The sequence below is a fragment of the Methylophaga sulfidovorans genome (assembly GCF_900114205.1).
GTDB classification, from domain to species: domain Bacteria; phylum Pseudomonadota; class Gammaproteobacteria; order Nitrosococcales; family Methylophagaceae; genus Methylophaga; species Methylophaga sulfidovorans.
This window is the reverse complement of record NZ_FOSH01000001.1, coordinates 115344-173014: the sequence shown is the minus strand read 5'-3', so window position 1 is coordinate 173014 and position 57671 is coordinate 115344. Positions and strand designations below refer to the sequence as shown.

Sequence of the window (57671 nt, the reverse complement as noted above, 5' to 3'; positions counted from 1 at the left end):
AGGGGCGATTCCAAACCCTATATCAGCAGCGCCACTTGCCACCATGGCAGCAACGGCCATATGTGTGAACTCTTCATGTGAGTAGCCTTTAATATCATCACTGGAGATATTGTGCGCTGCGATAAGTTGATCAAATAAAGTTCGGGTGGCGGAGCCCATTTGTCGGTTGATAAAGGTGACACCCTCCTCGGTAAGTGAGCTGAGATCGCTAATCTGTTTGGGATTATCCTTGGGGACCATCAACCCTTGATTTCGTCGAACCACATAAATCAATTGATGTTGTTTCTCATCAAGCAGTTTTAGATAGTCGGTCATTAAATGACGTCGTAACTCACCGATGGGCAGATGGAAACCCGCAATATGACAGTCACCAGCCTTTAGTGCTTTCAGGCTTTCCTGGCTGCCATGAAAATGTAAATCCAATAAAAAGTCAGACTGCTGATCAATTAATTCCTTGAGTGCGCCCACTGCCAGACCATGACTGGTAAAAATTTTAAATGTATCGCGTGGGCTATGATCCAAAATGGCTTCAAATTCACGCTTTAACTCAGTGGAAAAGTTATCCAGTTCTGGAGAAAATGAGGCACTTAGATGCCGGTTGGCATGCATTAACTTTTCTCCGACTACAGCCAGTCTTGCACCACGGCCACGCTCTAGAATAACCAAGGGCTGCCCAAGTAGAGCTTCCCACTTATTCAACAAACCCCAGGCGAAACGATAGGAAACCCCCAGCTTGTCAGTGGCTTGTTTTAAAGAACCTTCCTGCTGAATGGCTTCGAGCATTTGAAACAGAATGTCATCAATATGATGCGGTTTTCCGTGTTGAGTCAGTTGCCAGTGGAAATCAATTTTAATTTCCATTAATCACATCGGCTAATTGTTGTAATAAAACTGTCATGATAAACGCCTTTTAACCGTTAACTAGGATTACAAGCTGTTTTTGCAGCTATGTAATGCTTCTTAGCAATTCAGACAAGGAGAACAACATGATAATAAAAAGAAGCCTGTTGGCCGCGAGTATTCTGGCTGCATTATCGGGTCCTGCTTATGCGGGGTCTGAAATTGAAACTCTCATTAATATGCTGCATGAAAACGGTATGGTCAATGATGACCAGTATGGTCGACTTATGGCGGAATTAAAACAAAATCAGGCTCAGGCACAAGAAGAAAAACAACAAGTCGATGCCAAACTCGCCGAAGCTACCAAACCCTCCGATGTTGAAGTGACCGTCAAAGGCGGAATTGGTGTTAAAACCCGTGACGGCAAGTTTGAGAGTAAGTTAGGTGGTCGCTTACAGGCTGATGCGGCTACATACAGTGGTCAACCGGAAATGGGTGATGGTTCAGAATTCCGCCGCGCAAGGATTTCTTATTCCGGCACAATGTATAACGTCTGGGATTTTAAGCTCGAATATGACTTTGCCAGTACAGGTTCAAATGGCAAAGGTATTACCGATGCTTACCTCGCTTATACAGGGTTTGAGCCAATGGATATCACCGTCGGTAATTTTAAAACACCGTTCAGTTTGGATTATTTGACCAGTGCAAATAACACGTTGTTTATGGAACGTGCGCTGCCTAATGCTTTTTCTTCAGGAAGAAAAATGGGGATTATGGCGAGTAATGCAACAACACACTGGTCCTGGGCGACAGGAATATTCGGTGATTCCATCAATAATAAAGGTGGCCAAGATGATGAAGGCTGGGGGGCAACCGCTCGAGGCACTTGGGCACCGATTAACGACGGTGTACATTTTGTTCATTTAGGGTTGGGTCTTAACTACCGTGACACTGGAGATAGTGGGAAAGTGGGCTTCGACAGTGAAGCCGAATCACATGTATCAGGTGTAAGCATCATTGATACTGGAGATATTACTTCGGTAGCAGACTATTACAATATTGGTGCCGAAATCGCAGCTGGTCATGGTCCCTATTCTGTTCAAGGGGAGTACATCACGACAAAGGTTAACCGTAATAACGGTAAAGATGCGGACTTTGATGGCTGGTATCTGCAAGCTGGTTATATCCTGACCGGAGAGACACGCCAATACAAAAATGGTGTTATGGGCGGTGTGAAACCAAGCTCAATCGTCGGTGATGGTGGTTATGGTGCATGGGAGTTGGCGTTACGCTATAGCTCACTTGATTTGAGTGATGCCGGTATTGATGGTGAGGAAGCCGATGCCATGACGTATGGTGTTAACTGGTACCCAACACCCACATTACGTTTCTCTGCTAACTATGTAGATGTGCTGGAAGTCGATGGCGGGCCAAATGATAATGATGAACCCTCTGTATTTCAGGTTCGGAGCCAATGGGCTTTCTAAAATAGGATAAATATTGAGGGCTGTTTACAGCCCTCAATATATTTCTGATTTTACTTGGCTTTTTTAGGTTTTACTTCGCCAATCGCGCCATCTGCCCGGGCTTTGAGATAGTTATAAATATCTTCTCTGCCTTTCATGACTTTTGGATTTGATGACCAGGCCGGCATACTACCGATGGTGCCTGTTTTTCCGTGCTCTACGGTATTGAAAAACTCTTCTTTCGAAATAACATGCAGGCTTTCAGCCAAATTGGGTCCTACCATGCCTTGACCGTAGGTGCCATGACAGCGTGCGCAGAAATTTCTGAAAAGTTTGAAGCCAGCATAACTCGCCGCATCAAGCTCATTGCCATTAGTGACAGTATAAGGTTTGTCATCAGCAAAAACGGATGTGGCTGACATAAGTACCAGCGCTACTGACATCACAGCTGGTTTAATTGATTTGCGTTGAAACATTATTTACATCTCCATTCAATCTGAACTCCCAGCCCCTTATACGGGGACTGGATAATTCAATAATAGGATGTTGTATCGATGTATGGTTGGGTGATTTGCCTTATTCTGCAGGTTAAATGCCTTACTTTTTTTGGGAGTTTATCCTCTGTTTAATAAATCTCTTAAATCAATCAAGGCGGCATTGGCTCGAGAAACATAAGAGGCCATTACTAATGAGTGATTAGCAAATAAGCCAAAGCCATTACCGTTCAAAATGACCGGACTTAATACTGGCTCTTGTGTGGCTTCGAGTTCGCGAATGATTTGACGCAAACTGACCAAGGCATTTTTCTTCCTTAAAACATCACTAAAGTCATACTCGACAGCTTTGAGTAGGTGAATCAGCGCATAGGTTGTCCCACGGGCTTCAAAAAAAACATCATCGATTTTATTCCATGGTGTTTTTGTGACCACTTCATCAGCTAGTGGTGTTGATTGTAATGCTTCGGCATCACCGGCTAAATCGGTATTAATTCGGACCTGACCGACACTGGCAGTTAAGCGTTGTGACAAGCTGCCAAGACGTTTTTCTGCTACGGACAACCACGCCACTAAGTTGTCGGCTCTGGCATAAAACTGGGCATCATCCTGATTACTGCTTAATCTGGCTAAGTAGGATTTAAGGGATTTAATGCCTGCGCGGTATTCACGTTCAGTGGGTGGGAATAACCAGGAGTTGGAATTAAAGTTAAACTGAGGTTCGGCGAGCGCCAAATCCTCATCTTCTCTTGATTGTGACTGTGAGCGACTGATGTCATTACGTAAGACACGAGAAAAATCACGAATCTGTACCAGAACACCGAACTCCCAACGCGGCATGTTGTCCATCCACACGGATGGTGGCATGACATCATTGCTTAAATAGCCACCGGGTTTATCCAGTAGTGTTTCAGCCAGTGTGATGAGCGTCGCTGTGGATGTATAGCCAGTAACCAGTTGTTGTTGCTGTTGCGATGCCATGATTCTGGCATTTTCAGTGGGGTCAAACTCGCTGGGAGCGATGCTCCACCACACCATCAGGATCACCATAATGGACGCGATCACACCTATGATGACGCCGGTGGTCTTAATGATACGTTGACGAGAGGTGGTATCGGCAAAATTGTCGCTGACTGACCAGCCGAAATCACGGATTTTATGTGTTAAGCGTTTCATTGACATCTCATATCTGAGTAAGTTGGAGTGTTATGTGACAGCTTATGCGCTATGAATGACTAAGACAATGGGGATGATGAAAGACAATTCAAGCTTGACTTAAATTGTTTCACCTCAGAATATGACGGGTTTGCAAAAATGATTAGGAAGCGGGGGACGCTTTTGTTATGACATTGAGAATTGAGATCGATGATCTGGCCAAGTACTTTGGTGCGATCAAAGCCGTTGATGGTGTGTCATTTTCTGTCAGTAAAGGCGAAGTGCTGGGGTTCTTAGGCCCGAATGGCGCGGGCAAATCAACGACGATGAAAATGATTACCGGGTTTCTAACGCCGACCAGAGGCACGGTAAGAGTCTGTGGTTATGACGTGCTGACAGATCCTATTTCGGTGAAAGCGCATCTGGGATATCTTCCTGAGGGGGCTCCGGCTTATGCGGATATGACGCCGGATGGTTTCCTGAAGTTTATTGCTGAAATTCGCGGTATCAAAGGTGCTGACAGACGTCGAGCTGTTGACAGTGCAGCCGAACGGGCCCGCATTACCAATGTCATGTATCAACCAATTGAAACCCTGTCAAAAGGGTATAAACGTCGTGTTGGTTTGGCACAGTCTATTTTGCACAATCCGCCAGTGTTGATTCTTGATGAACCTACCGATGGTCTTGATCCGAACCAAAAACACGAAGTCAGAACATTAATCAATGAAATGGCTGAAGATAAAGCCATCATTATCTCTACACACATTCTCGAAGAAGTACATGCTTTGTGCACACGCAATGTGGTGATTGCTAACGGTAAAGTGAAGTTTGATGGCACCCCGCAAGAACTTGAATCAAAATCACGTTATTACAATGCTGTTGTGGTGAATGTCGCTAATATCGAACAAAACGCATTTGAGACCTTCTTGAAATCATTACCGTTTGTTGCTCAAGTTGAGCCAGTGGAAGGTGCTGGTTTCAGGGTCTATCCAAAAGATGGCCAGCAAATTACCGCAGAGTTATCGGAAAAAATTCGTGAGAATGGCTGGAGCATTGATGCCCTTCATGCAGAAGCTGGTCGACTGGACGAAGTTTTCCGTAGTATTACCATGCCTAATACGGGAGCCAAAAACTGATGAATATTCGTAATATCTGGTTCATTATGAAACGTGAGTTTAATGGCTATTTTGCTACACCAGTGGCTTATGTTTTTATCATTATTTTCTTATTGTTAACCGGTTTCTCAACATTCTATGTTGGTAATTTTTTCGAACGTGGTGAAGCTGATCTTTATCCTTTCTTCTCCATGCATCCGTGGTTATATATCTTGCTGATTCCGGCTATCTCAATGCGACTTTGGGCTGAAGAACGTAAGAGCGGCTCAATTGAGTTGTTGATGACCTTACCTGTTTCAGTTTTTGAAGCTGTTATTGGTAAGTTCTTGGCTGCCTGGGCATTTACTGGCTTAGCGTTGTTTTTGAATTTTCCATTGTGGATTACTGTGAATTATCTGGGTAATCCCGATAATGGTGTCATTGTGGCGAGTTTCTTAGGTAGCTTGTTAATGGCTGGCGGGTTTCTGGCAATTGGCTCATGTATCTCAGCGATTACAAAAAATCAGGTGATTGCTTTTGTAATTAGCTTAATTATTAGTCTGGTCTTTGTCTTAAGCGGCTATGGCATTGTCATTGACTTTTTCAGTGGCTGGGCACCCAAAACATTGGTAGAAACAGTGAGCTCATTTAGTTTCTTGACCCATTTTGACGCTATCAGCAAAGGCGTAATTGATATGCGAGATATGATGTATTTCATTTCATTAATCGTTATCTGGCTATTTGCTAACGCCCTTATCGTCAATGCTCGTAAGGCTGACTAGGAGAGAATTGCGACGATGAATAAACAACTACTATCTGTAACAGGTCTGATTCTGGCCATCATTCTGTTTGTATCATTCAATATTGTGGTCAATGGCAACTTCAAATCAGCTCGGGTTGATTTGACTGAGGATAATATCTACACCTTATCCGACGGCACGATTAACATTCTTAAATCGATGAAAGAACCCATTAGTCTGCGTTTTTATTACACAGAAAAAGCCGCTCAAGCATTACCTAGTTTGAAATCCTATGCGCAACGTGTTCAGGAATTATTGCTTGAATATCAACGTGCATCGAATGGCAAGATTCGTTTATTTATAATGAATCCTGAACCTTTTTCAGCAGATGAACAGCGTGCGGATCAATATGGTTTGCAGTCGATACCGATTGATGGTGAATCTGACCCATTATATTTTGGTTTGGCTGGCACCAATGAAATCGATGGTGTTGAGACGATTCCTTTCTTTCAGCCAGAAAAAGAAGACACGCTGGAATATGATCTAACAAAATTGATTTACAAACTGTCCAATAACAACAGAAAAACTGTCGGTGTTATTAGTTCACTGCAAGTCGATGGTGAGCAATATGATCCATTAAAAGGTGAAGTCGCTTCTGCTGATGGTGCGAAACCATGGGCAATGATGGCTCAGCTACGCCAGATGTTTAATGTGTCAGTGTTACCTACGGATATTCGCCGCATCCCTTCCAGTATGGATGCAGTCGTGGTGATTCATCCTAAAGAACTGCCTGAAAGCACGCTTTATGCTATTGATCAGTATGTTTTGGCTGGCGGTAAGTTGATTGCCTTTGTTGATCCGTATGCTGAAATCGATAAACCGAAAAAGGATCCGGATAACCCGATGAGTGCCATGTTGGCACCGCGAAGCTCAAATATGGAAGAGTTGTTTACGACATGGGGCTTTAAACGTTCAAATACAGATGTCGTCGCTGATCGTAAAACCGCAACGAAAGTGGACTTTGGTGCTAAGACTGATTATCAACCGATTGACTATGTGCTTTGGCAGAAGTTAACCAAAGATAACTTTAATAAAGATGAACGTATTACCTCAGCATTACGTCAATTGAATGTCGCTACACCAGGTCGTTTTGAAATTCTGGATGATCACACTACAAAAATTACACCTCTATTCTCATCGAGTAACGAGGCAATGTTAGTGGATAAGCGGGTTGTTCAGTTCCGTAATGATCCTGTTGCTTTATTAACTAAATACCAACCGGGAACAATTAGTTATCCAATGGCTGTTCGTGCCCAAGGTGAGGTAAAAACGGCATTTCCTAATGGGGCGAAAACAGCTTCTGGTGAAATGAAAAAAATGCCAGGTCATTTAGACAAAGCTAAGAAAGATATTGATGTTATCGCGATTGCTGATGTCGACATGCTGGATGACCGTTTCTGGGTAGAAACGCAGGACTTTTATGGCAAACAATTAGCCTTCAATACATCAAATAATATTGATTTCTTGATTAATGCTATTGAGGATATGACAGGCAGTGATGGCCTGATAAGTATTCGTTCACGCGCTGGTTTCTCGAAACCATTCTATAAGGTCATTGCTCTACAACGCGATGCTGAAAAACGCTTCCGTACAAAAGAACGTGAATTGCAGAACAAGCTGAAAGAAACACAGCAACGTATCGCTCGTATGCAAGTTCAGCGCAGTGGTTCAGGAAAACAAATTCTGTCTGCAGAGCAACAAAAAGAAATTGCTGAATTCCGCCTGACAGCGAATAAAACACAGCAGCAGTTGCGCGATGTACAAGCTAATCTGCGTAAAGATATCGATAAATTGGATGCACAGCTGAAGTTTTTCAATATTGGATTGGTACCGATATTAGTCGGATTATTAGCAGTGTTCACTGGCTGGATGCGAATTCGTAAACGTAATAAAGCACGTAGCCAGCAATAACGATACTGTTTTAGTCGACTCGATAATAGGTTTATAACATGACAAAAAAATTCAACAGTTTGACTATTCTTTTCATTGTCACTGTAGTGATGGTGCTGCTAATGCTGGTGACCATTTATCGAACGCATGATAATGATGATAATTATGGTTTGTTGTTCCCTGATTTATTCAGTGAATTGAGTCAGGTAGACACCATTCAGTTCAGCAGTGGGGAAGGCCAGTTTTCATTGCAGAAAAAAGGGGAAGATTGGTTCATTCCTGAGCACTATAATTATCCAGCTAACTTTGATGAAGTGAAACGGATGTTGATCGATCTGTCAGAAGCGAAGCTGATGGAGCAAAAAACAAGCAACCCCGAGCAATACGCTATTTTAGGCGTTGATGGTACAAAACCAGAAACACCTGATGGTGGCTCAATCAAAGTGATGCTTAAACAGGGGGATGAACAGATTGCGGGTCTGTTATTAGGCAAACAACGAGATGTTACCGTCGCCAGTGCAGGTCCAAAACAATTTTATGTCAGACGTGTAGGGGATGCACAAAGCTGGTTAGCGGAAGGATATTTGCTGATTAGTCCGGTGATGCTGAATTGGATTGATAGTCAGGTTATCGATTTAGCTCGTGAACGTATTGCCCGGGTGGAAATTATTCAGCCGAAGGGTGATATTGCTACGCTGGTGAATTTAGGTAAGAAAGACAAATTTGGTACACCTGAATCCGGTGAAAAAACCGTATTTAAATATCCTCAGTTGGGTTATGACATCGCCGGCTCATTACACCAATTGCGAATGGAAGATGTGTTACCGAAACAAGACTTCAATCGAGGCGATGCGGATGTTGTGATTGCGCGCTTTATTACCTTTGATGGTTTGGTGGTGACAACCAAGACTTCATTTATTGACGGGTTTTATTACACGACCTTGTCTGCTGACTATCAGCCTGATCTGGTGACTGAGGCACCTGACGATATCAAAGCCCTTAATGTTCTGAAATCAGAGGAACAGGTTAAAGCTGAAGTGGACGCCTTGAATAAAAAACTTTCTGAATGGGTATATCGTGTCAGTGGTTTCACTGGGACTAACTTGATGAGAGCGAAAGCGGATATCGTCACAGAAAAAAATAATGTGATTCCAATGCCAGCTGATTTAAATGGTTTTGGCCCGCTCCAGTAAATACTAAAAAAGGCTCTGAAAAGAGCCTTTTTTTATTTCAGCATGGATTGTACAGCCGCGGCTAATTCATCGGCAGAAAATTTAGGAATAAATTTATCAGCGCCAACCTTTGATACCAGAGCCTGATTAAATGTGCCACTCATTGAGGTATGTAACAGAATGGGTAGGCTTTTCATTGCCGGGTCATTTCTGACTTCTGATGTCAGGGTATAACCGTCCATTTCTGGCATTTCGATATCCGATATCATTAAAGCTATTTTTTCATAGATGTCTTCACCATTCGCTTTCCATGTCTTGAGCATATCCAGAGCTTCTTTACCATTTTTAGCTAAGGTGATTTCTAAACCAATTTGTTCCAGTGTGCGTTTAATCTGATTTCTGGCGACACTGGAGTCATCGACTACCAGAATATGTTGTCGTATCCCTTGATTATGTTCAGAGTAATTATTGACTAACTCAGAAGATACATCAGCCTGAATCCCCATTACCTCAGCTAACACTTGCTCAACATCAATGATCTGAACTAACTTGTCTTCAAACTTGGTAATCGCAGTCAGATAGCTGCTGGCACCTGATGCTGCTGGTGGCGGTAATACATCGGACCAACTGATATTAATAATACGTTCTACAGAAGTGACCAAAAATCCTTGAACAGAACGGTTATATTCAGTGAGGATTACAAAGCTTTCTGCCAGATCTTGTAAGGGGCGGCGACCAATGCTCTGAGATAAATCAACAATACTGACTGTTTGTCCACGAATGGAAGCCATACCTTTAATATTAGGATGAGACTGTGGAAGTTTTGTTAAGGCTGGACAAGCAATCGCTTCACGTACTTTAAAAACGTTAATGCCATATAGCTGAGCTGTGCCTAGACGAAATAACAATAATTCCAGACGATTCGTACCGGCAAGATTGGTACGTTGATCTACGCCATCAATAATGCTGCTCATGTTGACTCCTCTATGCTTAATGATGCTATCGGCAATGCTTACTAAGTCTTGAGTTTTTGCAATTGGGTCTAGGCATGTAACTTGCAGTATTAAAACCAAGAAGCTTTTTAACCTTATATATTAGGTGAACCCTCATGATTCGTAGATTTTTTTTATGCTGTTTAAGTGTCGTTTTATTGACACCTTCTGTAAATGCCGAATCTATACAACCGTTAGCCGGAATTGAGCAAACAGCCTACGTTTTTGCTATGAACGATGCACAAGCCTATTACGACAATCCTCAAGTGATTGTTGATGCTATGGATAAACGCTTACGACTGCAAGCATGTTCTGGTAATTTAGCTGCTTTTTCCACATCTAATGCTAATACGGTTGGCAACAGAACTATCGGGATCCGTTGCCGTGCACCGACAGAGTGGACTGTGTACGTCTCTGTTAAGGTTAAAGTTATGCGCCCAGTTGTCGTGGCAGCGAAGGCCCTGGCAGCCAATCAGACCTTGAAATCTTCCGATGTTAAAATTGTTATGCAGGATATTAGCGACTTACGGCAAGGTTTTTTACTTTCAGCAGATAAAGTATTGGGCCAACAATTAAAGTATCCTGTCGCTTTGGGAACAGCATTGACTCCTCGTAGTCTTAAGCAACAGAAAGTAGTTCAGCGTGGTGAACAAGTCATACTCGTTGCACAAGCAGGCTTTATGGAAGTGAGAATGAATGGCATGGCCATGGAAGATGCCATTCTGGGTGATAAAATTAAAGTAAAAAATAATTCTTCAAACCGGGTGGTAGAAGGTATCGTTCAGGCCCCGGGCATTGTTAAGGTGACAATGTAAAAAATTCTCAACTTTCATTCTTTGCTGCCGATACAACAAACATAAGATAAATGGAGACAGCTTATATGTCTGATATTAATAGTATTAAGCCACCATCTCAGACGGAATATAGTCCGTCACGAAATGTGGGTGAACGCAAAGAGGCGGCTGAAAAATCGCCGTCAGTTACAACAACGAGCCCAAACACGGAAAGTGATAAAGTGAGTTTAAGCGATACACTGTCGCAAGTAGAAAAAAGCTTAGCTGATGTCCCTACAGTGAATCAGACTAAAGTTGATAGTATTAAAGCGGCAATAGATAACGGAACTTATCAGGTTGACAGTCAACAGTTGGCACGAAAAATGATTGATTTTGAGGGTAATCTGTAAAAAGGACATCCTCATGTCAATGAATGCCATGCAGCAGCTGAGTACGATTTTACAATCAGAAATCAGCAATAGTACTGCACTTGCAACCCTGTTAAAGCAAGAACGCGATGCGTTAAAGATTTCAGATGTTGATAAAGTGTCTGAAATAACCAAACTAAAGCAGCCGTATTTATTAAAGCTGGAGCAACTGGCTCGGCAGCGTGAGCAATTACTGACTGCTGTGGGGTTCCCAGCAGGAAAATCGGGTCTCGAAGCCTTTATAGCAAATCAAGAAGAAGCCGAAGCAACCCACATGTCCATGCAGGTGACACGGCTTCGTGAAGTGGCAAAAACTTGCCGCGAGTTTAATCAAATAAACGGTGGCATTATCAATGTAAACCGGCAATATTTGGTCAGAGCTTTATCTATTTTACGTGGACGTGATCCTGAAACTGGCGCTTATGGGCCAGGTGGTGAATATACCAGCCAAGTCGTCAGACAGCCTTTAATTGGCCGGGTTTAATTTTGACACCAATCAGCTAACACATTAACCCAGGCAGGGTCGTCATTCATACACGGTATTAGCGTCAATTTCTCGCCACCTGCTTCTTTAAAGACTTCTTCGCCACGAATGGCAATCTCTTCTAATGTTTCGAGACAGTCCGTGACAAACGCTGGGCATAAAACCATCACATGCTTGGCGCCTTGTTGGGCTAAATCACGTAACTTGTCTTCAGTATTGGGTCCCAACCATTTTGCACGGCCCAGTCTGGATTGGAACGCAACGGAATAACGCTCTTTTGCTAAACCAGCTTGTGCGGCAAAGCACTCAGTCGTTCTCATAACCTGGTGACGGTAGCAGGTTTTATGTGCGGGATGACTACCCTGACAACAATTATCCTGCTTTAGACAGTGTGTACCTGAACTATCTAACTTAGTGATATGTGACTCAGGCAAACCATGATAACTAAATATAATGTGATCATAGCTTTGTTCCAGATAAGGTTGGGTACTGGTGACTAAGGCTCTAATATAATCTGGATCATCAAAAAAAGGTGGTATGACGCTCAGCTTGATATTTAGCTTGTGTTTGTTGATAACCCGTTTTGCTTCTTCTATAGATGTGGTTACCGTACTTTCTGCGTAATGTGGATAGAGTGGGATATAAAGTACTTCTTCTATCGATTTATCCTCGGTAATTTTTAATAATTGTTGTTCGATGCTGGGGTTGCCATAACGCATTGCCATTTCTACTGGGAGCGGTAATTTAGCCTGAAGCGCATTTTTTAACTTCTCTGATAAAACAATTAATGGCGAACCTTCAGGTGTCCATACGCTTTGATAAGCATGAGCTGATGCTTTTGGACGTGTCGGTAATACAAAGAGACTGACAATCATGCGCCTCAGCAACCAGGGTAATTGAATCACATACGGATCCATCAGAAACTGATTAAGATATCGACGTACAGAGGGTGTGTCTGGCGCGTCTGGAGAACCGAGATTGGCTAATAAAATGGCACGTTTTGTCATAGATAAATTTACGATTTATTTAAAAGATTGTTAAAGGCATTATCCAGCTCAGTATATTGGAATTGATAACCAATTTCCTTTGCTTTTTCCGGGTACGCTCGTTGCCCTCCTAATAAAAGCTGAGACATTTCACCTAAAGCGAATTTTAATATTGATTCAGGGGCTTTCAGAAATGCAGGGCGCTGAAGATGTTTAGCCAGGCTTTTTGTGAAGGTTTTATTGGTGACAGGATGAGGTGCTGTAGCATTAAATATTCCTTTTGCAGAGGGATTCTGACTGATGTAAATAATAAGCTGAACAATGTCAGAAATATGTATCCATGGCATAAATTGATGGCCATTTCCCAAAGTGCAACCTAATCCCAACTTAAAGGGTAAAAGCATACGCTGAAGAACTCCGCCTTCAGTACTCAGAACTAAGCCGGTACGAATGATGCAGGTGCGGATATCATTCGGGGCAGCTAGGGCTGCTTGCTCCCATTTTTCACAAAGCTCGTGAGTATAGTCGTTTTGATAACTGCTGTCTTCAGTAAGCGGCTGTGAGCCTTGATCACCATACCAGCCAACGGCAGAACCACTGATTAATGTGTGTGGCTTATGCTGACGACGTTTTATCCAATTCACTAAATGTTCGGTCAAATCAATCCGGCTTTTTTCCAAAACCGCTTTTTGTTTGTCACTCCATCTTTTATTCGCTATGGGTTCACCTGCAAGATTAATCACAATATCTATAGCGTGTTGCTGATCGATTTCATCAAGAGACTCTACGGCTGCAACTTTGTCACTAAAAAGGTTGATGACTTTTTGTCTATTTCTGCTTAGCACAGTGACATCATGGCCTGCTGTTAAAAGATGCTGACAAAGTGATGAACCAATGAGTCCGGTGCCACCAGTAATTAAATAATGCATATTGATGTCCTTAATAATCTTCGTCTGACCTTCACATTTTTTAGCAAACCTAGTGCTAAGATAATTTACAGAGTATGAGATGGACGTGAAGATATGAAAATTAAAGTCGGCATTAGCAGTTGTTTATTAGGACATGAAGTTCGCTATGACGGTACCCATAAACATTTACGTTTAGCTACGGAGAGCTTATCGCGCTATTTTGATTTTGTAGCTGAATGTCCTGAGGTGGGTATTGGGATGAGTATTCCTCGCAAACCTATACGATTGGTAGGTAATCCTGATAGCCCGGATGCGGTTGCTGTTCATGATGAGGCTTTAAATTACAGTCATGCGCTGACAACGTATGGAGAGAAAAAAGCAGCAGAACATCAGGATTTATGTGGTTATATCTTTATGAAAAACTCGCCGAGCTGTGGTTTGTTCAGAGTAAAGGTGTATCAGGAAAATGGTTATCCTTCATCGACACCTGGACGGGGGCTGTATGCCAAAGCGTTTACCGATGCACACCCGTTGTTGCCGGTGGAAGAGTCGGGACGATTGTGTGAACCTTTATTAAGAGAGAACTTCGTTACACGCGTTTTTGCTTACGCGAATTGGCTTCAACTCAAAAATCAGGGCTTAACTGTAAAAGCTATATTAGATTTTCATGTTCGCTATAAATATACCTTAATGGCACATTCACCAGCGAAATATGCAGAGTTGGGACGTATGTTAGCTGATGCAGGTAATCATGATATTGATGCCTTAGGTCAGCGCTATTTTGAAGAGTTAATGACAACATTGAAAACATTAGCTTCAAGAAAAACCCACACAAATGTATTGATGCATTTACAGGGATATCTGAAGAAGAAAATTTCTAGTTCTGAAAAACAAGAGTTAGCGGCTATTATTGAACAATATAGAACTGCGCAAATACCTCTGATAGTGCCTGTGACCTTATTACGCCATCATTTTAACAACCATCCCGATCCTTATATAAACAAGCAGGCCTACTTGCAGCCTTATCCGGATGATCTGAGCTTAAGGAATGCCATTTGATCTTATCAATAATGAACAGTTGTGAACTTCAATTCAGCTTAGGAATACTGAATTTATCAAATAAACATATACGGTATTGGTTTGATTGAGCATCATGCCGTTAGTCATGTGATTCTAATCAATGATATTCTCAGCTATTCGTAACATTACAGATAGATAATCAAGACATGGATGAGCAAGTCATATCAAGAAAACAAGCTGATCGCTTATATGATGAGGTGTTGTTTTCTAATCTCACAGTAATGGGTGTCTCCATACTGGTTTTTATCGTGTTATATGATCATGTCCAACCTTACTCACTACTATTATTTAGCTGGAGCTTTACTATTTGCGTATTGTCGTCAATACGGCTAATAGTCCTGTTTTTATATAAAAAACATAATGATATTTTGGGCTTCACGCCAAAAAAATGGATTATTGTTTATACTGTTCTAAGCGGGTGTGTCGGTATTGTGTGGGGGCTGGCGAGCACGTTCTATGTCCTTATCGATAATGTGCAGATTAATACCTTATTCTATATTTTAATTAGCACCGTAATAGCCGCTGCAGTACCGGTGTTAAGTGCCAGTTTCGCCACCTTTTTGGCTTACACTCTTCCCCAGTTAGTGTTGCTCACATCCATGTCAATCTATCAAATCGAGACGACGTTAGCTGATAAATTGGTTTATATCTTGATGTTTGGTTTTATCGCTTATTACTTATTAATGTTTTCCATGGCAAGGCGGGCTAATCAGAATCTAATTAAGAGTTTTAAATTACAGGAGAGTAATCAGGATTTATTAGATCAATTGAATGATGAAATGCTGAAACGTGAAGAGCTCATTAAAGAGCGTACCAAAGCGTTACAACTAAGTAATGAAAAGCTAAAAGCCAGCCAGGCGCATATGCTCAAGTTATCCCGGGCGGTAGAGTCGAGTCCAAATTCTATTTTGATTATGGATGAAAAAGGCACGATCGAATACGTTAATAAAAAGTGCGAACAGTTATCAGGTTATAGTGCTACCGAGATGATTGGTCAGAGACTTGAGAGCTATAAATCTAACAAAATGGTCTCGGCATTTTTTGATGAAATCTGGCTTCAGGTTTCTTCTGATGGGCAATGGTCAGGAGAAATTGAAAACCGACGAAAAGATGGCAGTTTTTACTGGGTCAAGCTCTATCTGGCGGCTGTTTATGATGACAAACAGCAGATTAGTCACTATGTCGCTATTTATGAGGATATTACCGAGTCAAGAAAACTGGCGAAGAAATTATCTTTTCAGGCAACCCATGATGATTTGACCGGCTTGATTAATCGTACTGAGTTTGAAAGACGGTTATCTATGTTAGTCAATGATGCTCAGCGAGTAGGGAGCTAACATGCTTTATGTTTCCTGGATTTGGACCAGTTTAAAGTCATTAATGATACCTGTGGCCATATTGCAGGAGATGAACTGCTCCGGCAGTTAGGGGCGTTACTTGGTAATTCCACACGAAAAAGCGATACGCTGGCACGGCTTGGTGGTGATGAGTTTGCGATTCTTGTGGAAGACTGTGAGTTGGAGAAAGCTGAGTCTATTGCAAATGAAATTAAAGAATTGGTGTCACAATTCCAATTTATCTGGGAGTCACAAATTTTTACTGTGGGTGTAAGCATTGGCGTCACGATGGTTACTTCTCATACCCGAGATAGAACTGAAGCCTTAAAACAGGCAGACAGTGCATGTTATGCGGCCAAAAACTCTGGCAGAAACCGTGTTTATATTTATCAGGAACAAGATCAACAGTTAACGACTCAGAAGGGAGAGTTCAAATGGGTCAACGAGATAAAGGATGCATTGGCTGAAAATAGATTTGAGCTGTATGCACAACCTATTGTGAGTACGACAACTGGCTTCCTGGAAATGTATGAAGTATTAGTCCGCCTGAGAAATAAGGCTGGCCAATTATTTCCACCGGGTGCATTTCTTTCTTCTGCTGAGCGTTACAATTTGTCTGAGCGAATTGATAAATGGGTTGTGAGCCATGTATTTGAATGGCTAGAGCAACACTACACATTATTACCGCATTTAAAATATCTAGCGATCAATCTTTCAGGTGCTAGTCTTGGTAAAGAGGATATGTTGTCCTTTATTAATACAAAATTGTCCTCAGCTTCTTTTCGCCGGGAAATGATTAAGTTTGAAATTACTGAAACTGCAGCTATTGGTAATTTGAAACAGGCTCACTACTTCATTGATAGCTTGTCAAAGTTAGGCTGTCAGTTTTCCCTGGATGACTTTGGTAGTGGATTGTCATCATTTGCTTATCTGAAAAATCTGCCTGTTCAGAGTATTAAAATTGACGGTATGTTTGTGAAAGATATGCATGTCGATCCACTTGATTATGAAATGGTTAAATCGATTAACGATATCGGCCATGTAATGGGATTAGAGACCATTGCGGAATTTGTTGAAAATGAAGAAATCTGGCAAAAATTAAAAGCCATCGGTGTTGATTATGGACAGGGATATCATTTAGGTAAACCTGAGCCTATTGCAGGCATTCTTCATCATGCTAAAACCATCGCCCCTGTAGCATAAACTGATAAGGCCTTAACAAGAGAATTGCGCATAATATTTCTAGTCAGATAATTGACAGTAGCGGAAATAAAAAAATCGTCGTTAAATTTTATGTAATATATTGATAATTAAATAGAAAATATATTTTTTTGCTATATTGCTGTTTGGGCATGGTTCCTGCAAAAGCTTAATTACCCAGCATGTTTTTACTTTTTGGTAATTAAGTCTGTATAGGAGATGATTTATGAATGCCCTGGCAAAAATGGATGACGCCGCTCGATTACAACAGGAGCAAAATCAGTTTTCACAACTATCTACATATTATGATAAGAAATACCGTACAGGCTGGTTTCGTATGCATGGAGAGCCCAGACCCTGCTTTACACCCACCTTATTAAGTGAAATTTCTACCTATTTCTCTGGTGTTAAACAAGATATGCGATTAACTCAGGGACAAAAATACGACTACCTGGTATTAGCCTCTGATGTTGATGGCATCTTTAACCTGGGTGGTGACCTGGGCTTGTTTGCAAATCTTATTGAGCAGCAAGATGCGGATGGTTTATTGGCCTATGCAGTGAGTTGTATTGAAGTTTTGCATGCCAACATGTCTCATCTCGATACTGATCTGACTACCATTGCTTTAGTGAAAGGTGATGCCTTGGGAGGCGGTTTTGAGTCTGCTTTATCAAGCAATGTGCTGATTGCCGAAAAGGGCGCAAAAATGGGGCTTCCTGAAGTCTTATTTAACTTATTCCCAGGCATGGGGGCATTTTCTCTTTTATCAAGAAAGATTGGCGCATCAAAAGCAGAAAAAATGATTCTGGCAGGTAAGTTATATGCTGCTGAAGAGCTTTATGAGATGGGCGTTGTTGATATTCTCGCTGAGCAGGGAGAAGGCGAGTGGGAAGTTTACCGATATATCGAAAAATCAAATAAAAATGCGAATAGTCATCGAGCAATGAGACAGGTTAAAGATGCTTGTAATGCTGTTAGCTATGACGAATTATTGACGATCACTAAAATCTGGGCCGAGTCAGCATTGAAATTGCAACCTCGTGATTTACGCATGATGCAACGTTTAGTCCAGCGTCAATCCAGTAAAACCGAACTCTTAGCATCGGCTAGTGTTTAGTCTCGTAATTATGGTCGGTAACGGTTTTTTTGAGGGCTGCTAAGGAATCATTAAATATCTGATTGATGTCTCGGGCGATTTGTTTTATTTCTTGGCTATTAATTTGATCAGGTTTGATTTGTTCTGCCTGACGGGTTAGCCACGCAAGTTTGATGGCACCTATTTCGGTGGAAGAACCTTTAAGAGCATGTAAGCTTTCACGATATTGATAATAGTCATCGAACACAGCATTGTTAATAATATCAATGTGCTTTCGACCATCGTACTCAAAGCCACTGACGAGACTATTGATAAATTGTTCACCTCCACCGAGTTCTTCTAACTCGGAGATGAGGCGGTAATCTAATAGTTGTTCACTATCTGGTGTTGAAATCACAGCGTCGATTTCAAACGATGATTGATTTTGTTTTGATTTTTTTGCGAAGCCCGCTATTTCTGACAATAAAGCTTTTGAATTAATGGGTTTTGTCAGAAAAATATCAGCACCAGCGTCAATACAGTTTTGTCTGGTTTCTGGTGTCGCATCAGCGGTAAGAATCATGGACGGTATTTTTCTTGATGTGTCCATAAATTGAGTTGCTTTAATGATATCAATCCCAGAATAGCCGGGCATATTCATATCCAACACCATTAAATCAATCTCATCGTAGTGATCACTGATAAGACTCATCGCTTCTTCACCTGTATTGGCTAGTATGAGCTTGTGTCCTATTTGACTCAGGATGCCGGATAATACCCGCTGGTTAACAATATTATCTTCTGCAATCAGAATGGTTAATTGAGTTTGAGAGTTTGCTTCAGATTGATAGTACTCATTGAGCTTAACCACTTTATCAGCGTTATAAAATGTAGACTCAGCTGAATGAAGCGCATTAAATAGAGCCCTTTTGTCTGCTACATCTTTTACAGACGAACGATAAAACTGATTAAGTTCTTCGTCTTGAAGTACATCACCAGCATGGTTCACTAAGACTAATGATAAATGTTGAAGACTGTCTTCCTGAGTTAGAAGCTGTGCATATTGAACGGGGTTGATTCCAGCCATGCAATCACTATCAATGACTAAGGTAGAAAAAGGCTGTTCATTTTCTGCAGCTGTCATTAATGCTGACATTGCCTGAGCCGAGGATTGCGCACATTGGTAATCCAGATTCCAGGTGTCAAAGCTTTGACATAAAGATGAAGTGATTTTTTCTGTCGCGAGAACGAGTACTTTATGTTCGTTTAATTCCAAATCATATTCAGAGTGGGTGTCAAAAGGCAATTCAAACCAGAATGTTGTGCCTGTGCCTAGCTCACTTTTTACACCTATCTCTCCTCCCATGAGTTCTACGAGCTGTTTAGAGATCGTTGTTCCGAGCCCTGTACCCTGGTATTTCGACGTGTTCGATACATTGGCTTGTGTGAAGTTATCAAATATCTTGTCTAGATATTCTTCAGCTATGCCGATGCCTGTATCACGTACTTCGAACCGTATAGTTATTTTTTGGCTTATTGTATCAGTCGCCACTTTTTCTAACAGTAATTTTACCGAACCAGTATCAGTAAATTTAATGGCATTTCCCAACAGATTAATCAGAATCTGGCGTAAGTGTTGTGGATCGCCTATCAGTCGATAATCAATATTTGAGTCAATATGGTAACTGACTCTGAGGTCTTTAGACTCACCCATTACAGCCTGTAATTCGATGATGTTATTAATCAAAGAATGTAAATCAAAGCTCTCTTTAGCAATATGTATCTTGCCTGCTTCTATTTTTGAAATATCCAGTACATTTTCAATTAATCCGGATAAGGTCTGCGCAGAGTTACGCATGATATTAACGAACTCATACTGTTGTGGACTTAATTTGGTTTCACCAAGCAGGTCAGCTATACCAATCACACCGTTGAGAGGTGTTCTCAGTTCATGTGACATATTGGCCAGAAAGCGACTTTTAGCCTCATTGGCAAGCTTTGCTGTTTTTATCGCGACATGGAGTTTATTAATCAAAAATGCCGAGTAGACAGGGATGACTAATAATAATAACAACAAGCTAAAACCAATGTGTTTGTGCTGGAGATCCTGCCAATAAGGACCGTAAACAACCGCAATGCTAAAACCAATCAATCCTACGCTGAGTGATAGATATAGGTATTGAGTACCGTAGCGGAAGCCATTACCCAAAATTACCCAGACATACAGGATGAACAGAAACACACTTTCATCACCTGAATAAAACATCAGAATCGACAAAGATCCTAAGTCTAAGAGGATGCCGGCAAAGCGTCTGATGGGGGAGGGATGAGGATTACGCAATATTGCTATGGCAATTGCCATGGCGCCAGCATAATAAATTAAAGTTACTAAGGTGGGATGAGAAAGCAATGTATCTTGTAATTGCTCTCCATCACTCCATGGCAAGGCGAAATAAAAAAGAATACCAAGCCCAATAGTTAAGCGTACTTTTATGGCCTGTTCAGGTTCGCTATCACCTGTTCTGCTCAGAATGGAACGGAAATGTTCTATCCTAGCTAAAAAACCGTTTTTTCTATCTGGCTTGGCGTTATCTGAATCGTTCATTAGGTTCATCCGCATACTCAGCCTGAATGGCTTTTATCTTATCTAGACTCTCGATAAATGCGTCAACACATACAGGATCAAAGTGGCTGCCAGATTGTTTTTTTATGTACTCAATGGCGTCTTGAAATGGCCATGCCACTTTATAGGGTCTTTCAGATACAAGTGCATCAAATACATCCGCTACAGCGACAACACGTGCAATAAGGGGAATCTCATCACCCTTTAAACCATTCGGGTAGCCTTTGCCATCAAAGCGTTCGTGATGATTCAGTGCAATAACGGCGCCTGTTTGCATATAGCGGGATTGGCTGTCCGATAAAATGGCATGTCCAATAGTGGTGTGGGTTTGCATGATGCCCCACTCATGATCACTTAGTGGGCCTGCTTTAAGCAATATACCGTCTGGAATGCCAATCTTTCCAATATCATGCATAGGCGCGGTATATTCTAATTCCTCACATTCTTTCTGGCTGAACGCATTAAGCGATTCGGCAATCACTCGCGCGTATTTTGCCATACGAATAACATGGTTGCCTGTACCTTCATCCCGGTACTCACCCGCACGAGCTAATCGTAATAAGGTTTCTTTTTCACGATCGACGACCTTCTTGGTGGCGATTTCAACCTGCCTTGCCAGCCAGTCTGCACGATCCTGAATAATCAGATGTTGTTCCTGCATTTGTAGCAGGTTTCGACAAGTGGTGCGGCATTCAATTTGATCGATTGGTCGAGTCAGGAAAGCCGTGGTACCTGCCTCCAATGCATTGTAGCGAACAGATTTTTCACTAACCACGGTAATCATGACGATAGGTACCGAATGACACTGAGGCATGACGCGAATTTTTTGAATAAACTCCACACCATTCATGTTCGGCATACGATAGTCAGTGATGATGAGATCCGGCTCGTTATTATTGAGCCAGATAAGACCTTCTTCCGGGCTACTCAACGACGTAACAATAATATTGTCAGCAATCTGTTGAATAATGCGTTCTAGAATTGTACGTCCTGTAGATTGATCATCAATGATCAATACCTGTTTGGATTTCTTCAGAATGCTTTGCCTCCTGGCTTTTGCATAGGGACTTTGAGTGATTAGTTTGTGTTCGCGAATCAAGATGATATACCTGACTATGTGGCACTTCTGACCGCGCATCCTGCAATAAAGCCACTAAAAACAGCTTACGAAACCTGTAGGCTGATAGTTAAAAGTATCAAAACGCCTCAATTAAATTTGGCTTTCATACTCGAAATTAATCCATTATGCGGATAACGTTTTTTTTAGTCTAGTCGATAATGGTCCCTGTATCGCGAAATGTCAGGTTATATCTTAATTGGCCTGTTAAGTTGTGATGAGCCAGTTTGATCGGCTGTATGCCATGAAAACGCAAACGATCCAGGCCTCCCCAGATGACGATATCACCATGGTTGAGCAAATGGTAGCTGGGTTTTTCATTACGTTTATTGCCACCAAACTGAAATATGGCTGATACACCGAGTGAGACAGAAACGATAGGCTGGGTGTAGTCGTTTTCATCCTTATCCTGGTGTAAGCCCATACCGATTCCTGGAGCATACTGATTGATAAGACAGGCATTGGGGTGGAAGTGATGGAATCCTACCAATGAAGCATACTTTTCTGCGAGCGTTTCAAATAACCCTGGCATGGATGGCCAAGGCATATTTGTCAGAGGATCGATAGCCGTATAACGGTAACCTTTATGATCACTTACCCAGCCTAAGTCACCACAATTCGTCATTTTTGCCCCGACATAATATCCGCTCTTTGTCGACATTTGTCTAAATGGGGAGAGGCTGGTGATATGCGTTATTTCGGTGAGTAAGTTTTCGGCGATCGGTTGGGCTACACCTTTAAGAAGGTAGCTTTGCTCTGCAAGTTTGATAACAGTGTCAGACATTGTGCTTTAGAAAACGTATGTGGCAGTTCAGCAAGTTGATGAGTGTGGTGTGTGCAAATGATTTCTCCCAAAGATTGTACAAAAGGCGCCAATAAAAGAATACAGATCCACAGTAGGCAAATCATGGCAGAACAGCTAGAATATCATCATCGTCTTGGGGGAGTAGTCTACTCACCTACCGGTGTTTGAAGCTGTCAACATAATTGAACCCTCAAGGTTCATGGCAGTTTCGTACCAGCTTAGCTGGTATTGACAAGACCTAAGACAAATAATGATCCCTTTTGGCGGGAGGTCATTATTTGTCTTGGTATTGTTATCCCGCCGGAGCCTTTAAATGGATGCTTTTTTTACTTCAGTTCTCACAGTTTCGCTAGCGGAAATTGGTGATAAAACTCAGCTTTTATCGTTAATGTTAGCTGCACGTTTTAGTCATAAATCAGCCATCGTGGCTGGAATCCTCGTTGCTACACTACTTAATCATGCTGCATCTGCCTGGCTTGGCACATGGCTGGGACAATTTATTCTTGGTCCAACAGGTCAGTGGCTGCTGGGCTTGAGTTTTATTGCGATGGCCGGTTGGTTATTGATACCGGATAAGCAAGATGATGATGCCATTAAATATGCTAAATATGGGGCATTTATCGTAACCACGGTGTTATTTTTTATTGCTGAGATAGGTGATAAAACACAAGTTGCTACGATTGCGCTTGCCGCGACTTACCAGAATATCTTTATGGTGACACTAGGGACTACCATTGGAATGTTATTAGCAAATGTCCCGGTGGTTTATGCTGGAGAAGCTATGTTGAAAGTCATTCCTTTGAATGTGGCCAGATGGGCTGCTGCCATAGCATTTGCCATTATTGGTTTAACGATTATTCCATGGTAAGCACTGAGCGATTTGCACTAATGAACATCATCGAGCCGGATATTTTATGCGGCTCGATGATTTATTACTAATAGCATTAGTGAAGATTAGATAAATTTTCAACCACTTCCACGACTTTTTGGGCGCCACTTCTGATTTGACTGATGGTATTACCCGCCGTATTAGCAAGCTCAACACCCGACTCGACACCTGACATGCTTCCTGACATGCTTTTTATAACGGAGTCACTTTTTGACTGGATTTTATTAATCATCGTCGCTATTTCGGCTATGGACTGTGATGTACGTGTTGCCAACGAACGTACTTCATCAGCAACAACAGCAAAGCCTCGCCCACTGTCACCTGCTCTGGCAGCTTCTATCGCAGCATTCAGGGCAAGTAGATTTGTTTGTTCAGTAATATCACTGATCGTTTTAACGATAAATGATATTTGTGCTGTTTCGGTACCAAGTTGTTCCAGTTCGATTGAAGAGTGACTGAACTGTTCTTTTAAATGCTGAAGTTTATCAATGGTTTTGAAGATAATATCCTCACCTTCCGATGATAACTTTTCTGTTTCCAGAGAGACTGTATAGGCGGTATTTGCAGCGGTTTTTTCTTCTTTCGAACGACGTACTTTTTCGGTGATGTCGGTCGCAAACTTAATGACCTTATAAGGTTTGCCATCAGCATCAAATACAGGGTTATAAGTGGCTTCCAGCCAAACAGGCGATTGATATTTATTTATACGTTTAAAGTTGTCTGCAATAAAACGACCGTCGTTTAATTGTTCCCAGAATTTGGCATATTCCGGGCTTTTCACATAGTCTGATTCACAAAAAATTCGGTGAGGTTGTCCTTTGATCTCATCCAACGTGTAACCCATAAGATTCAGAAAGTTTTGATTAGCATGAGTAACATGACCCTTCATATCAAACTCAATCACTGCCATGGAACGATTAATGGCTGATAACAGACTCTCATTACTACGAGAGTGTTTTACCCGCTCGGTAACATCGTTGGCAATTTTGATCACTTTGATAACTTTATTGTCGGTATTTTTTACAGGGAAATAATTGGCTTCAAGCCAGAGATCGTTGCCATTTTTATGCTTACGTAACACTTCACCGCTAAAGTACTCACCGTTATTTAAATTTTTCCAAAAATCTTTATACCGAGCTGAGCTGACTTCAGCATCATCACACAAAACCTGATGGCGTTTACCTATTAATTCTGACGCAGAGTAACCAGTGACATGAGAAAAGTTACCATTAATTTTTGTGATAACACCATCAGGTGTGAATTCAATAATTGAGAGCGAGGATTGCATCGCTGTGTAAACTTCCAGCAAGGGCTGCAACTCTTTTTCCAGTGCTGCTTTTTCGGCCAATAACTGCTTAGTTTTTCCAAACATGTCTTTTCTTCCTCTTTGAATATTGCGCGCAACAATGTTGCATGCATTTTATATCGGCAGAGGAAAATTAATGATTAAATATTTATGGGAAAAATATGAGACTTATCACGTTATGGCAAAAATATGTTGTTTTTAAGTAGTTAGTGCTTTGAGGTAAAGCTTTTGAATGAGCTTTATGCTTGCTGTGTAAAAGTAAAAATCTGTAGCAGTACTTAAACGTGACATCTCGACTGCTGATTTAAAGACTATTTTTAAACCGATCTCAAATCGAGATATATAGATGAGTCAAAATTATCACTGAACATTATGCTGAGTCAGCTGTTTACCAGGAATAGTAAGTCGTTCTTTTTGAGCAAAATCATACTTTAGGACGATATTTTTTTTCATTCGAGTTAAGTAATCTGTAAATAACAGAATTTTATGAATATTTATCTGTTATGAGTTACTAAGAATTACTAACTTTAATTCAATATATTAACGCCAAACTTGACGTGAGTCAGGGACGGAAAACCTACAGCTGTGCATTAGGTGGCATCAGGGCTGGGCTGCATTAGATGGAAATTTCTTATGAAAAAAAAATTGTGGATGCTATTAAGCCTTGTTTTATTGACATTATCCCATAACACCTGGGCAGCAACTGTTGTTAAAGCTACTTTTGATGCCGGATGGCCGGAGTATGATGGTGGTAAATTTAAGTTTTCTGGCAATTTTGTCGGTGAAGATCTGAATAATGATGGTCTGTTGTCTTTCGGAGAGTTTTCCGTATTTAATTGGAGCTCAACATACAATTCTTTCACCTTATCAGACTTGTTTGATACGGGCGATATTAATATTGATACGCAAGAATGGCTGAATAATGGCCTGAGTTGGGTTGGGCGTGACAATTTAGCTTACATAACGTGGGCGGATAGAGAGCAATCAATAAATACTAATATCAAGGGTGAATATCGCTTTACCTCTTTCGAGGTTTCAGCTGTCCCACTTCCACCAGCAGTCTTGCTATTTGCACCTGCACTACTGGGTTTTATGGGCTTACGCCGCAAAGCCAAACTGGCCGCCTAGATAAGTCAAAGTATTTCAAAAAAGAAAAGCCGTCACAGTGTGGCGGCTTTTTTTATTTCTCGCGTAAGTATTTTATTCACACTGCAATGTTAATTGATCAGAAACAATATTCAGTTTTCGTGCTTAAGGCTAATCGCCGTTATAATACCAGCCCGATGTCTTCGTAGCTCAGCTAGATAGCGCGTTGATATAAAAAAGCCCCAACATTTTGGGGCTTTTTTATTGAAAATATATGGTTAAGTTAAAACACATATTCCAGACTAACACTGCCGGCGGCATAATTCTCATCACGGTCACCGCCAAACTCAATATCGGCCACCAGGCTAAGGTTGTTGTTATCCGCTACGCGTAATGTGGCACCGGCAAACCCGCCTGTGACACTTTCATCACCGGCAGTCGCAAACTTGAACTGACTACCGGCGATGCTGACTTTGGTATCGTCATCATCGGTATGACGTGAGTTCAGGCCTACTCGGAATTCAAATTCACTAGCCTCATCAAACTGATAAGCAGCCGCTAATTGTGCTCTTGCAGTTAATGCCTTGGCTTTGCGGTCATCTACACTCAGATTAGAATTGGTGGTGCCCGATTCACGGTAACCATCCAGCCAGGCCATGCTGTAATTCACACTGACAGAAGGGCGCAGCTCAAGACGGTCATTAACGCTAAAGGCTGAACCAAGAGTGATGCCGGGGCTGATAAACCAGCTATCAAAATCAGACTTGGCTGTTTCAAAACCATTCAGGTTATCGACAACAAGCCTGTCATTTTCATGGTCGCCGTAACCGGCAATCAGTGAGCCTGTGATATTAAGACCATGGGTTTTACGGTTGGCATAAACGCCGATGTAATAATTATCTGCTTCTGTTTCAAACGACGCGGTCTGGGTATCTGTCTTACTTCGCACAACACCACCCATCAAGCCTGAACGGTGACCACTTATATCCCACTCATAACCGAAGTTCACGCCGACATGGTGATGGTCATAAGCAATCGCGCCACCTTCGGCATCACGGTCAAACCTGCCACCAAAGACTTGCGCCCAAGCCACCGGTTTATGCTCTTCAAAATACATACCGGGAGATAACTCAAGCGACGCTAGCTGTACCTGTTTCAGTGGTGTGGTCTGCGCCATACGCTGCCCAATCACATTGTGGATGGATGAGGTCATGCCGGCTAACGCCACCCCGCGGGTGGATTCACCTGTCGGGTCGAGCGTGATCACTTGAGCGCGGGCAGTGTCACCCACCACCACGCCCGGCGTGAATAGATTGATATTCTCGGTATTCAAAATAGACAAATTGGCAGAGGCGCTGCCGCTGTATATATTGACGGTGTCGTTATCGCTGCCATTTTGGCCTAAATCAATCCCGCCAATAATTTGTGAGCCAGATAGCAGGTTGACAGTGGTATTGCGATCCGAAGAAAGGTCGCCGGAAATAGCTAAGCTATCCGGGCCGGTGGCAGAAATCAGGCCGCTGTTGTTGATGGTCGCATTGTCGCCTGTAGACCTAATGCCATCAGCGCGTTCACCTGTTGTTGAAATACTGCCGCTGTTGTTGATGGCGGCGTCAGTGCCATTTGAGTTAATGCCATCAGCGTTTTCACCTGTTGTTGAAATGCTACCGCTATTGTTCGTAGTGTTGTTGCCTCCTGACAAAATGCCGTATGAGCCAGCTCCGCTGGTGGAGATGCTGCCACTGTTGTTGATGGTGCCACCTAATGACCGAATGCCGTATGCATAAATACCACTGGTGAAGATACTGCCACTGTTATTAATGGTAGCGTCAGTGCCTATTGAGTATATGCCGTTTGCATTGTCACCACTGGTAGTGGAGATGTTGCCACTGTTGTTGATGGTGGCGTAATCGCCAGTTGACACAATGCGAACTGCATCTTTACCGCTGCCAATGATGTTCCCGCTGTTGCTGATGGTGGCATTGTTGCCACGTGAGTAAATGCCGTATGCATTATCGCCACTGGTTGTGATAGAACCATTAGTTTCGATATTGACATTATCCCCGGGTGCATCAATAGCAATGACACCCGATGTGCTGAGCTCGCCACCCGTTTCAATAGTGCCGGTTTCATTGTCGTTAAGGGTTTGCTGGGTTGTGACCGTCTCACCATCCTTAATCGTAAAACTGGCTCCAAAACTTGTGGGTGACAAGGCCAATAAGATAACAGCAGATAACGGGCGTAAAGCTATTGACGAGCAGGCCGACATGTTCAAAATCCTTATAAAAAGCGCAGTATTGGGATATATACTAGGATGTTACAAAGTTAGTCTGCAAGCCGATATACACTAAATAGAGACTAGACATTTCTGAAAAAAACAGAAAGCCCCATGGTATGGGGCTTTAGGTGTGCTTTATTAGGTGCGATGTTTTTTTGAAATTAAAACGCATACTGCAAGGTGAGACTCCTTGCTACATAATCCTCATCACTATATACCGCCGAACTTGACATCGGCAATCAATGCGAAATTGTTGTCATTCATCACCCGTAAGGCTGAGATAAATACCAAAAAAGCTATCTTTAACGAATCAAAATGATGTGCTGATGGTGTTTGTCTGTTTTGAGTTATTGAAATGAGCGTTTGAGCGTCAGGGCATTGATAACTTGGTAAAGGTGTTTGTGGACAAATATTGAGCAGTTTTTTCCACTTAACTTTGATTTTAAGGTTGAGTTGATGCCGTTCAGTTGCCGGTCATTATTACTGGTTAAGGGACAAGTGTTAGGAATAAGTGATTATGAGCAGTGTGTCACAGCTTGTGAAAACGTTATTTGGCAGTTTGAAAGGTTACAGGTTGTTTATGCTGTTTTAAGTAGTCCAAATCTTAATCCGAACCACCCAGAAGTCGAGAAAATGATGGAAGTCATGCTTGAAATTACTCCAGAAAGTATCAATGACTACCTTGCGGAGAATCAACGCCAGTTCCTGACGTTTGTAAAAAATGTCTATGAAGAACAGTTCAAACTATAGCCACGGAATTAAAAGCTACTGTTCAACTACAGAGTCAATGCCTCCTTAGTTCTCTCAAGTAGGGGGGGGAGCCTGTGATTATAGTCCATATGCGGCTCTGTGGCTCGTTTTTAAGCTAGTTTATCAAGCCGAGGTAGGTTGCCAAGGATGGATGGTCTGGGCCCATATTCGTTGCACTTTTTTTGGGGAGCCTTGTAGTTTTTACTTAGCTACTTGTGAGTATTGAAAATGAAAAAAAGAGTCACTGTTACCATCAAGAAGGCTGGACTCAGAACGACTAAAACAGAAGTAGGTGTCATAAAAAAAGGAAACAAAATAACTTCTGAAAGTAGTGCTGATATGTCTCTCTCAGATGATAAGTCTTCAGAAGCTGCAAATACTCAAGCTCTTCGAGCTCTATCAACAGTATCAAAAGAACAAAAATGTCCAATGTGTGGCGAGACTATTACGAAAAAGTTCAGGAAACATACGAAAAGCTGTCAACAAAGAATTGAGAAAGAGAGAAAAGAGAAACGAGCGATGTTCAATGCTCAGCTAAAAAAGCTGAGGAAAAGTCAGATGAGTTCGACAGGATACAAACCTAAAACCAAGAGCATCACTAGCAAGAAAAAAAGGCATGGAGACATTGTCCTCTATTCTCAAGTGGGAGTACGGAATGATGAGGTACTTTTTTGTTCATTATGCAAGAAAAAATCATCTACAACATGGCGTTACACTAAGAGCAACAAAGGCCCGGTTGACTTGTGTATAAATTGCAAAGACGTGGCGCCCAGAATAAAACAGAAATCAAGACGGGAAGGTTTTTTGATAAGACTTCCTGGTTCGTTTGAGAATGGCAAGTCTAGTAAATAGATATTAGATTCGGTTAACTCTGATATGGATGGTATCTCTCATTTTGCCTTAGCTTTTTGCCAAGGCGGCATTAGGCTAGATTTATAGTCCACATAGTTTAGTTTCAGGTAGTTTGGCAAGCCAATTGAATACGCAGAGTATATCGGCTGGACACATATAATGTACTTGTGTAGTTTTCTCGGTTCTTAAAGTAATAAGAAAAGGATTTCATGATGGGAAAGTTGAAAAAAACAGCTGAACTTGGTGTGGGTGCGGGTGGAGCAATCTCAACTGTTTGTGGTCTGGTTGCTGATTTTTTTATGCCAGTTGCTCCGTATGGTATCTATTTAGGCTTCATTGGCCTTCTACTACTCCTAATTTCGCTAGTATTATTTTTTATTCCGTTCACAAATAAAAGGCTGGCTGTAGCTATGAACGATAGCTGGTATCTGCCCTCTTTTGTTTTATTGTTAGTCTTTACTACTTCAATGTTCGGTTTTTACTAATTTGGCAAAAGTGTACAAGGTGGTAGCGGTTATTTAGCTGGTAGTTTTGAAGAACTGAGCCATTTGCAATCACAAATTCTTGCAACTAACCTTCAGATAGAAGCAAACACAAGAGAGACTGCTTCGAATACAAAGCGTACAGCTGAAAATACTGGTGCCTTGACCAATTTGGTCAAACGAGAAACCAGCGATGATCCTCGCAAGGAATTGGGCAACCTTGGTTGGAGCTGGTCTCAAGAGTCTTTCTATGATGCTGTGGCAACTGATAACGACGTTGTAGTGAATTTATTTTTGCAAGGCGGAATGAGGCTGACATCACATGGCTACTATGAGTACGGACTTAACACGCTGATTGCTACTGGAGCCGCTCATGGGCAGTTGGTCAAGCTGTTGGAAGGACAATTTATAGACAAAAAAATAATTAACCTGACAGCTTCTTATGCAATGATGTCCAACAATAGAAAAGTCTATCTGATTGCAGAGAAGCTACTGGCTACTGTTCCAGATGGTGTTATTCCAAATGGTTTGTCCCTTAATCCTCTAACTGTAGCCATATGGACTGGAAGCCCAAAAATTAGCAATTTGCTAAAAGAGTATGGGGCAACGACTGAGCCATATTGTGCCGTAGTTGAGTACAAGACTGATCGGTGTCTCATTAATATCGACCCACTTGTTGAGGCTGAAAAATATGGGATAACTAATGACTGAGAGTGTTCAATCTCATTGCAATGCCGGTTCGCTGCCGACTCTGCCGTGATGGGCTCGAACCATCTATCACTAATATTCCGGGCGTGGTTCATTTTACCTCTTTGAGGTTTGAGCTGTTCCATTTCCACCAGCAGTCTTGCTATTTGCTTCCGCACTTCTTGGTTTCATGCGATTGCGATGCAAAGCAAAACTGGCTGTCTAAATTAAATAACAACATTTCAAAAAATTAAAGCCGTCATACACTGAGGCTTTTTTTATTTATCCTGATGTGCTGGTTTTAGAATTTCACTCTAAAACCAGCAATTAGCCACTTATCAATATAATCCTTGAATCTATTGAGGTTTGGCGTACTGTAATTTCGGTATTGTTAATTACACAATACAAAGCACAAATACCAACTTTATAATCCCAATTATCAGGCTAGATACCTTCTTCGTATACTTTGTATCACCACAGCTAAATCTAAATCTAATTTAGAAAGAAAGCTGGAGCTATATGAAAGGTGCATTATTTTGGCATTTCAAATCATCGAACAGACCATACTGTCCAAGTCACTCACTCTTATTACGCTGGACTAAAACGATACATGTTTAAATGAGCCTATATCTTATCTCTGAAAACTATTTTGAATAAGAATAGAACCCCAGTTTTTTTTAAAAAATTAGTACCAAAGTACAATGTGAATTTTCATTTTATTATGTAATAGTCAGAGCGGATGAGTCTTAATTAATATCCATTACTAGTGAGTTTAGTGAATCATGTTTTCATTGAACTCTGTTCGATACATTAACGCCAAACCTGATGTGAGTCAGGGACGGAAAGCCTACAGCTGTTTACTTTAGTCACTACAGGGCTGGGTTGCAAAATTCGTAAATATAAGGAAATACAAAATGTATAGAAAACTTTTTGCAACAGTAGTTACTTTGTCAGCATCAATGATATCTGTATCGGTAAACGCTGCAAATATTGGCTGGACTGACTGGACAAAAACAAGCCAGAAAACAGCGTCTGGAACTATGGCTTTTGGTAGTCAAAATGTCGGAGTTGATTTTAGCTCAAGTTCAGATGCTTATTTCATAGAATCGGGAGCAACAGATAATTGGTGGGGTAATGCCTATACTAATGGGACTGTGAGTAACCTTCCATCATCACATGAAATTATCGGTTTAGGTCTTGGTGGTACGGTTGAAATAAAGTTCTCACAAACAGTGTTGAACCCATACATCGCACTTGTTAGCTGGAATGCAAATAATGTTGATTTTGGTGATACAAAAATTAAATTTGATAGTACTGGTGTAGGGAAGTATGGTTCAGGCTCACCAAATTTATATCCTGACGGTACTGGGTTTACTACTCCTAACTCTAAATACGGAGAATTGCATGGTGTCATTATTCTTGAGGGATTATTTGACTCATTCAGTTTTACTCACACCAGTGAAGGGTGGCATGGCTTTACCGTAGGTGCAGCAGGTATCGCACCTGTATCGGAAGTGCCTATTCCTGCTGCTGCATTCATGTTTGCTCCTGCGCTTCTTGGTTTCATGGGCTTACGTCGCAAAGCAAAACCGGCTGTATAGTTAATTAACAGCGTTTCAAGAAAAGAAAAGCCGTCACGGTGTGGCGGCTTTTTTATTTCTAGCATTGATGTTCAACTGCCGATCCGATGACGTTTAATCAGCAAACCTAATCTTTAGTGATGTCTAGTTCAGGTTTGTATACTTCAGTCTCAATTTCAAGCAAGCCCAAAAGCGTGTGGAAAATATTATCGTGCGAGAACTGCTCATTTGTTTTGGACTTTATCTGTTCAACATTGACTTCTTCCCGATCTACGTTCTGACCAAACCACATAAACATCGGCACATGTTTTTGCGTATCAGGAGCCAGCATGTAGGGAAGCCCATGTAAATAGAGTCCGTTTTCGCCCAGTGACTCCCCATTATCGCTGACATACATCATAATCGATTCAAAGTTGGGATCATTTTTTTTCAGTAGCTTGAGCGTTTTTGAGAGGAAGAAGTCTGTGTACAGAATGGCATTATCATAAGCATTGGTGATTTCTTCTGAGGTGCATTTTTCAAGCTGGTTGGTCTGACAAGTTGGCTTGAAATGCTCAAAATCTTTCGGATAACGCTTGTAGTATGCCGGACCATGATTACCCATCTGGTGGAGCACAATCAGAATATCGCCGGTAGGGTGATTATCAATATAGTTTTGTAGATTCGAAAGCATGCCTACATCCCGGCACTCCACATCACATATCGGGTTTACATCAGGTGATTTGTAACTCTGATACTCAGATCGGTCTGCCACACCTTTTGAGCTGGAGTTGTTATCCAACCAAAGCACATTCACACCAGCATGTTCAGCAATATCCAGCAAATTACCGATCGATTTGGCGTTGCCCGGATCGTAATCAGATCTGCCAGCCAGGCCAAACATACACGGCACAGAGACCGCGGTTGAAGTACCACAGGACCATACGTTGCTGAAGTTGATGATATTTTCTTGCTCCAGCCTTGGATTGGTTTTCTTAGCGTAGCCATTCAGAGAAAAATGGTCGGCTCGCGCGGTTTCGCCAACAACCAGAATAATTAATTCACGATCAGGCACCTCGGGTGAAATGATGGCGTCCAGACCAATTGGCGTGAAAACATCGGCATCAGCATGATAAAACGTGCCGATGTACTGACCGATGGAATAGATATAATAGGATGGATTTGCATAGTTTCTCAGCGATTTGTTTTCTCGCAGAAACGAGGCATAAAAGTTACCCAGTGACAAAATTGTGATAGCTGCGATGATAAGGCAGGCAGTGATGGTGACTAACTTTGAAACAACAGCGGCTCTGAATGACGGTTGAGATAACGGTGTTTTGTAGACAATCAGTGCCGGTACCACGCCGAGCAGGAGAATGTAGAGCGTCTGTTTCACACTCAGTAGGTCAAGCGCCTCTGCCGTGTCAGTTTTCATCACATTATCAATCATGACATCATCAATGATGACGTGATAAGTATCCATAAAGTAGGCACAGGCAGCCGACAACAGCAGAACGATAATCAGCACCGGTTTGATCGTGTGCCTATAACAAAGCAGCGATAGAATTAAGACGTTGACGCAGGTAAAGACGAGGGCCAGCGACAGGATAAGCAAGCCACTCTGAAATCCGTTCACAGGGTAGACTTCCATAACCTTCTGGAAAAAAGTGACGTTGCCTGAGATGATCAGAAATAACGCTGTCAGGATAATGAGTGTTATCGGGTGTAGTTTTTTCATGACGGTAAGATGTCTTGAAACGGTATCAAATAGAAAGTTCTTTAACGTCACGGGACTTCTCAGCCATTTTCTCTCGCATCAATGCGACGATGAGAATGAGGCTGAAAATCATTGAGGCGCCAACTGTGCCGATGCCAAGCCCACCGTGATCCGGTTGTTTAGTCAGCAAGTCACCGAATGTTGCCCCAAATGGACGGGTTAATACAAACGCTGTCCAGAAAAGTAACAGACTGGATACTCTGGTGTAATAGTGCAGCAGGGTGCAAAGCACCAGTAACCCGGCTATCAGCGAGGCACTGGTCGTAAATCCCATTTCGAGATCATCTGCAAGATAATCACCCGCAGCGGTGCCGAGGGTGTTTGCGACGAGAAAGGCTAACCAGTAATAAAGCTCTGCAGGGAAGGTTTTGATGTTTTCAACACTGATGGACTTTTCCTGTCTATACCAGATGCCCAGAATGCCCACAAGCAACGCCAGCAACAAAGCGGCACCGCCAGCATAGCCCAGGCCCAGCGTTCTATCGATATAATCCGAAATAGCGGTGCCGACTATCGCGGAAGCCGTAAAAACCAGCCAATACACGAGAGGCTCATAGCGCTTCATGGCCAGTTTGATGACTAAAAAGAAGCTGAAAATGGCCATAAATATGCCAATAGTCAGTCCATAACCCAACTCAAAGGTCATTGAGAACATATCGGCGCCGGTTTCACCCAACGTTGTTGCCGCAATCTTGATAATCCAGTAAAGCAGGATGATATGCGGAACCCGGTTAACAGGTAAGATTGCTGAGGTTTGATTAGTTGGAACAGATGATTTCATCAAGCAATTTCCTTAAGCAGCATTTTTGAAGTAACGATAGAATATGTAAATAAGAATCAATGCTATTATTAAAAGCTTAAGGCTGACTTAATGAGTAGAAAATGACTTTGATGCTTTCAGCATTCTTTAGTTAATTTTCACTGATGATCGGTTCAAGATATAAGATGATGAGCAACATTCAGTTGTCGTGAGGTGTTTGCTTAACAATAGCCGTTCAACTACCGAACCGATGACGGTTAATCAATAAACAACATTCAGTTTTCGAGCTTGGCGCTTATCACTGTTATAATGCCCGACCAGTGTCCCCGTAGCTCAGCAGGATAGAGCATTGAATATTTATCTGTCCACAATGAGAAAGATAGGGCGGGGAATCCATTATTAGCTCTGATAATTAATATCAAAAATTTATTAATTAGTACCAAAGTACAATAGTTTTTAATAAAAATTTAATGTGACAATAAGTAAGTGATTAAATCACTCTCGTTTTATGCCAAACTTGGCGTGAGCCTTGGACGGAAAACCACAGCTGTGCTTTTAAGAACAGGTATCAGGGCTGGGCTGCATACCTTTAAGGAGTTCGCCGATGAATAAGATGATCGCTACAATAATCTTCTCATTTTTTTCTTTACCTACCTTTGCCGCTCCCGTAGACATTGATTTGAGTGGGGCTACCTCTTCCACCCTGATTGATGCTGATGGGGCAAGTTTTTCACAAACTTTCACAGGTCAGACTGCATCTGGGTCAGGCATTTCAGGTTCCCCTACAGGTCCATTGTCACTAGCACCAAGTGGAACAATAAGTGTTGTCTCTTTTAACCCAGGTTGCACAGGTTGTGATTCTGGTAATTCACTTCTTACGCCCTCTAGTTTTCAGGGCCCATTGTCGATTTTGTTTGATTTTAATGCGGACAGTTTTTCATGGGTGATGGGAAGCTCTAATGCAGGATCCAACGTTACTGTAGATTTATTTTCAAATAATGGTAGTTTAATCAACACAGTATTAATCAGCATGCTGGACGGGTATAACAAATATTCTATCTCCGGCTTGGGTGCTTTTGCAGGACTTACTTTTAGAGACAATAACGACTCATATGGAGTACGTTACATGGATTTGTCTTATAATAGTGTTGCCGGTGTCTCTGAAGTTCCAATCCCTGCCGCAGCCTTGATGTTTGCGCCTGCACTATTAGGTTTTATGGGGCTTCGTCGTAAAGCGAAACAAGCCGCATAATAAAATCTAAGTTAGTTTGATGAAAGGCCGTCACATATCATTATGTGACGGCCTTTTTGTATGTGTACTGTTTATCTGTCGGTTGAATAAGTCAGAGGTCGATGTAAAAATGGCCGACTGTTATAATACTTAATCCATGTCCCCGTAGCTCAGCTGGATAGAGCGTCCCCCTCCTAAGGGGAAGGCCGCAGGTTCGACTCCTGCCGGGGACGCCATTTAATCTTCCTTTTTTCAATAAGTTACATTACTCTGGTTTCAGCGTCAGATTCCCAAAATGCCCATTTGGGACAATTTTGGGACACTTAAAATTGCTATTACGCACTGACGATTAATCTGAGAGTCGCTTTTAACTTATCCGTTTTTGTCTTTTTCCATGATGAAATGGTCTTTATCATCGACTTCTGACGCATCACTAATCTTACTTCCTATCATTTTATAAAACGTTGAAAGCTATTTATCAGCGTCTTCACTGACCAAGATTGATAGAAGTCGCTGATATTGGCGTCTCAAGTTTAGTAAAATTCTGGCGATACTCTCTTTATCATCAACTTAAAAGAATGGTTTAAGCCATCGTTACGTAGAGAGAGTGCAACATGTCGATCCAAAAGAAGTTTCTCATCGCACTGGCTTTATGCATCCTGTTGCTGGCATTAATTACCGTTGCTGCCTTAACTTATTCAGAGAATCAGTCTTTACATAAACGCTTGTCAATCCAGGCTGAGCAACTCTCTGACTCCACCGCAGATATGCTAAATGTAATTAACAGCTTGATGCTTGGTCAGGTTAGTAGCAGCATGCGATCTACGCTGGACATGATAAGTAATAAGGGCGGTGCTTCTCAGGCTGGCACGGTGGCAGTTAATGGCAATCTGGTGAATGATATTAGTTTTGGTGGTGAGCCCCAAGCTTTGAATTATAGTCTGGTCGATAAGATAGCTCAGCTGAATGGTGGGACTGCAACCATTTTTAGTAAACATAATGACGATTTTGTCAGAGTAAGCACCAACGTCCAGAAAGAGGGAAAACGTGCTATTGGCACCGTTCTCGACCCCAATGGTCTTGCCATCAAGCAAATTCGAGCAGGTAAGCCCTTCTATGGTGTTGTGGATATTCTTGGTGAGCCTTATTTCACTGGCTATGAGCCATTGAAAAATGCATTCGATGAGGTTGTTGGCATTGCTTATGTGGGCTACAAGGTCAACATGGAGGAAGTGAATGCAGTTATCGCCTCTGGTAAATTGCTGGATCAAGGTTTTATTGCCCTAATAGATGGTAAAAATCAAATTCGCCAACACTCGGCCCATCAGCTTAAGTCTGTTATTGCTGACGTGTTTAACAATCCTGGGGAAATATGGCGAGTGCATGAAAAGCTATTCTCACCTTGGGGCTACAAGATTGTGGTGGCATACTCGGAAGACGATATTTCTACTTTATTATGGCAAAAGGCGCTGGTGTATTTTTTTGTTGCATCAGTACTGGGCTTTTTAGTCGTGGGCTTGGTTTATTATCTGTTGCAGCGCGTAGTGGTCAGTCGTCTGGCCCAAACAACCAATACACTCGTTTCAATAACTGAAGGGGAAGGGGATCTGACACAAAGATTCAACTCCAGCAGTAAAGATGAATTCGGGCAGATGGCTAATGGTTTCGATAAATTGCTTGAAAGGGTCAGACAAACTATTGTCGCCGTCGAGTTCAAATCTAAAGAATTGGTTAACTCAGCGGAATCGCTAAACCAAATAGCTCAGAGCTCGGAGCGGATAAATAAAGAACAGGCCGTGGAAACAGAGCAGGCAGCGACGGCTGTCAATCAGATGAGTGCTACAGCACAAAGTGTGGCTGAAAGTACAATGTCAGGTGAACAGGCTTCTAACCAAGTCCAGCAACAGGCTTCAGAAGCATCACAATTTTTGAAACAAATGGCCGATGCACTAAAAGCTCAGGCAGATGAAATTAAAGCCTCAGAACAAACGCTGTTATCCCTGAAAAAAGCCAGCTCAGACATCGGCCAGGTATCAGATGTCATCCACAATATTGCTGAGCAGACCAATCTCTTATCACTGAATGCTGCCATTGAAGCTGCCAGAGCTGGCGAATCAGGCCGTGGTTTTTCAGTTGTGGCTGATGAAGTAAGGACACTGGCTGGTAAAACGCAAAGCTCGACCGGGGAAATTGAAGAACTGATTCAGCGCCTGCATGGCGATGTAGACAAAGTATCACAGACTATGCTGATACAGATTGAGCATGCAAATCATAATGTGCAAGCTAGTGAGACAGCGATTGCATCTATAGAAGGCGTTCTTTCTGCTGCGGATAAAATTCATGCGCTTAACACCGATATAGCCAGTGCGGCTGAACAGCAGAGTGCCGTTTCTGAAGAGGTCAGCCGAAATGTTACCAGTATCATGGACCATGCTCGTAAAAGCGCTTCTCATTCAGAGGAGACAGCAAAAGCCAGTCATGACTTACAAAGCCTGGCTGTCTCAATAAAAGAATTGATATCGCAATATAAAACTTAAAAAATTTCCGCTGGTTAATCTAGTTAATTTTTTCATTAAAAAAGGCTATCCGTAGATAGCCTTTTTTGCTTATATGACTAAGAAAATATAAAGCCAATCAGTTTAGTGAGTATCGCCAGCAAATACGCGTTTTTCAATGACGCCATGAACTCCCCAATTACCGTCAACAACTTGTGTAATACCGAAGTCAGCAGATACCGACATCAGTGAAATGGCTTCATCTTCACTGAGTCCTTTAGCTGTCATCAAAAAGTGACGCATTTTTCTAAAAGCATCACGCATGGCGTTATCAATAGACGATTTTGAGTAAATTTCACTCTGCGCTTTTTCTCCAAGTGCTTCAAGATAGTTAGGATAGCTAAAGCCGTGAACAACCCATTCGGTGTCTGTTTCCAGAAGAGGATAATCCAGACCTGCCAAAACCGTATCTTGCAGCTCATTTTGTTTATGGAGGATCACTTGGACGACGCCAGTCATTGAAGTTTCAATGGCAGTGCCAGCAAGTTCAGAGTCACCTTGTGCTGCATGAGGATCACCTGCACTGAGTAAAGCGCCTTCAACTGCAACTGGATAGTACATGGTGCCACCTTTACCAATACGCCAGTCATCAATGTTGCCGCCAAAGTAACCGGGTGGAATAGAGTCGACATAATCTGTTTCGACCGGGGCTACACCCATTGTTCCAAAGTGCAATCTGACTGGGACACGAATATTCTCAAGTACTTTTGTGTTTTTAGTGATTTTGCTGTGATCAACGGGAACACCGGGGTAGTCAATTTTTTCATGGACAACACCATTGGGGTCAGTCTGTGGAACCCATTGATAGTTGTAGACGGCTTTTGCCCAGTCTTTCTCGCCTGTTGCATCAAGCTTAAAAATAGTGATGACTTCACGCGGTTTGGGGTCTTCGATCATATCGTTGTAGTGATATCCCCACCATGCTGCAGCATTAACACCATATGTTTTGCCAGCATATTTAGGATTACCAGAAGGGCGTGGGTACATATCCAGAATGCGTACTTCAAGAACATCACCAGGTTCTGCACCACAGACATAGACTGGACCTGTTAAGACATGGACACCAAACCCTTCACCAGCACCACGACCATAGATTGATGCATCCATTGGGCCAGCACCTCGCCTGTCCACACCTTTATCATTTTTTTCCCATTTGAAAACACTCTCAGCGCCAGGGTCACCCTTTACCATTCTTTCTGCATCATCATTAGCATGATGTGTCAGGGTTTCCAGTGTGACAAAATCGCCAGAGTGAACAACTGCCTGTGGCGTTTTATTTTTACTAAAGTAGCCCCAATGAACTGTTTTATTGTTAGCCGGAATATAGTGATGTTTCGCTTCAGTTGATTCTGACTCACAGCTTATTTCAGCAAATACCGGGCTGCTTAACATTGTGGCAAAAATAGAACTGGCAATGAAACTGGTGTGTTTGAAAGGACTGACTTTGTTCATTAATAACTGCTCCGTATTATTTAAAATGAAAAACCATTTTAAAAACAAGCAGATAAGGTGCCACCTTTTACTTGAGCAATAAAACAGATATTAGTTGTTGTTTTGTATAGACTAAATTCTGATTAGCGCTTATTTAGTAGTATTTGGTGACATGCTGTTACGGATCATAACTGAGCAAGTGATCTATATTGGCGCGTAGTGTTATGACTTGCAGTGATTCAGTACGATGTCAGATTAGGCTTTCTCAACAACAAAATGATACTTCTCATCGACTTCAGACATCTCAATTAAGGTATTGCCCGTCATTTTACAAAAGGTCGGAATATCTTTATTCGCACCTTTGTCGGTTGCGATTAATAAAAGCCGTTGTCCAGGTGTCATATCGGCGAGTGCTTTCCTGGCTTTTAATACAGGAAGTGGACAATTGAGACCGGAGGTATCAATTTCTTTTTGAAATTCTGACATACTACTTGTCCAATTTATTCTTAAAACGATGTAATGATAAACGGATTTATATTCAGTGTCTCACTGGAACCGTGTAGCTAACTGGTGGGTCTATTTGGCTTATGAGAACAATATTTAATATCGTAAGTTTAGTTTTTTTCAGTCATCTTAGTACCGGCTGGGCTCTGGATATTGCCTTACCTGAAATGGGGGATAGTGCGGGCGCATTAATTTCCCCAAGAGAGGAGCAGGAAATTGGTCAGGCTTTTTTCTGGCGGCTGCAACAAAGCGCGGATTTGGTCGAAGATCCTGAAGTGAATAGTTATATCCAGTCCTTAGGTTATCGGCTGGCTTCTAATAGTGATGCACCTAATCTGAATTACACATTCTTTGTGGTCTCGGATCCCACTGTTAATGCGTTTGCGACACCTGGTGGTTATGTCGGGGTCAATTCTGGTTTGATTTTAACTGCCGCAAATGAAGACGAGTTAGCTTCAGTAATGTCGCATGAGATTGCGCATATCACTCAACGCCATATCTTAAGAAGTTTTGAAAATTCAAAACGGATGACGATTCCCAGAACAGCTGCGATGATTGCGGCCGCCTTGCTGGGCGCTGCCGATCCCAAAGCGGGTTCGGCAGCGATTATGGCGGTTCAGGCAGGCAGCATTCAGAGTCAGATTGATTACACAAGGGCGAATGAAGCTGAAGCGGATAATTTGGGGATGCAGACATTGGTGAGGTCTGGATTTAATCCTGAGGCAATGCCTAGTTTTTTTGAGAAACTACAAAAAGCTAGTCGGTTTTATGGTGGAGATGCTATTCCTGAATTTTTACGAACTCACCCAGTCACTACTTCGCGGATAGCTGATGCCAGAGGGCGTGCCGCACAATTAAAAGTCAAACCCCGGTTATCTGATCATGAGCAATTCTATTTAGTTAAAGAAAAGCTACGTGTAATGATGGCGCAGAATAGTCAGGATCTGATTAAGTATTATCAGCAGCAATTAACGGAAGATAAATCAGAAAATAAAGATGCGCTGAAATATGGCTATGTGCTGGCATTAATTAAAAGCGCGCAATATACCTTAGCACGTCAGCATTTGATGCCATTGATTGACAAAGAGCCTGACCGGTTGGCCTATCAACTGGCACTGGCAGATATTGAATTATCTGTAGGTAGGGTAAATGCAGCATTAGATATTTACGAAGATAATCAGCGTCTATACCCAGATGATCGTGCACTGACATTGAATGAAGTGCATGCCTTGTTAATAACAGGCCGACCCGATAGAGCAGCTAAGCTATTACAGACTCAGATTGAGCTGGGTGAAATAGGACGTCAGGTATATAAGTTAATGGCTCAGGCGAAAGGCGATATGGGGCAAAAAAGTGAGTCGCATGCTTGGCTGGCTGAGTTTTACTATCAGTCAGGCTTATTGGAAGCTGCTGCAGATCAATTACATTTGGCTGCAGAGGCAGCTGGTCATAATGAGTATCAACTTTCTAAAATTGCTTCGCGATTACGGGAAGTTGAGAGTGCGATGAGCGAGATGGAAAATAAATAATGATGGAGAATTCCGACAAGCAACGCAGGCAGTTTCTGAAACGGGCTATTTCAGCATCCACATTGGCCTTGGTTGCCAGCACTGGCTTGCTAGCTCCACGACGTGTATTAGCACATTGGCCCTCTGATGCTTTTACGGCAGATACAGTTGAAGATGCACTGCTGGCTTTATTAGGGCAGGCACAGGATATTCCAGAAGAGAAAGTCAGTTTTAAAGTGGGCTCGCCACCGAGCTATGCGGTTAATGGTGCCTCTGTTCCTTTTGAGGTGATATCCAGCTTGGAGAATATAGAGCGGATCGCTATTCTTGTTGATAAAAATCCCAACCCATTGGCAATGAGTATTGAACTCACAGCAGATGTAAAACTGCCATTCAAAAGTATGATTAAAGTGGCAGAAGATTCCAAAATCATTGCCGTCATTCGTGCTGACGGTAAGCTTTATCAAACCTCACGTGATATCTCTGTTGATATTGGAGGATGTTCCTGATGGCAATAACAGCCAGAGACCGAATACGTGCAAAATTAAAAGACGGTGATACAACTGTACGTGTATTACTTGCTCATCCAATGTATACGGGAAGAAGCAAAGACGAAAACGGTAAGTTGATTCCCGCCCAGTTTATTCAGGATATTCGTTGCTGGCGAAATGGTAACGAGGTGATGGCGATAAAGTGCGGGACGGCGACAGCCCGTAATCCTTATTTCTCTTTTCAATTGGCGGGAGGGGCAGTAGGCGATAAGATTATGATCCGCTGGGTCGATAATCTGGGCGCTAAAGGCGTGACAGAAACTGAGTTAAGATGAGTCTTAAATTAAAAGTTAATCTATTTTTTACCGTGCTTTTGCTGGCGGCATTACTGGCGAGTACTGGTGTTTTGATTACCAATGCACGCAAATCTGTTCAGGTTGAAGTAGAAGATACGATGACTGCTGCTGCACGTCTTATCACTCTGACCTTAGCCGATAAACCGCTTAACCGTGAATACGGTATTAACCAACAAATCCATGAAATGGTCAAAGCGCTGAGTCAGATAAGAAGTCTGCATATTTTGATGTTTGATTCGCAGGGGCTTCTTTTCGAAGGGGAGCCGGATGAAACGCTCAAAGTAGAGCCGCCTGAGTGGTTTGTTAAAGTACTGTTTCCCGAAGTCACGCCTCTGTCTAAACGGTTCGGAACCGGGCATATGGTTATCTATGCTGCACCTATGCAAGAAATCAGTGACCGTTGGATGGATATACGGAGCATTTTTGCTTTAGGCATGGTGGCTTTTGTATTTGTCAGTATTTTTCTTTACTGGGGTGTAGGCTGGTTTTTACGACCTTTGCAGCGACTATTGCAGGTTTTGTCTGCGTTTGAAAAGGGCGATCTGCACTTACGTCTGCCAGATTTTAGCTTGGCGGAAATGAATCAAATCAGCCATACCTTTAATAGAATGGGTCAGGCGCTGGAATTGAGTATGGCGGAAAATCAGCGTCTAGCTATGTTAGTCCGCCAGTCCGGTGATGCCATTTTGTCATTAGATCATGCCGGCAATATTACTTTTTGTAACTCTACAGCCGAACGTCTATTTGCAAAACAAACCATGGTGTTAAAAGGTGAAGCCCTGGCTAATCTCGGGTTTGAACAGTCTCATCAAAAAATAGCCGCCATTTTAGAAAACTGTGAAACCACTGAAAATATGGAGACCACACTGTTACGGCCAGATGGCGAAAAAGTGTCATTATTGATGTCCACTGTGCCATTATTTGATAAAGAACAGCAGGTCATTGGCCTGATTTGTACTTTGCGTGATATTACCGAGCTCAAACAGGCTGAGGCCGCCAGAATGCAGCTCAGAGAGACGCGTTTATTGACGCAACATATGGATGAAGTGCAAGAAGCAGAACGACGTCATTTAGCCAGAGAACTTCATGACGAGTTGGGGCAGTGCCTGACAGCGATTAAAACCGATGCGGTATTAATACGAAATCGTACAGAGCAGAGTGAGCCGCGAGTTTTCAATAGCGCGCAGGCTATTATTGATACGACGAGTCATATCTATGATGTTGTTCATAATATGATTACGCGCTTACGCCCGAGTCCTTTGGATGACTTAGGTTTGGTGCCGACGCTAGAGCAAGCGATTACCAGCTGGCAGACACGGGAGCCAGATATTCAGTTTGATATCAGGGTGTCAGGTCGTCTGGATAATCTGAATGAAATGATGAATATGACGGTATTCCGTGTGGTGCAGGAAGCAATAACCAATGCAGTCAGACATGCCGAGGCAAGTCAGATCAATGTTATTGTAAAAACACAGAAAGCCAGCAATAGTGATATAGATAATCTCTGTATTGAGATTAAAGACAACGGTAAAGGTATGGTTGTTAAAGACCTGCATTCTGACGTCGACTTTGGATTGCTAGGCATGCGTGAGCGTGCCCACAGCCTTGGTGGTGAGTTTGAACTTATCAGTGAGTCAGGTAACGGCGTTAAAGTCAGCGTGATTATTCCTCTAAGGGCGGACAGATTATTATGAGTCTGGATAAAAAAACAATATTGCTGGTTGATGATCATGAACTGGTGCGAGCGGGTTTTCGTCGACTTTTGGAAGATGGGGACAAATTCACGGTGATTGCCGAAGCAGGCAGTGGAGAACAGGCAGTTCAGGATTTCAGTAAATTTCATCCTGACATTGTTGTTATGGATATATCCATGCCTGGTATTGGTGGTGTCGGCGCAATAGAGAGAATTACTGCCCGAGATTCTTCGGCAAAAATTCTTGTCCTCAGTGTGCATGAAGATAGTGTTTTTACGACAAGAGCAATGCAGGCCGGGGCTTTAGGTTTTATTCCCAAACGAAGTGCTCCTGAAGAAATGCTACGAGCTGTAGAAATGGTCGCTCAGGGTAAAACTTGTATTGCCCCTGAAATTGCTCAGCAGTTAGCCATCCAGAAACTTACTGGTTCAGAGAATCCGATTGATGTTTTGAGTCAACGTGAGTTCGAAGTTTTTCGTTTGCTGGCGGAAGGTAAAACCGTAAATGAGATTGCTGACATATTGAATTTAAGTCCTAAAACAGTCGGAACTCATCACACTAATATCAAGCAAAAATTAAATGTCTCAAACTCTGCAGAGTTAGCCCGTTTAGCGATTCGAAGTGGTTTGCTTGATGCGTAAGAATAATATTCTTGCTTAATTTATTCAGAAAAATCCTGAGTCATGACGAGTAAAAATCTCTCTGAATTGTTTACACAAATACGTAGACTGTGAATCATGGAATTCAGCCAATAGTGACTGAATCAATTAAGAGGAATTGACTATGTGGACTAAACCAGAATACTCAGACATGCGTTTCGGCTTTGAAGTAACAATGTATATCTGCAACCGCTAAAACGCCTTTCTCACAAAGAAAGACAAAAAGCCCCGTTAATCGGGGCTTTTTTTGTCCATCACTTTTGTAAAAGGGAATTTCTCCTATCTCCAAGACATCACCGCAATACTAGAATGCTTATTTATTTCACATAGTCCTGGTGCATGAATCTCAGATATAGACTCAACCTTATCGTCACAGCTGTCCTGTTAATTATTCTGGTGATAGGCGCTGTGAAAGCGATCCATAGCGCTCGTGAAGATGTCAGGGCTGAAGTTGCATCGACCATGGACTTCGCATTACACATGCTAAATGCCGAGTTAAGTCATTTTAAATTCAAAGATAAAGTGCTTAAAGATCAAGCTGAGTCACCATTTATGCTGAATAAGCTAACGGGTGTCAGGCATCTAAGGATCGAATTTTATGGCATGCATAACCAACTTATCGAAAGCAATGAAGATGAAAACAGTAATGACCATAAACCTTACCCTGACTGGTTTGGTCGTGAAATGTATTCAGCTCTCGATGATTTAAAACCTGAACGACTGCCGGTTTATGTGAATTCGCGGAAAATTGGAGAGTTAGTCATAAAACCCAAGCCTGACAATGAAATTGCCGAGGCATGGGATGAGACAAAAACCCTATTGACTATGATTTCTTTGTTTTTTGTCTTTGTGAATATTCTGGTGTATTTAGTGGTAGCCCGAGCGTTGAAACCTATCGACCAGATTATTTCTGCACTGACCGATATTGAAACCGGAAACCTGGATAGCCGGCTGCCTATTTTTGAATTACCTGAAATGGCCAGTATCAGCCATAAATTCAATATGATGGCTTCCACCTTACAAAGCAGTATTCGTAATAACCATCGCTTAACACAACAGATTATCCGTTTGCAGGAAGCTGAGCGAAAAAGTCTTGCTCATGAACTGCATGATGAAATTGGTCAACATCTGACGGCAATTCATGTTGATGCTTCTGTGATTAAGTCCACCAACGATCTTGATGCAGCTAAAAAAAGCGCTTCGGCCATCGATGAAGTAGTGGGATTGATGATGGATATTCTTCGGACCATGCTGCAGCGCTTACGTCCGGGAGGTCTGGATGAACTTGGCTTTATTGCGGCTATGCAGGAACTGGTTGATAGCTGGCGTGAAAGACATCCGAATATTGAAATGGAATATCAATTTGAAGGTGAGTTCTCATCGTTGGAAGAAAATGCCCAGTTAACACTTTATCGCGTCATACAAGAATGCCTGACTAATATCAGTCGCCACTCACAAGCAAAGCAGGCATGGATAATTTTGAAAGAAGAAAAACATGCTATTCATTTGACAGTGACTGATAACGGCAAAGGATTCGATCCTACAAAGCACACACAACGTTTTGGTCTTGCAGGAATGAAAGAACGGTTAGACAGCGTGGGTGGCACTTTTGATATTACATCTAATTTAAATCAAGGCGTCACGATTGATGTGACGGTTCCCAAACAAGGAGATAATGCGTGAGCCAGTTAATAAAAGTCATGCTGACTGATGACCATGCCGTAGTCAGATCAGGTTTATGTCGATTACTAGAACAAAATGCAGACATAAAAGTGATTGCGGAAGCGGAGAGTGGAGAGCAGGCCTATCAAACTTATCCAGAGCATCGTCCCGATGTATTAGTGATGGATATGTCTATGCCGGGTATGGGGGGACTTGAGGCATTACGTCGAATTCTTCATCGTTGGTCTGATGCGCGGATAATTATGTTTTCTATGCATGAAAATGCGACCTATGCAATTCAGTCGCTAACTGCTGGTGCTATGGGCTATGTGGCAAAATCCGGTAATGCAGAAGATCTTGTTAAAGCGGTAAAAGAAGTTGCGTCCGGGAAAAGTTTTTTAAGTGCTGATATGGCACAAAAAGTTGCTTTGCAAAGCTTGACTGGTGATGATAATCCGACACAAAGGTTAACTTCCCGAGAGTTTGAGGTTTTCCGTTTATTGGCGGAAGGTAAGTTAGTAGAGGAAATTGCGGGGCGATTAAATATCGGTCAAAAAACAGTAGCTAACTATCAAACTAGTCTCAAACAAAAGCTAGATATTCATTCTCCGGTTGAATTGGTCAGATTGGCGATGAAATATGGTGTGATTACAGAGCAGTGATTTTCACTTAAATGACAATTATTTCATCAGTTTAGGTTTTACTTCCCTAAGTTGTGTCGATTACTTCCCGCTAAAATCGGGAATCTTTGGTAATGATTCTTGGGCATAACGAGCATAAAGTGTGGGAACCATGTCGTTGTTATTCCTCTCGACATGTTCTGTAATCAAACACTAGGGATTAAAAATGAAGCTGAAAACTTTGTCATTAGCAATGATGACATTGGCAGTGCCAGGCTTGGCTACTGCCGATGAATTGCTTGAAATGCAAAAAAATCCGAATAACTGGGTAATGCCAGCAGGTAACTATAACAATCAACGTTATTCTGAATTAACTCAAATCAACAAAGACAATGTTAAAGATTTAAACATGGCATGGTCTTTCTCAACCGGTGTTTTACGTGGTCACGAAGGTAACTCTTTGGTTATTGGCGACACCATGTATGTACACACACCGTTTCCAAACATCGTTTACGCGTTGGATTTAAACAACGACGGTGCAATGAAATGGAAATATGAACCAAAACAAAACTACGATGAAACAGTGCCAGTTATGTGCTGTGACACGGTTAACCGTGGTTTAAGCTATGGCGACGGAAAAATCTTCCTGAACCAGGCAGACACAACATTAGTTGCTCTTGATGCTAAAAACGGTAAAGTTGTTTGGTCTGACCAACGTGGTGATCCTAAAAAAGGTGAAACCAGCACAGGTGCTGCATTTGTTGTTAAAGATAAAGTCTTAGTTGGTATCTCAGGTGGTGAGTTTGGTGTACGTGGTTACATCAAAGCCTACAGCCTGGATGGTAAAGAACAGTACACTGCATACAGTACTGGTCCTGACAACGAAATGTTAGTTGATCCTAAGAAAACCATGTCAATGCTGAAACCAGTTGGCAAAGATTCTTCTTTGAAAACATGGCAAGGTGACCAATGGAAAATTGGTGGTGGTACCACTTGGGGCTGGATTTCTTACGATCCAGATCTGAACATGTTCTATTATGGTTCAGGTAACCCATCTACCTGGAACCCTGTTCAACGTCCTGGTGATAACAAATGGTCAATGTCTCTATGGGGTCGTGACTTAGACACTGGTATGGCGAAATGGGTCTACCAAATGACACCACATGATGAGTGGGATTATGACGGTGTTAACGAAGTAATTCTTGCTGATCAAAAAGTGAAAGGCAAAATGCACAAAACAGCTGTTCACTTTGACCGTAACGGTTTTGGTTACACCATGGACCGCGTTACTGGCGAACTGTTAGTGGCTGAAAAATTTGATCCAGCCGTTAACTGGGCGACTGGTATCAATATGAAAACAGGTCTACCAGAGCGTACTGCGAAATACTCAACAGCAGCAAATGGTGAAGACGTAAACACGACAGGTATTTGTCCTGCGGCGTTAGGTTCTAAAGATCAACAGCCAGCGGCATTTTCACCACGTACTGGTCTTTACTATGTCCCAACCAACCATGTTTGCATGGACTATGAACCATTTGAAGTGGAATACGTAGCGGGTCAACCATACGTTGGTGCAACCCTGAACATGTTCCCAGCACCAGGTGGTACTCATATGGGTAACTTCATCGCTTGGGATGCTCGTGAAGGTAAGATCGTATGGTCAAACCCAGAACGTTTCTCAGTTTGGTCTGGTCCAGTAGCAACAGCAACTGATGTGGTGTTCTACGGTACATTGGAAGGTTACCTGAAAGCGGTTGATGCGCAAACAGGTCGTGAACTATGGCGCTTCAAAACAGCGTCTGGTGTTATCGGTAACGTCAACACCTATACGCATGACGGTAAACAGTATATCTCTGTACTGTCAGGTGTAGGTGGTTGGGCTGGTATCGGTATGGCGATTCCTGACTTAGAAAATAGCTCAGATGGTCTTGGTGCGGTTGGTGCATATAAAGCACTGTCTAGCTGGACTAACCTGGGTGGTGTTCTGAGTGTATTCAGCCTGTAAGACCCAGATGATATAGATTACTCCGTAATCTTAGTCTGAATAAAAAGGCCCGGTATCTTTATGGTATCGGGCCTTTTTTATATCTCTAACTTAAATAGGGATTTTAGGTATGTCTGCAGTTAAAGAAGCTATAATAATGGGCTTGTACTGCATTAGGAATATTAAGGACAGTGATGTAGTAATGTGTGTGCTTGGGTGTGAAAACCTAAATACCAAACTTATTTCGTTAGGGATTACAGATATTTTTAAGCCTCACGATAAGGGTATTGATGAATAGAATATTAACGGGTTCAGTTGCACAGAAAGTCGCGTTATTTATTGCTGGAATGATCTGCTTTCTTATTTTCTTAGAAGTATTAGCGCTGGTACAAATTTACTTTATTGACCATCGTGAAACTACTCAGGAAGCAACCTTAGTTTCATCTATGCTTCGTGAGCAGATTAGTGATTTTAATGTCGCCGAGACAGATAAAAATCAGATGCCTATATTTGAACTACAACAATGGCGTAACTTAGAGCGTTTGAACATTGAGTTCGTGTCTAAAGATGGTTCTATTATCGAAAGTAATCATCAATATCAATCTGATGCTGATGGTGTGATGACAAAAGTGATGAAAACCATTTTGGATATTTTTCATCTTAAGTCTGTTTATATTGTTGAGCCGGTAATGATTCACTCGAAGTATGTAGGTGATGTCATTATTCGCAGTGATATATATCATGAGTTGAAATACGTGGGGATCGGTATTGCCGAATTATTAATCCCCATTTTATTCACTTTCATCTTATCAAGCTGCCTGGTTGTATTTCTGTTCTCTCTGATTTTAGAGCGTATTGATGGTCAGCTTAACTTTCCAAGGCAGAAGGAAGAGAAAATTGGACGACTACGTTATCTATCTGTGTTCAATATCAAGCGTCTTCTTTTTCGGATTATTGAGTCAAGTGAAAGCCTAAAAAAGGTCTTTCACATACAAAAGAGAAAAGCTGTCGAATTACAGGAAATCGAACGAAAACGTATTGCGGCTGAGTTACACGATGAGCTTGGTCAACTTTTGACAACAATGCGTATTGAGCTGGATAAGTTTTATCACTCAGATGACCCTAATATAAAAGAAAACACCATCGCCAACCTAAGGCAGCGTAGTGAAAGGATGTCAGATATTCTGAGATCAAATCTTAAACAATTACGTCCCCCTAATTTATCTGAATTTGGATTGGCATATTGTTTACATGAGCTTGCAAATGACTGGATTTATAACCACCCGCAGCATCAACTTGAATTGACGATAAATTGTAATTTGAGGTTACTTGATGAGCATATGCAATTAAGCTGCTACCGTATCATTCAGGAAGGTTTAACCAACATTAGCCGTCATGCTGGTAACAATGTCGAAGCTAAAATTCTGCTTTACAGAAAAGACAATGACATTATTATCGAAATAATCGATAACGGTCAGGGATGCGACTTAATGTTGATAAAAAAAGGATATGGATTACTAGGTATGCGCGAACGAGTAGAGACAGTATCAGGTCAAATTCATATTGAAAGTCAGCCTGGGGAAGGTATGAAAATTAAAGTGAAGTTGCCGTGTGGTATCGGAGAGATTGATGGCGAAAATTAAGATCCTATTGGCAGATGATCACGAGATTGTTCGATCAGGTTTGGCCAGTATGTTGAATGGTTACGATGATTTTCAGGTTGTGAAAGAAATTCCAAGTGGGGAAAAGGCCTATCAGGCATACACTGAGCTGCTACCAGATGTGTTGATTACGGATATGTCGATGCCTGGCATTGGTGGCTTGGAAGCAGTAAGAAGGATCTGTGGTAAGTTTAGAAATGCTCGTATCATTGTATTTTCAATGCATGAAAATGTGACATTGGCGATGCAAGCGATGAGTGCTGGTGCAAAAGGCTACGTTATTAAATCGGGTGATAGTCAGGATCTGGTAACAGCTATTCATCATGTGATGAATGGTAAAAATTTTCTAAGTGCAGAAATGGCACAGAAAATTGCTATGCAAAGTGTCACCGGCTCAGATGATCCTACCCAAAGATTAAGTACCCGGGAATTTGAAATATTCAGGCTGTTAGCAGAAGGACTGACTATTTCACAGGTTGCTTCCCAGTTGAGTCTGGAGGCGAAAACCATTGCTAATTATCAGACAATGTTAAAACATAAATTGGGTTTTAATTCATCGGCAGAAATGGTTCGCTTAGCCATAAAGTACGGTGTAGTCAGCAGTTAATGATAGATTTTCAATTATTTTCAGGAATCTTTTTAATATTGTGTGGGAAGCCTTTCCGCTATGCTCGGGAATATATCCCAAACTATGGGTGATTATTCCCTAATGAAAAGAAGGGAAAAGCCGAATAGAGTCCTTCCTGACCGGCCAGTGTTGCCGTCATGTTAAATAACAATTAATAGAGGTCACTCTAATGAAGCTGAAAACTTTATCAATCGCAATGATGACTTTAGCCGTGCCAAGCCTGGCTGCTGCTGATGAATTATTGCAAATGCAAAAAGATCCGAATAACTGGGTAATGCCAGCAGGTAATTATAACAATCAACGTTACTCTGAATTAACTCAAATCAACAAAGACAATGTTAAAGATTTAAACATGGCATGGTCTTTCTCAACCGGTGTTTTACGTGGTCATGAAGGTAACTCTTTAGTTATCGGTGACACTATGTATGTTCATACACCATTTCCAAACCTTGTTTTCGCACTTGATCTGAATAATGACGGTGCAATCAAATGGAAATATGAACCAAAACAAAACTACGATGAAACAGTGCCAGTTATGTGCTGTGACACCGTTAACCGTGGTTTAAGCTATGGCGACGGCAAAATCTTCCTGAACCAGGCAGATACAACATTAGTTGCTCTTGATGCTGAAAACGGTAAAGTTGTTTGGTCTGACAAACGTGATGATGCAAAACGTGGTGCAACCAGCACAGGTGCTGCATTTGTATTCAAAGATAAAGTATTAGTGGGTATCTCAGGTGGTGAGTTTGGTGTACGTGGTTACGTTCAAGCTTATGACTTAGACGGTAACGTGAAATACAAAGCGTACAGCACGGGTCCTGATGAAGAAATGTTAGTTGACCCTAACAAAACTATGTCAATGCTGAAACCAGTTGGCAAAGATTCTTCTTTGAAAACATGGCAAGGCGACCAATGGAAAATTGGTGGTGGTACCACTTGGGGCTGGTATTCATATGATCCAGATCTGAACATGTTCTACTATGGTTCAGGTAACCCATCAACATGGAACCCTGTTCAACGTCCTGGTGATAACAAATGGTCAATGTCTCTATGGGGTCGTGACTTAGATACCGGTATGGCGAAATGGGTCTACCAAATGACACCACATGATGAGTGGGATTACGACGGTATTAACGAAGTCGTCTTGGTTGATCAAAAAGTGAAAGGCAAAATGCACAAAACAGCTGTTCACTTTGACCGTAACGGTTTTGGTTACACCATGGACCGCGTCTCTGGTGAACTGTTAGTGGCTGAAAAATTTGATCCAGCCGTTAACTGGTCAAACGGCGTGAACCTGAAAACAGGTTTACATGATCGTGTAGCGAAATACTCCACTGCACGTAATGGTGAAGACGTAAACACAACAGGTATTTGTCCTGCGGCGTTAGGTTCTAAAGATGAGCAACCATCAGCGTACTCACCACGCACTGGCCTGTTCTACGTCCCAACCAACCATGTTTGCATGGACTATGAACCATTTGAAGTGGAATACGTAGCGGGTCAACCATACGTTGGTGCAACATTAAGCATGTACCCAGCACCAGGTGGTACGCACTTAGGTAACTTCATCGCTTGGGATGCTCGTGAAGGTAAGATCGTATGGTCAAACCCAGAACGTTTCTCAGTTTGGTCTGGTGCTTTAGCAACAGCTGCTGATGTCGTATTCTACGGTACATTGGAAGGTTACCTGAAAGCGGTTGATGCGCAAACAGGTCGTGAACTGTGGAGATTCAAAACTCCATCAGGCGTTATCGGTAACGTCAACACTTACAAACATGATGGTAAACAGTATATCTCTGTGCTGTCAGGTGTCGGTGGTTGGGCTGGTATCGGTATGGCTATCCCAAGCTTAGAAAACGAAACAGATGGTCTTGGCGCAGTCGGTGCATACAAATCACTGTCTAGCTGGACTAACCTGGGTGGTGTTCTGAGCGTATTCAGTCTGTAAGACCCAGATGATATAGATTACTCCGTAATCTTAATCTGAATAAAAGGCCCAGCATCTTATGATGTCGGGCCTTTTTTTATTCAGCCAAGGTTCACTTGCAACCTGTCAATATACTTCTACTGGTTAAATCAGGAAGATTTGCCGGTGATTCATTCGTTTTTTAAGCATAAAGTGTGATGACACGCATGCTCTGAAAATGCATCTTTAATGAATAAACTGAGTAATATGACACTTCTAAGATTTTTAATTGCCTCTGCAATCGGTGTTTATGCCTGCACCGGCCAAGCTGATGAGTTACAAAAACTTCAAAATGATCCCGCGAACTGGGTAATGCCAGCAGGAAATTATAATAATCAACGCTATTCATCACTCCATCAAATTAATAAAAAGAATATTAACGAGCTGAACATGGCCTGGTCTTTTTCAACAGGCGTGTTACGCGGTCATGAAGGTAATTCCTTAGTTATTGGTGATACCTTATATATTCATACCCCTTTTCCTAATATTGTTTATGCGCTCGATCTAAATAACGATGGTGCAATTAAATGGAAATATGAACCCAAGCAAAGTTACGATGAAACTGTTCCGGTGATGTGCTGTGATACGGTTAACCGTGGACTGGCTTATGCAGATGGAAAAATATTTCTCAATCAGGCAGATACGACGCTAGTTGCGCTGGATATGAATACCGGCAAAGTCGTTTGGTCTGACAAACGTGATGATCCCACGACCGGTGCCACCAGTACTGGCGCCGCTTTTGTTTTTAAAGATACTGTTTTAGTCGGTATCTCCGGTAGTGAATTTGGTATTCGTGGTTATGTTCAGGCCTATGACTTACAGGGAAATGTGAAATATAAAGCCTATAGCACAGGACCCGATGATGAGATGTTGGTGGATCCTGTAAAAACCACGTCCATGTTGAAACCGGTAGGTAAAGATTCTTCTCTGAAAACCTGGCAAGGCGATCAATGGAAAATTGGTGGCGGTGTCACTTGGGGCTGGTTCTCATACGATCCTGACTTGAACCTGTTTTATTACGGGACAGCTAACCCTTCCACATGGAATCCTGTACAACGCCCCGGTGACAATAAGTGGACGATGTCATTGTTTGCCAGAGATCTGGATAGTGGAATGGCAAAGTGGGTCTATCAAATGACACCACATGATGAATGGGATTATGACGGTGTGAATGAAGTTATTCTCAGCGATCAGAAAATTAAAAATAAACTACGTAAAACCGCAGTTCACTTTGATCGGAATGGTTTTGCCTACACCATGGATAGAGATACGGGTGAGTTATTGCTGGCGAAGAAATTTGATCCTTCTGTTAACTGGTCAAAAGGTGTCGATCTGACAACCGGCAGACATGATCGTGTTCAGCAATATTCCCCCGATTTTAATGGTGAAGATGAGAATACAACGGGTATCTGTCCTGCAGCCTTAGGCTCAAAAGATCAGCAACCAGCGGCTTATTCTCCACGCACAGGTTTGTTTTATGTGCCAACAAACCATGTTTGCATGGATTATGAACCCTTTGAAGTTGAGTATGTGGCCGGTCAGCCATATGTGGGTGCCAGTCTCTCAATGTACCCAGTGGGTGACGATCCTAACTTAGGTAACTTTATTGCCTGGGATGCTCGTGAGGGCAAGATTGTCTGGTCTAATCCGGAACGTTTTTCAGTCTGGTCAGGTGCTTTAGCTACCGGATCAGATATTGTTTTTTATGGCACCCTTGAAGGGTACTTAAAAGCTGTGGATGCCAAAACCGGACGAGAGCTTTGGCGTTTTAAGACGGCATCGGGAATCATTGGTAACGTCAATACATATGAACATAATGGCAAACAATATGTTTCAGTGATATCCGGACTAGGTGGTTGGGCTGGTATTGGTATGGCGATGGGTCTAAAAAATGATGCTGATGGTGATGGGGCGGTAGGTTTATATAAATCACTTTCTAGCTGGACAAATCTAGGTGGTGTATTAAGTGTATTTAGCCTTTAAGTATCAATCTACTTTTCTAAAATAAACTAATAAAAGTGATGTAAATATTAATGATAACAGTCATTCTGGTTGATGAGCATCATGTTGTACGCGCAGGGATTAAACGTCTAATAGAAGAACAGAGCGACATATTAGTGATTGCAGAGACCAATCAGAATGATCAACTGCCAGCGTTTTACCAACAGTATCAACCCGATGTATTTATCATTGATATGAATACGGCTCATGCCTCGACACTAAACATGGTCAATGAGCTTACAATGAAATATCCAAGCGCTCGGGTGATAATATTTTCAAACCTGCCAGAGTCATTTTTTGCCAATGAAGCCATCCAAGCTGGAGCAAAAGCTTATATAAGAAAAACTAGCACGATTGAAGAATTGCTTCTGGCGATCAGAAATGTTGCGGCAGGGAAAACGTATTTGAGTGTGGATATTGCCGAGAAACTGGCCTTAAAAAATATTGCTGATGAGCAGGATCCGATCACCATACTCACACCTAGAGAGTTTGAAATTTTTCGTTTACTAGCAGAAGGTACGGAAGTAGAATCCATTGCGAAAGAATTGAAGATAAGCCTTAAGACAATGGCTAATTATCAAACACAGTTAAAGCAGAAGTTGCATATAACGACACCTACCCAGCTTGTTCGCTTAGCGCTCAAGCATCGCGTAATTAGCTTAAACGAATAATAAGAATTTATTTCTATTACCAAGTCAATCCCGAGTTAACTATGATTAACTCCTATTTATATAGGGAGTTACTCCTAATGTGTTAGGGGAAAAATAAGAATAAAGTATTCAGCAGTGGTTATTTATAGATTAGCCACCTATAAAAACAAACCTTCAATTCTAGAGGTATATAAAATGAAGCTGAAAACTTTATCAATCGCAATGATGTCATTGACTGCACCTGGCTTGGTCGTAGCTGATGAATTATTAGAAATGCAAAAAGATCCAAATAACTGGGTTATGCCAGCAGGTAATTATGCAAACCAACGTTACTCTCAATTAACTCAAATCAACAAAGACAATGTTAAAGATTTAAACATGGCATGGTCTTTCTCAACTGGTGTTTTACGTGGTCACGAAGGTAACGCTTTGGTTATCGACGGCACAATGTATGTTCATACACCGTTTCCAAATATCGTATTTGCGTTGGATTTAAACAACGACGGTGCGATCAAATGGAAATATGAACCAAAACAAAACTACGATGAAACAGTGCCAGTTATGTGCTGTGACACCGTTAACCGTGGTTTAAGCTATGGCGACGGAAAAATCTTCCTGAACCAAGCAGATACAACATTAGTGGCTCTTAATGCAGCTGATGGTAGCGTTGTATGGTCTGACAAACGTGATGATGCAAAACGTGGTGCAACCAGCACAGCAGCGGCTCACGTATTTAAAGACAAAGTCTTAGTAGGTATCTCAGGTGGTGAGTTTGGTGTACGTGGTTATATCAAAGCTTACAGCCTGGATGGTAAAGAACAGTACACGGCATACAGTACTGGTCCTGATGAAGAAATGTTAGTTGACCCAGAAAAAACTATGTCAATGCTGAAACCAGTTGGCAAAGATTCTTCTTTGAAATCAT

The 57671-nt window shown here is 42.0% G+C and carries 51 protein-coding genes, 1 tRNA gene and 3 riboswitches (2 of these 55 cut by a window edge); of the genes, 37 read left to right on the top strand and 15 right to left on the bottom strand.

Features of this window, described 5'->3' with window-relative positions:
- On the bottom strand, nt 1–861 hold the 5' portion of the coding sequence (locus tag BM232_RS00860; RefSeq protein WP_091711299.1) for a substrate-binding domain-containing protein. It extends 210 nt beyond the left edge of the window; the window shows 861 of its 1071 coding nt (coding positions 1–861); the start codon lies at nt 859–861; its stop codon lies off the left edge, out of view.
- Nucleotides 862–986: 125 nt separating this feature from the next.
- Here BM232_RS00860 and BM232_RS00855 point away from each other — a divergent pair, with 125 nt between their 5' ends.
- Nucleotides 987–2327, top strand: a complete 1341-nt coding sequence (locus BM232_RS00855) for an OprO/OprP family phosphate-selective porin (RefSeq protein ID WP_091711298.1) — start codon at nt 987–989, stop codon at nt 2325–2327.
- 50 nt (nt 2328–2377) lie between these two features.
- On the opposite strand, the gene BM232_RS00850 is transcribed toward BM232_RS00855, so the two are convergent.
- Together BM232_RS00850 and BM232_RS00845 are read right to left on the bottom strand one after the other, a co-directional pair.
- Entirely contained in the window at nt 2378–2782 is a 405-nt protein-coding gene (locus BM232_RS00850) for a c-type cytochrome (RefSeq protein WP_177207229.1), read from the bottom strand.
- Between the two features lie 138 nt (nt 2783–2920).
- A complete protein-coding gene (locus BM232_RS00845; RefSeq protein WP_091711296.1) occupies nt 2921–3976 on the bottom strand; it encodes a DUF2333 family protein in 1056 nt (351 codons plus the stop codon).
- Between the two features lie 167 nt (nt 3977–4143).
- Between BM232_RS00845 and BM232_RS00840 the strand changes: the two genes are divergently transcribed.
- Genes BM232_RS00840 through BM232_RS00825 form a run of 4 tightly spaced genes read left to right on the top strand, consistent with a single transcriptional unit; the run spans nt 4144 to nt 8932 of the window.
- A complete protein-coding gene (locus BM232_RS00840; RefSeq protein WP_091711295.1) occupies nt 4144–5091 on the top strand; it encodes an ABC transporter ATP-binding protein in 948 nt (315 codons plus the stop codon).
- Nucleotides 5091–5831: an ABC transporter permease subunit gene (locus BM232_RS00835; RefSeq protein WP_091711294.1), complete on the top strand. Its 741-nt coding sequence runs from the start codon at nt 5091–5093 to the stop codon at nt 5829–5831. Before BM232_RS00840 ends, BM232_RS00835 begins: the two co-directional genes overlap by 1 nt.
- A 15-nt stretch (nt 5832–5846) precedes the next feature.
- Nucleotides 5847–7760, top strand: a complete 1914-nt coding sequence (locus BM232_RS00830; RefSeq protein WP_091711293.1) for a Gldg family protein — start codon at nt 5847–5849, stop codon at nt 7758–7760.
- 38 nt (nt 7761–7798) lie between these two features.
- Nucleotides 7799–8932 carry a DUF4340 domain-containing protein gene (locus BM232_RS00825; protein WP_091711292.1) on the top strand — a complete coding sequence of 378 codons (1134 nt, stop codon included), beginning with the start codon at nt 7799–7801 and terminating at the stop codon, nt 8930–8932.
- A 32-nt stretch (nt 8933–8964) separates the two neighbouring features.
- On the opposite strand, the gene BM232_RS00820 is transcribed toward BM232_RS00825, so the two are convergent.
- The gene (locus tag BM232_RS00820) at nt 8965–9885 is read right to left on the bottom strand and encodes a chemotaxis protein CheV (protein ID WP_091711291.1); all 921 of its coding nucleotides are present in this window, start codon (nt 9883–9885) and stop codon (nt 8965–8967) included.
- Between the two features lie 134 nt (nt 9886–10019).
- On the opposite strand from BM232_RS00820, the gene flgA reads away from it, so the two are divergent.
- From flgA to BM232_RS00805, 3 genes are all read left to right on the top strand, one after another.
- Nucleotides 10020–10718: a flagellar basal body P-ring formation chaperone FlgA gene (flgA, locus tag BM232_RS00815; RefSeq protein ID WP_091711290.1), complete on the top strand. Its 699-nt coding sequence runs from the start codon at nt 10020–10022 to the stop codon at nt 10716–10718.
- A 65-nt stretch (nt 10719–10783) separates the two neighbouring features.
- Nucleotides 10784–11086, top strand: coding sequence for a flagellar biosynthesis anti-sigma factor FlgM (gene flgM / locus BM232_RS00810; RefSeq protein WP_177207228.1), 303 nt, complete (start codon nt 10784–10786; stop codon nt 11084–11086).
- 13 nt (nt 11087–11099) lie between these two features.
- Entirely contained in the window at nt 11100–11588 is a 489-nt protein-coding gene (locus BM232_RS00805) for a flagella synthesis protein FlgN (protein WP_091711288.1), read from the top strand.
- Here the strand turns inward: BM232_RS00805 and hemH are convergent.
- Both hemH and BM232_RS00795 read right to left on the bottom strand, forming a co-directional pair.
- Nucleotides 11585–12595: a ferrochelatase gene (hemH, locus tag BM232_RS00800; RefSeq protein WP_091711287.1), complete on the bottom strand. Its 1011-nt coding sequence runs from the start codon at nt 12593–12595 to the stop codon at nt 11585–11587. The two genes, BM232_RS00805 and hemH, sit on opposite strands and share 4 nt — an antisense overlap.
- An 8-nt stretch (nt 12596–12603) precedes the next feature.
- On the bottom strand, nt 12604–13503 hold the full coding sequence (locus tag BM232_RS00795) for a TIGR01777 family oxidoreductase (protein ID WP_091711286.1): 900 nt from the start codon (nt 13501–13503) through the stop codon (nt 12604–12606).
- A gap of 93 nt (nt 13504–13596) precedes the next feature.
- Between BM232_RS00795 and BM232_RS00790 the strand changes: the two genes are divergently transcribed.
- The 4 genes from BM232_RS00790 to BM232_RS00775 all read left to right on the top strand — a co-directional run bounded on the left by BM232_RS00790 (nt 13597) and on the right by BM232_RS00775 (nt 18216).
- Nucleotides 13597–14541, top strand: coding sequence for a YbgA family protein (locus BM232_RS00790; RefSeq protein WP_091711285.1), 945 nt, complete (start codon nt 13597–13599; stop codon nt 14539–14541).
- Between the two features lie 167 nt (nt 14542–14708).
- Entirely contained in the window at nt 14709–15899 is a 1191-nt protein-coding gene (locus tag BM232_RS00785) for a sensor domain-containing diguanylate cyclase (RefSeq protein ID WP_091711284.1), read from the top strand.
- Between the two features lie 15 nt (nt 15900–15914).
- Nucleotides 15915–17102 carry a putative bifunctional diguanylate cyclase/phosphodiesterase gene (locus BM232_RS00780; protein ID WP_091711283.1) on the top strand — a complete coding sequence of 396 codons (1188 nt, stop codon included), beginning with the start codon at nt 15915–15917 and terminating at the stop codon, nt 17100–17102.
- Between the two features lie 223 nt (nt 17103–17325).
- Nucleotides 17326–18216: a crotonase/enoyl-CoA hydratase family protein gene (locus BM232_RS00775; protein ID WP_091711282.1), complete on the top strand. Its 891-nt coding sequence runs from the start codon at nt 17326–17328 to the stop codon at nt 18214–18216.
- On the opposite strand, the gene BM232_RS00770 is transcribed toward BM232_RS00775, so the two are convergent.
- From BM232_RS00770 to alkB, 3 genes are all read right to left on the bottom strand, one after another.
- On the bottom strand, nt 18206–20779 hold the full coding sequence (locus BM232_RS00770; protein ID WP_091711281.1) for an ATP-binding protein: 2574 nt from the start codon (nt 20777–20779) through the stop codon (nt 18206–18208). The genes BM232_RS00775 and BM232_RS00770 overlap by 11 nt on opposite strands.
- Nucleotides 20763–21896 (bottom strand): HD domain-containing phosphohydrolase, encoded by a 1134-nt coding sequence (locus BM232_RS00765; protein WP_091711280.1) that lies wholly within the window; start codon nt 21894–21896, stop codon nt 20763–20765. Before BM232_RS00765 ends, BM232_RS00770 begins: the two co-directional genes overlap by 17 nt.
- Nucleotides 21897–22065: 169 nt before the next feature.
- Nucleotides 22066–22698, bottom strand: a complete 633-nt coding sequence (gene alkB, locus BM232_RS00760) for a DNA oxidative demethylase AlkB (RefSeq protein ID WP_091711279.1) — start codon at nt 22696–22698, stop codon at nt 22066–22068.
- Between the two features lie 334 nt (nt 22699–23032).
- On the opposite strand from alkB, the gene BM232_RS00755 reads away from it, so the two are divergent.
- The gene (locus tag BM232_RS00755) at nt 23033–23587 is read left to right on the top strand and encodes a TMEM165/GDT1 family protein (protein ID WP_091711278.1); all 555 of its coding nucleotides are present in this window, start codon (nt 23033–23035) and stop codon (nt 23585–23587) included.
- Between the two features lie 76 nt (nt 23588–23663).
- Here the strand turns inward: BM232_RS00755 and BM232_RS15170 are convergent, their stop codons facing one another.
- A complete protein-coding gene (locus tag BM232_RS15170; RefSeq protein WP_091711277.1) occupies nt 23664–24980 on the bottom strand; it encodes a methyl-accepting chemotaxis protein in 1317 nt (438 codons plus the stop codon).
- 469 nt (nt 24981–25449) lie between these two features.
- A riboswitch (cyclic di-GMP riboswitch) is annotated at nt 25450–25533 on the top strand.
- A 14-nt stretch (nt 25534–25547) separates the two neighbouring features.
- On the opposite strand from BM232_RS15170, the gene BM232_RS00745 reads away from it, so the two are divergent.
- Nucleotides 25548–26042 (top strand): hypothetical protein, encoded by a 495-nt coding sequence (locus BM232_RS00745; protein ID WP_091711276.1) that lies wholly within the window; start codon nt 25548–25550, stop codon nt 26040–26042.
- A 241-nt stretch (nt 26043–26283) separates the two neighbouring features.
- Here the strand turns inward: BM232_RS00745 and BM232_RS00740 are convergent, their stop codons facing one another.
- Nucleotides 26284–28269, bottom strand: coding sequence for an autotransporter family protein (locus BM232_RS00740; protein ID WP_091711275.1), 1986 nt, complete (start codon nt 28267–28269; stop codon nt 26284–26286).
- A gap of 465 nt (nt 28270–28734) precedes the next feature.
- Here BM232_RS00740 and BM232_RS00735 point away from each other — a divergent pair, with 465 nt between their 5' ends.
- The 5 genes from BM232_RS00735 (at nt 28735) to BM232_RS00715 (ending at nt 32650) form a co-directional block, all read left to right on the top strand.
- Nucleotides 28735–29028 carry a hypothetical protein gene (locus BM232_RS00735; protein WP_218153266.1) on the top strand — a complete coding sequence of 98 codons (294 nt, stop codon included), beginning with the start codon at nt 28735–28737 and terminating at the stop codon, nt 29026–29028.
- Nucleotides 29029–29256: 228 nt separating this feature from the next.
- Nucleotides 29257–29880, top strand: coding sequence for a hypothetical protein (locus tag BM232_RS00730; protein ID WP_091711273.1), 624 nt, complete (start codon nt 29257–29259; stop codon nt 29878–29880).
- Nucleotides 29881–30092: 212 nt separating this feature from the next.
- Nucleotides 30093–30365: a hypothetical protein gene (locus BM232_RS00725; protein WP_091711272.1), complete on the top strand. Its 273-nt coding sequence runs from the start codon at nt 30093–30095 to the stop codon at nt 30363–30365.
- 63 nt (nt 30366–30428) lie between these two features.
- Nucleotides 30429–31073 carry a hypothetical protein gene (locus BM232_RS00720; RefSeq protein WP_091711271.1) on the top strand — a complete coding sequence of 215 codons (645 nt, stop codon included), beginning with the start codon at nt 30429–30431 and terminating at the stop codon, nt 31071–31073.
- Between the two features lie 781 nt (nt 31074–31854).
- A riboswitch (cyclic di-GMP riboswitch) is annotated at nt 31855–31939 on the top strand.
- Nucleotides 31940–31963: 24 nt separating this feature from the next.
- Nucleotides 31964–32650, top strand: a complete 687-nt coding sequence (locus BM232_RS00715; protein WP_091711270.1) for a hypothetical protein — start codon at nt 31964–31966, stop codon at nt 32648–32650.
- 106 nt (nt 32651–32756) lie between these two features.
- On the opposite strand, the gene BM232_RS00710 is transcribed toward BM232_RS00715, so the two are convergent.
- Together BM232_RS00710 and BM232_RS00705 are read right to left on the bottom strand one after the other, a co-directional pair.
- On the bottom strand, nt 32757–34346 hold the full coding sequence (locus BM232_RS00710) for a phosphoethanolamine transferase (RefSeq protein ID WP_091711269.1): 1590 nt from the start codon (nt 34344–34346) through the stop codon (nt 32757–32759).
- Between the two features lie 25 nt (nt 34347–34371).
- Nucleotides 34372–35166: a COG4705 family protein gene (locus BM232_RS00705; protein WP_091711268.1), complete on the bottom strand. Its 795-nt coding sequence runs from the start codon at nt 35164–35166 to the stop codon at nt 34372–34374.
- Nucleotides 35167–35645: 479 nt separating this feature from the next.
- Nucleotides 35646–35732: riboswitch (cyclic di-GMP riboswitch) on the top strand.
- Nucleotides 35733–35749: 17 nt separating this feature from the next.
- Here BM232_RS00705 and BM232_RS00700 point away from each other — a divergent pair.
- From BM232_RS00700 to BM232_RS00690, 3 genes are all read left to right on the top strand, one after another.
- Nucleotides 35750–36397, top strand: coding sequence for a hypothetical protein (locus tag BM232_RS00700; RefSeq protein WP_091711267.1), 648 nt, complete (start codon nt 35750–35752; stop codon nt 36395–36397).
- Nucleotides 36398–36535: 138 nt separating this feature from the next.
- Nucleotides 36536–36612, top strand: a tRNA-Arg gene (locus tag BM232_RS00695).
- A 378-nt stretch (nt 36613–36990) separates the two neighbouring features.
- On the top strand, nt 36991–38913 hold the full coding sequence (locus BM232_RS00690; RefSeq protein WP_091711266.1) for a methyl-accepting chemotaxis protein: 1923 nt from the start codon (nt 36991–36993) through the stop codon (nt 38911–38913).
- A 102-nt stretch (nt 38914–39015) separates the two neighbouring features.
- Here the strand turns inward: BM232_RS00690 and BM232_RS00685 are convergent, their stop codons facing one another.
- Both BM232_RS00685 and BM232_RS00680 read right to left on the bottom strand, forming a co-directional pair.
- Nucleotides 39016–40383 (bottom strand): acetamidase/formamidase family protein, encoded by a 1368-nt coding sequence (locus tag BM232_RS00685; protein ID WP_091711265.1) that lies wholly within the window; start codon nt 40381–40383, stop codon nt 39016–39018.
- Between the two features lie 234 nt (nt 40384–40617).
- Nucleotides 40618–40848, bottom strand: a complete 231-nt coding sequence (locus tag BM232_RS00680) for a sulfurtransferase TusA family protein (protein ID WP_091711264.1) — start codon at nt 40846–40848, stop codon at nt 40618–40620.
- Between the two features lie 101 nt (nt 40849–40949).
- On the opposite strand from BM232_RS00680, the gene BM232_RS00675 reads away from it, so the two are divergent.
- From BM232_RS00675 to BM232_RS00605, 15 genes are all read left to right on the top strand, one after another.
- Nucleotides 40950–42395 (top strand): beta-barrel assembly-enhancing protease, encoded by a 1446-nt coding sequence (locus BM232_RS00675; protein WP_091711263.1) that lies wholly within the window; start codon nt 40950–40952, stop codon nt 42393–42395.
- On the top strand, nt 42395–42883 hold the full coding sequence (locus BM232_RS00670) for a thiosulfate oxidation carrier protein SoxY (protein ID WP_091711262.1): 489 nt from the start codon (nt 42395–42397) through the stop codon (nt 42881–42883). Before BM232_RS00675 ends, BM232_RS00670 begins: the two co-directional genes overlap by 1 nt.
- Nucleotides 42883–43200 carry a thiosulfate oxidation carrier complex protein SoxZ gene (gene soxZ, locus BM232_RS00665; protein ID WP_091711261.1) on the top strand — a complete coding sequence of 106 codons (318 nt, stop codon included), beginning with the start codon at nt 42883–42885 and terminating at the stop codon, nt 43198–43200. Before BM232_RS00670 ends, soxZ begins: the two co-directional genes overlap by 1 nt.
- The gene (locus tag BM232_RS00660; protein WP_091711260.1) at nt 43197–44915 is read left to right on the top strand and encodes a PAS domain-containing protein; all 1719 of its coding nucleotides are present in this window, start codon (nt 43197–43199) and stop codon (nt 44913–44915) included. The genes soxZ and BM232_RS00660 overlap by 4 nt, the downstream gene beginning before the upstream one ends.
- Nucleotides 44912–45556 carry a response regulator gene (locus BM232_RS00655; RefSeq protein ID WP_091711259.1) on the top strand — a complete coding sequence of 215 codons (645 nt, stop codon included), beginning with the start codon at nt 44912–44914 and terminating at the stop codon, nt 45554–45556. The genes BM232_RS00660 and BM232_RS00655 overlap by 4 nt, the downstream gene beginning before the upstream one ends.
- A gap of 142 nt (nt 45557–45698) precedes the next feature.
- A complete protein-coding gene (gene pqqA / locus BM232_RS00650; RefSeq protein ID WP_081443609.1) occupies nt 45699–45770 on the top strand; it encodes a pyrroloquinoline quinone precursor peptide PqqA in 72 nt (23 codons plus the stop codon).
- 143 nt (nt 45771–45913) lie between these two features.
- Complete coding sequence (locus tag BM232_RS00645; protein WP_091711258.1) at nt 45914–47257, top strand: ATP-binding protein; 1344 nt, start codon at nt 45914–45916, stop codon at nt 47255–47257.
- Entirely contained in the window at nt 47254–47898 is a 645-nt protein-coding gene (locus tag BM232_RS00640) for a response regulator (RefSeq protein WP_177207226.1), read from the top strand. The genes BM232_RS00645 and BM232_RS00640 overlap by 4 nt, the downstream gene beginning before the upstream one ends.
- A 184-nt stretch (nt 47899–48082) precedes the next feature.
- Complete coding sequence (locus BM232_RS00635) at nt 48083–49861, top strand: methanol/ethanol family PQQ-dependent dehydrogenase (protein ID WP_091711257.1); 1779 nt, start codon at nt 48083–48085, stop codon at nt 49859–49861.
- Nucleotides 49862–50130: 269 nt separating this feature from the next.
- Complete coding sequence (locus BM232_RS00630; RefSeq protein ID WP_091711256.1) at nt 50131–51483, top strand: sensor histidine kinase; 1353 nt, start codon at nt 50131–50133, stop codon at nt 51481–51483.
- A complete protein-coding gene (locus BM232_RS00625) occupies nt 51470–52108 on the top strand; it encodes a response regulator (protein ID WP_091711255.1) in 639 nt (212 codons plus the stop codon). The genes BM232_RS00630 and BM232_RS00625 overlap by 14 nt, the downstream gene beginning before the upstream one ends.
- 190 nt (nt 52109–52298) lie before the next feature.
- Entirely contained in the window at nt 52299–54077 is a 1779-nt protein-coding gene (locus BM232_RS00620; RefSeq protein ID WP_091711254.1) for a methanol/ethanol family PQQ-dependent dehydrogenase, read from the top strand.
- Between the two features lie 225 nt (nt 54078–54302).
- Nucleotides 54303–56078 carry a methanol/ethanol family PQQ-dependent dehydrogenase gene (locus BM232_RS00615; protein ID WP_091711395.1) on the top strand — a complete coding sequence of 592 codons (1776 nt, stop codon included), beginning with the start codon at nt 54303–54305 and terminating at the stop codon, nt 56076–56078.
- Between the two features lie 50 nt (nt 56079–56128).
- Complete coding sequence (locus BM232_RS00610; RefSeq protein WP_091711253.1) at nt 56129–56767, top strand: response regulator; 639 nt, start codon at nt 56129–56131, stop codon at nt 56765–56767.
- 174 nt (nt 56768–56941) lie between these two features.
- Nucleotides 56942–57671, top strand: the 5' end (the start) of a protein-coding gene (locus BM232_RS00605; RefSeq protein ID WP_091711252.1) for a methanol/ethanol family PQQ-dependent dehydrogenase. It continues 1049 nt past the right edge of the window; only the first 730 of its 1779 coding nucleotides appear in the window; it begins with the start codon at nt 56942–56944; the stop codon falls past the right edge of the window.

Bases quoted from the DNA above. Each gene is read 5' to 3' on its own strand.
- BM232_RS00855 (WP_091711298.1), top strand. From the start codon at position 987: ATGATAATAAAAAGAAGCCTGTTGGCCGCGAGTATTCTGGCTGCATTA.
- BM232_RS00850 (WP_177207229.1), bottom strand. From the start codon at position 2,782: ATGTTTCAACGCAAATCAATTAAACCAGCTGTGATGTCAGTAGCGCTG.
- BM232_RS00845 (WP_091711296.1), bottom strand. From the start codon at position 3,976: ATGAAACGCTTAACACATAAAATCCGTGATTTCGGCTGGTCAGTCAGC.
- BM232_RS00840 (WP_091711295.1), top strand. From the start codon at position 4,144: ATGACATTGAGAATTGAGATCGATGATCTGGCCAAGTACTTTGGTGCG.
- BM232_RS00835 (WP_091711294.1), top strand. From the start codon at position 5,091: ATGAATATTCGTAATATCTGGTTCATTATGAAACGTGAGTTTAATGGC.
- BM232_RS00830 (WP_091711293.1), top strand. From the start codon at position 5,847: ATGAATAAACAACTACTATCTGTAACAGGTCTGATTCTGGCCATCATT.
- BM232_RS00825 (WP_091711292.1), top strand. From the start codon at position 7,799: ATGACAAAAAAATTCAACAGTTTGACTATTCTTTTCATTGTCACTGTA.
- BM232_RS00820 (WP_091711291.1), bottom strand. From the start codon at position 9,885: ATGAGCAGCATTATTGATGGCGTAGATCAACGTACCAATCTTGCCGGT.
- flgA (WP_091711290.1), top strand. From the start codon at position 10,020: ATGATTCGTAGATTTTTTTTATGCTGTTTAAGTGTCGTTTTATTGACA.
- flgM (WP_177207228.1), top strand. From the start codon at position 10,784: ATGTCTGATATTAATAGTATTAAGCCACCATCTCAGACGGAATATAGT.
- BM232_RS00805 (WP_091711288.1), top strand. From the start codon at position 11,100: ATGTCAATGAATGCCATGCAGCAGCTGAGTACGATTTTACAATCAGAA.
- hemH (WP_091711287.1), bottom strand. From the start codon at position 12,595: ATGACAAAACGTGCCATTTTATTAGCCAATCTCGGTTCTCCAGACGCG.
- BM232_RS00795 (WP_091711286.1), bottom strand. From the start codon at position 13,503: ATGCATTATTTAATTACTGGTGGCACCGGACTCATTGGTTCATCACTT.
- BM232_RS00790 (WP_091711285.1), top strand. From the start codon at position 13,597: ATGAAAATTAAAGTCGGCATTAGCAGTTGTTTATTAGGACATGAAGTT.
- BM232_RS00785 (WP_091711284.1), top strand. From the start codon at position 14,709: ATGGATGAGCAAGTCATATCAAGAAAACAAGCTGATCGCTTATATGAT.
- BM232_RS00775 (WP_091711282.1), top strand. From the start codon at position 17,326: ATGAATGCCCTGGCAAAAATGGATGACGCCGCTCGATTACAACAGGAG.
- BM232_RS00770 (WP_091711281.1), bottom strand. From the start codon at position 20,779: ATGAACGATTCAGATAACGCCAAGCCAGATAGAAAAAACGGTTTTTTA.
- alkB (WP_091711279.1), bottom strand. From the start codon at position 22,698: ATGTCTGACACTGTTATCAAACTTGCAGAGCAAAGCTACCTTCTTAAA.
- BM232_RS00755 (WP_091711278.1), top strand. From the start codon at position 23,033: ATGGATGCTTTTTTTACTTCAGTTCTCACAGTTTCGCTAGCGGAAATT.
- BM232_RS15170 (WP_091711277.1), bottom strand. From the start codon at position 24,980: ATGTTTGGAAAAACTAAGCAGTTATTGGCCGAAAAAGCAGCACTGGAA.
- BM232_RS00745 (WP_091711276.1), top strand. From the start codon at position 25,548: ATGAAAAAAAAATTGTGGATGCTATTAAGCCTTGTTTTATTGACATTA.
- BM232_RS00740 (WP_091711275.1), bottom strand. From the start codon at position 28,269: ATGTCGGCCTGCTCGTCAATAGCTTTACGCCCGTTATCTGCTGTTATC.
- BM232_RS00735 (WP_218153266.1), top strand. From the start codon at position 28,735: ATGCCGTTCAGTTGCCGGTCATTATTACTGGTTAAGGGACAAGTGTTA.
- BM232_RS00730 (WP_091711273.1), top strand. From the start codon at position 29,257: ATGAAAAAAAGAGTCACTGTTACCATCAAGAAGGCTGGACTCAGAACG.
- BM232_RS00725 (WP_091711272.1), top strand. From the start codon at position 30,093: ATGGGAAAGTTGAAAAAAACAGCTGAACTTGGTGTGGGTGCGGGTGGA.
- BM232_RS00715 (WP_091711270.1), top strand. From the start codon at position 31,964: ATGTATAGAAAACTTTTTGCAACAGTAGTTACTTTGTCAGCATCAATG.
- BM232_RS00710 (WP_091711269.1), bottom strand. From the start codon at position 34,346: ATGAAAAAACTACACCCGATAACACTCATTATCCTGACAGCGTTATTT.
- BM232_RS00705 (WP_091711268.1), bottom strand. From the start codon at position 35,166: ATGAAATCATCTGTTCCAACTAATCAAACCTCAGCAATCTTACCTGTT.
- BM232_RS00700 (WP_091711267.1), top strand. From the start codon at position 35,750: ATGAATAAGATGATCGCTACAATAATCTTCTCATTTTTTTCTTTACCT.
- BM232_RS00690 (WP_091711266.1), top strand. From the start codon at position 36,991: ATGTCGATCCAAAAGAAGTTTCTCATCGCACTGGCTTTATGCATCCTG.
- BM232_RS00685 (WP_091711265.1), bottom strand. From the start codon at position 40,383: ATGAACAAAGTCAGTCCTTTCAAACACACCAGTTTCATTGCCAGTTCT.
- BM232_RS00680 (WP_091711264.1), bottom strand. From the start codon at position 40,848: ATGTCAGAATTTCAAAAAGAAATTGATACCTCCGGTCTCAATTGTCCA.
- BM232_RS00675 (WP_091711263.1), top strand. From the start codon at position 40,950: ATGAGAACAATATTTAATATCGTAAGTTTAGTTTTTTTCAGTCATCTT.
- BM232_RS00670 (WP_091711262.1), top strand. From the start codon at position 42,395: ATGATGGAGAATTCCGACAAGCAACGCAGGCAGTTTCTGAAACGGGCT.
- soxZ (WP_091711261.1), top strand. From the start codon at position 42,883: ATGGCAATAACAGCCAGAGACCGAATACGTGCAAAATTAAAAGACGGT.
- BM232_RS00660 (WP_091711260.1), top strand. From the start codon at position 43,197: ATGAGTCTTAAATTAAAAGTTAATCTATTTTTTACCGTGCTTTTGCTG.
- BM232_RS00655 (WP_091711259.1), top strand. From the start codon at position 44,912: ATGAGTCTGGATAAAAAAACAATATTGCTGGTTGATGATCATGAACTG.
- BM232_RS00645 (WP_091711258.1), top strand. From the start codon at position 45,914: ATGAATCTCAGATATAGACTCAACCTTATCGTCACAGCTGTCCTGTTA.
- BM232_RS00635 (WP_091711257.1), top strand. From the start codon at position 48,083: ATGAAGCTGAAAACTTTGTCATTAGCAATGATGACATTGGCAGTGCCA.
- BM232_RS00630 (WP_091711256.1), top strand. From the start codon at position 50,131: ATGAATAGAATATTAACGGGTTCAGTTGCACAGAAAGTCGCGTTATTT.
- BM232_RS00625 (WP_091711255.1), top strand. From the start codon at position 51,470: ATGGCGAAAATTAAGATCCTATTGGCAGATGATCACGAGATTGTTCGA.
- BM232_RS00620 (WP_091711254.1), top strand. From the start codon at position 52,299: ATGAAGCTGAAAACTTTATCAATCGCAATGATGACTTTAGCCGTGCCA.
- BM232_RS00615 (WP_091711395.1), top strand. From the start codon at position 54,303: ATGACACTTCTAAGATTTTTAATTGCCTCTGCAATCGGTGTTTATGCC.
- BM232_RS00610 (WP_091711253.1), top strand. From the start codon at position 56,129: ATGATAACAGTCATTCTGGTTGATGAGCATCATGTTGTACGCGCAGGG.